The 55,216-nt window shown below is 72.4% G+C and carries 36 protein-coding genes and 1 pseudogene; 23 read left to right on the forward strand and 14 right to left on the reverse strand.

Annotated elements, in window-relative coordinates:
* The 4 genes and pseudogenes from I6A60_RS18785 to I6A60_RS18800 form a co-directional block, all read right to left on the reverse strand.
* Positions 1 to 313 (reverse strand): annotated as a pseudogene (locus tag I6A60_RS18785) (hypothetical protein); the annotation flags it as partial.
* A 64-nt stretch (positions 314 to 377) separates the two neighbouring features.
* Positions 378 to 2,441: a protein meaA gene (locus tag I6A60_RS18790; RefSeq protein WP_203023463.1), complete on the reverse strand. Its 2,064-nt coding sequence runs from the start codon at positions 2,439 to 2,441 to the stop codon at positions 378 to 380.
* A 193-nt stretch (positions 2,442 to 2,634) separates the two neighbouring features.
* Positions 2,635 to 3,297: an endonuclease NucS gene (nucS, locus tag I6A60_RS18795; protein WP_013422141.1), complete on the reverse strand. Its 663-nt coding sequence runs from the start codon at positions 3,295 to 3,297 to the stop codon at positions 2,635 to 2,637.
* A 152-nt stretch (positions 3,298 to 3,449) separates the two neighbouring features.
* Complete coding sequence (locus I6A60_RS18800) at positions 3,450 to 3,959, reverse strand: HD domain-containing protein (RefSeq protein ID WP_203023462.1); 510 nt, start codon at positions 3,957 to 3,959, stop codon at positions 3,450 to 3,452.
* 228 nt (positions 3,960 to 4,187) lie between these two features.
* Between I6A60_RS18800 and murA the strand changes: the two genes are divergently transcribed.
* Together murA and I6A60_RS18810 are read left to right on the forward strand one after the other, a co-directional pair.
* Positions 4,188 to 5,462, forward strand: coding sequence for a UDP-N-acetylglucosamine 1-carboxyvinyltransferase (gene murA / locus I6A60_RS18805; RefSeq protein ID WP_307873751.1), 1,275 nt, complete (start codon positions 4,188 to 4,190; stop codon positions 5,460 to 5,462).
* 326 nt (positions 5,463 to 5,788) lie between these two features.
* A complete protein-coding gene (locus I6A60_RS18810; protein ID WP_203023461.1) occupies positions 5,789 to 6,478 on the forward strand; it encodes a hypothetical protein in 690 nt (229 codons plus the stop codon).
* Positions 6,479 to 6,491: 13 nt separating this feature from the next.
* Here the strand turns inward: I6A60_RS18810 and I6A60_RS18815 are convergent, their stop codons facing one another.
* Together I6A60_RS18815 and I6A60_RS18820 are read right to left on the reverse strand one after the other, a co-directional pair.
* Positions 6,492 to 6,965 carry a hypothetical protein gene (locus I6A60_RS18815; RefSeq protein ID WP_203023460.1) on the reverse strand — a complete coding sequence of 158 codons (474 nt, stop codon included), beginning with the start codon at positions 6,963 to 6,965 and terminating at the stop codon, positions 6,492 to 6,494.
* Positions 6,966 to 7,091: 126 nt separating this feature from the next.
* Positions 7,092 to 8,864: a 3-hydroxyacyl-CoA dehydrogenase family protein gene (locus I6A60_RS18820; RefSeq protein WP_203023459.1), complete on the reverse strand. Its 1,773-nt coding sequence runs from the start codon at positions 8,862 to 8,864 to the stop codon at positions 7,092 to 7,094.
* Positions 8,865 to 9,388: 524 nt separating this feature from the next.
* On the opposite strand from I6A60_RS18820, the gene I6A60_RS18825 reads away from it, so the two are divergent.
* Both I6A60_RS18825 and I6A60_RS18830 read left to right on the forward strand, forming a co-directional pair.
* Positions 9,389 to 9,919 (forward strand): YkvA family protein, encoded by a 531-nt coding sequence (locus I6A60_RS18825; protein WP_203023458.1) that lies wholly within the window; start codon positions 9,389 to 9,391, stop codon positions 9,917 to 9,919.
* 82 nt (positions 9,920 to 10,001) lie between these two features.
* Positions 10,002 to 10,310 carry a hypothetical protein gene (locus I6A60_RS18830; protein ID WP_203023457.1) on the forward strand — a complete coding sequence of 103 codons (309 nt, stop codon included), beginning with the start codon at positions 10,002 to 10,004 and terminating at the stop codon, positions 10,308 to 10,310.
* Between the two features lie 125 nt (positions 10,311 to 10,435).
* On the opposite strand, the gene I6A60_RS18835 is transcribed toward I6A60_RS18830, so the two are convergent.
* Together I6A60_RS18835 and ccrA are read right to left on the reverse strand one after the other, a co-directional pair.
* Positions 10,436 to 11,119, reverse strand: coding sequence for a sugar-binding protein (locus I6A60_RS18835; RefSeq protein ID WP_203042357.1), 684 nt, complete (start codon positions 11,117 to 11,119; stop codon positions 10,436 to 10,438).
* Positions 11,120 to 11,310: 191 nt separating this feature from the next.
* Positions 11,311 to 12,684, reverse strand: coding sequence for a crotonyl-CoA carboxylase/reductase (gene ccrA / locus I6A60_RS18840; protein WP_203023455.1), 1,374 nt, complete (start codon positions 12,682 to 12,684; stop codon positions 11,311 to 11,313).
* Between the two features lie 888 nt (positions 12,685 to 13,572).
* Between ccrA and I6A60_RS18845 the strand changes: the two genes are divergently transcribed.
* The 5 genes from I6A60_RS18845 to I6A60_RS18865 all read left to right on the forward strand — a co-directional run bounded on the left by I6A60_RS18845 (position 13,573) and on the right by I6A60_RS18865 (position 18,342).
* Positions 13,573 to 14,130, forward strand: a complete 558-nt coding sequence (locus I6A60_RS18845) for a SigE family RNA polymerase sigma factor (RefSeq protein ID WP_013422151.1) — start codon at positions 13,573 to 13,575, stop codon at positions 14,128 to 14,130.
* Positions 14,127 to 15,107: a VCBS repeat-containing protein gene (locus I6A60_RS18850; protein WP_203023454.1), complete on the forward strand. Its 981-nt coding sequence runs from the start codon at positions 14,127 to 14,129 to the stop codon at positions 15,105 to 15,107. Before I6A60_RS18845 ends, I6A60_RS18850 begins: the two co-directional genes overlap by 4 nt.
* A gap of 492 nt (positions 15,108 to 15,599) precedes the next feature.
* The gene (locus I6A60_RS18855; RefSeq protein ID WP_203023453.1) at positions 15,600 to 16,790 is read left to right on the forward strand and encodes an acetyl-CoA C-acetyltransferase; all 1,191 of its coding nucleotides are present in this window, start codon (positions 15,600 to 15,602) and stop codon (positions 16,788 to 16,790) included.
* Between the two features lie 17 nt (positions 16,791 to 16,807).
* Positions 16,808 to 17,836: a methylmalonyl Co-A mutase-associated GTPase MeaB gene (gene meaB / locus I6A60_RS18860; protein WP_203023466.1), complete on the forward strand. Its 1,029-nt coding sequence runs from the start codon at positions 16,808 to 16,810 to the stop codon at positions 17,834 to 17,836.
* A complete protein-coding gene (locus tag I6A60_RS18865; protein WP_203023452.1) occupies positions 17,833 to 18,342 on the forward strand; it encodes a cupin domain-containing protein in 510 nt (169 codons plus the stop codon). The genes meaB and I6A60_RS18865 overlap by 4 nt, the downstream gene beginning before the upstream one ends.
* Before the next feature lie 3 nt (positions 18,343 to 18,345).
* On the opposite strand, the gene I6A60_RS18870 is transcribed toward I6A60_RS18865, so the two are convergent.
* Positions 18,346 to 19,989: a hybrid sensor histidine kinase/response regulator gene (locus I6A60_RS18870; protein ID WP_203023451.1), complete on the reverse strand. Its 1,644-nt coding sequence runs from the start codon at positions 19,987 to 19,989 to the stop codon at positions 18,346 to 18,348.
* Between the two features lie 352 nt (positions 19,990 to 20,341).
* Between I6A60_RS18870 and I6A60_RS18875 the strand changes: the two genes are divergently transcribed.
* Together I6A60_RS18875 and I6A60_RS18880 are read left to right on the forward strand one after the other, a co-directional pair.
* Entirely contained in the window at positions 20,342 to 20,647 is a 306-nt protein-coding gene (locus I6A60_RS18875) for an MTH1187 family thiamine-binding protein (RefSeq protein ID WP_203023450.1), read from the forward strand.
* Between the two features lie 83 nt (positions 20,648 to 20,730).
* Entirely contained in the window at positions 20,731 to 21,768 is a 1,038-nt protein-coding gene (locus I6A60_RS18880) for a tetratricopeptide repeat protein (RefSeq protein ID WP_238435743.1), read from the forward strand.
* 64 nt (positions 21,769 to 21,832) lie between these two features.
* Here I6A60_RS18880 and glgB read toward each other — a convergent pair whose 3' ends face one another.
* The 4 genes from glgB to I6A60_RS18900 all read right to left on the reverse strand — a co-directional run bounded on the left by glgB (position 21,833) and on the right by I6A60_RS18900 (position 29,826).
* Complete coding sequence (glgB, locus tag I6A60_RS18885; RefSeq protein ID WP_203023448.1) at positions 21,833 to 24,115, reverse strand: 1,4-alpha-glucan branching protein GlgB; 2,283 nt, start codon at positions 24,113 to 24,115, stop codon at positions 21,833 to 21,835.
* Positions 24,116 to 24,209: 94 nt separating this feature from the next.
* Positions 24,210 to 25,607 (reverse strand): phosphotransferase, encoded by a 1,398-nt coding sequence (locus I6A60_RS18890; RefSeq protein WP_203023447.1) that lies wholly within the window; start codon positions 25,605 to 25,607, stop codon positions 24,210 to 24,212.
* 482 nt (positions 25,608 to 26,089) lie between these two features.
* Positions 26,090 to 27,844 carry a maltose alpha-D-glucosyltransferase gene (gene treS / locus I6A60_RS18895; RefSeq protein ID WP_203023446.1) on the reverse strand — a complete coding sequence of 585 codons (1,755 nt, stop codon included), beginning with the start codon at positions 27,842 to 27,844 and terminating at the stop codon, positions 26,090 to 26,092.
* Positions 27,841 to 29,826, reverse strand: coding sequence for an alpha-1,4-glucan--maltose-1-phosphate maltosyltransferase (locus tag I6A60_RS18900; protein ID WP_203023445.1), 1,986 nt, complete (start codon positions 29,824 to 29,826; stop codon positions 27,841 to 27,843). The genes treS and I6A60_RS18900 overlap by 4 nt, the downstream gene beginning before the upstream one ends.
* An 883-nt stretch (positions 29,827 to 30,709) precedes the next feature.
* Between I6A60_RS18900 and I6A60_RS18905 the strand changes: the two genes are divergently transcribed.
* The 10 genes from I6A60_RS18905 (at position 30,710) to I6A60_RS18950 (ending at position 47,706) form a co-directional block, all read left to right on the forward strand.
* Positions 30,710 to 31,285, forward strand: a complete 576-nt coding sequence (locus tag I6A60_RS18905) for a TerD family protein (RefSeq protein ID WP_203023444.1) — start codon at positions 30,710 to 30,712, stop codon at positions 31,283 to 31,285.
* A 581-nt stretch (positions 31,286 to 31,866) separates the two neighbouring features.
* Positions 31,867 to 32,997 carry a DUF475 domain-containing protein gene (locus I6A60_RS18910; RefSeq protein ID WP_203023443.1) on the forward strand — a complete coding sequence of 377 codons (1,131 nt, stop codon included), beginning with the start codon at positions 31,867 to 31,869 and terminating at the stop codon, positions 32,995 to 32,997.
* 296 nt (positions 32,998 to 33,293) lie between these two features.
* Positions 33,294 to 33,968 (forward strand): tellurium resistance protein TerA, encoded by a 675-nt coding sequence (locus I6A60_RS18915; RefSeq protein WP_013422165.1) that lies wholly within the window; start codon positions 33,294 to 33,296, stop codon positions 33,966 to 33,968.
* A complete protein-coding gene (locus I6A60_RS18920; protein ID WP_203023442.1) occupies positions 33,965 to 35,125 on the forward strand; it encodes a hypothetical protein in 1,161 nt (386 codons plus the stop codon). The genes I6A60_RS18915 and I6A60_RS18920 overlap by 4 nt, the downstream gene beginning before the upstream one ends.
* A gap of 188 nt (positions 35,126 to 35,313) precedes the next feature.
* Positions 35,314 to 37,173 (forward strand): Hsp70 family protein, encoded by a 1,860-nt coding sequence (locus I6A60_RS18925; RefSeq protein WP_238435744.1) that lies wholly within the window; start codon positions 35,314 to 35,316, stop codon positions 37,171 to 37,173.
* Between the two features lie 98 nt (positions 37,174 to 37,271).
* The gene (locus I6A60_RS18930) at positions 37,272 to 41,750 is read left to right on the forward strand and encodes a zinc ribbon domain-containing protein (RefSeq protein WP_203055659.1); all 4,479 of its coding nucleotides are present in this window, start codon (positions 37,272 to 37,274) and stop codon (positions 41,748 to 41,750) included.
* A gap of 481 nt (positions 41,751 to 42,231) precedes the next feature.
* The gene (locus I6A60_RS18935) at positions 42,232 to 43,425 is read left to right on the forward strand and encodes an HpcH/HpaI aldolase/citrate lyase family protein (protein ID WP_203021750.1); all 1,194 of its coding nucleotides are present in this window, start codon (positions 42,232 to 42,234) and stop codon (positions 43,423 to 43,425) included.
* A 719-nt stretch (positions 43,426 to 44,144) separates the two neighbouring features.
* Positions 44,145 to 45,539, forward strand: a complete 1,395-nt coding sequence (locus tag I6A60_RS18940) for a phosphoribosyltransferase family protein (RefSeq protein WP_203021756.1) — start codon at positions 44,145 to 44,147, stop codon at positions 45,537 to 45,539.
* On the forward strand, positions 45,536 to 46,858 hold the full coding sequence (locus I6A60_RS18945; RefSeq protein ID WP_238435745.1) for a cysteine protease StiP family protein: 1,323 nt from the start codon (positions 45,536 to 45,538) through the stop codon (positions 46,856 to 46,858). The genes I6A60_RS18940 and I6A60_RS18945 overlap by 4 nt, the downstream gene beginning before the upstream one ends.
* On the forward strand, positions 46,855 to 47,706 hold the full coding sequence (locus I6A60_RS18950) for a sucrose-6-phosphate hydrolase (protein WP_203021751.1): 852 nt from the start codon (positions 46,855 to 46,857) through the stop codon (positions 47,704 to 47,706). Before I6A60_RS18945 ends, I6A60_RS18950 begins: the two co-directional genes overlap by 4 nt.
* A gap of 235 nt (positions 47,707 to 47,941) precedes the next feature.
* On the opposite strand, the gene I6A60_RS18955 is transcribed toward I6A60_RS18950, so the two are convergent.
* The gene (locus I6A60_RS18955) at positions 47,942 to 49,252 is read right to left on the reverse strand and encodes an HNH endonuclease signature motif containing protein (RefSeq protein WP_203021752.1); all 1,311 of its coding nucleotides are present in this window, start codon (positions 49,250 to 49,252) and stop codon (positions 47,942 to 47,944) included.
* Between the two features lie 1,031 nt (positions 49,253 to 50,283).
* Between I6A60_RS18955 and acs the strand changes: the two genes are divergently transcribed.
* Together acs and glgP are read left to right on the forward strand one after the other, a co-directional pair.
* Positions 50,284 to 52,290 (forward strand): acetate--CoA ligase, encoded by a 2,007-nt coding sequence (acs, locus tag I6A60_RS18960; RefSeq protein ID WP_203021753.1) that lies wholly within the window; start codon positions 50,284 to 50,286, stop codon positions 52,288 to 52,290.
* A 222-nt stretch (positions 52,291 to 52,512) separates the two neighbouring features.
* Positions 52,513 to 55,068 (forward strand): alpha-glucan family phosphorylase, encoded by a 2,556-nt coding sequence (gene glgP / locus I6A60_RS18965; RefSeq protein WP_203021754.1) that lies wholly within the window; start codon positions 52,513 to 52,515, stop codon positions 55,066 to 55,068.
* The last annotated feature ends 148 nt before the right edge of the window (positions 55,069 to 55,216 follow it).

A 55,216-nucleotide genomic window follows, 5' to 3' on the forward strand; every position in this document is an offset into this window, starting at 1 on the left:
CCGCGCGGCTAACCCGCGAGAGGGCGGGGGGCGGGAACTCCCGGCCGGCCAACCCATGCGCGGCGCCCTGAGCGCCCCGCGGCCCGATCAGGGACCCCATGACGTCCTGAAGGGAGCGTCCCGCCCAGGGAAGGTCGCGAAGGATCTCGCTCGCCGTGTGGCTGAGCCAGGCCGCCGGGCTGACGCCCGCGACCAGCGGAGCCTCGTCGAGCGGGGTCGCACCGTCGATCACCCAGAGGCCGTCGTCCCGACTGCCGTAGGCGTCCTCGTTGGCGCTCTTGAACGACGCGCTGATGGCCTCGCGTATCCGCATCCGCCGGCCCCTCACCACTCGATCTGTCCCCACCCAATGATCGCTGCTGGGGACTCCAGGGCGGCTACAACAGGCCGTTTGCCGCGCGGATGATGTCGACGAAGCCGGACATGATGTCGGTGAGGCCGTAGTCCTTGGGGGTGTAGACGGCGGCCACGCCGGCGGCGCGCAGCGTCTCGGCGTCGCGGTCGGGAATGATGCCGCCGACGACGACCGGGAGGTCGGCGAGGCCCGCGGCGCGCAGGCCGTCGAGGACCTGGGGGACCAGCTCCAGGTGCGAGCCGGACAGGATCGACAGCCCGACGAGGTGGACGTCCTCCTGGACGGCGGCGGCGACGATCTGTTCGGGCGTCAGGCGGATGCCCTGGTAGACGACCTCGAAGCCGGTGTCGCGGGCGCGCACGGCGATCTGCTCGGCGCCGTTGGAGTGGCCGTCGAGGCCTGGCTTGCCGATGAGGACCTTCAGCCGGCGGCCCAGCTCGTCGCCGGTCGCCGCCACGCGGGCCCGGACGAGGGCGAGCTCGTCGCCCTGGGAGCCGGCGCCGACGATCGCGCCGACGGCCACGCCGGAGACGCCGGTGGGAGCGCGGTACTCGCCGAAGACCTCGCGCAGCACCCCCGACCACTCGCCGGTCGTCACCCCGGCGCGGGCGCAGACCAGCGTGGCGGGCACCAGGTTGGCCTCGGTCTTGGCCGCCTCGCGCAGCGCGAGCAGGGCCTCGTCGACGACGGCCGGGTCGCGCCGCGCCTTCCAGCCGGCGAGCGACTTTCGGGCGGCCTCCTCGACCGCGGGGTCGACCGTCTGGATGGCGGCGTCCAGGTCGGCGAGCAGCGGGTTCGGCTCGGTCTCGGTGAAGCGGTTGACGCCGACGACGACGTCCTCGCCGCTCTCGATCCGGGCGCGGCGCAGCGCCTGTGAACCGACCAGCTGGGACTTCATGTAGCCGGACTCGACGGCGGTCACCGCGCCGCCCATCGCCTGCACCCGGTCGATCTCGGCCTTCGCCGCCGCCACCAGTTCGCCGACGCGGCGCTCGACGACGACCGAGCCGGTGAAGATGTCCTCGTACTCCAGCAGGTCGGTCTCGTAGGCGAGGATCTGCTGGATCCGCATCGACCACTGCTGGTCCCACGGCCGTGGCAGGCCGAGCGCCTCGTTCCACGCCGGCAGCTGCAGCGCCCGGCAACGCGCGTCCTTCGACAGCGTGACGCCGAGCGCCTCCAGGACGATGCGGATGACGTTGTTCTCGGGCTGCGCCTCGGTCAGGCCGAGTGAGTTGACCTGTACCCCGTACCGGAAGCGGCGGTGCTTCGGGTTCTCGACGCCGTACCGGGTGCGCAGCAGGTCGTCCCAGAGCGCCACGAAGGCGCGCATCTTGCACAGCTCCTCGACGAACCGGACGCCGGCGTTGACGAAGAACGAGATGCGCGCGCAGACGTCGCCCATCCGCTCGCTCGGCACCTGACCGGACGCGACGACGGCGTCCAGCACCGCGATGACGGTGCAGATCGAGTACGCCAGCTCCTGCACCGGCGTGGCCCCGGCCTCCTGCAGGTGGTAGCTGCAGACGTTGATCGGGTTCCACTTCGGGATCTCGGTGACCGTGTAGGCGATCAGGTCAGTGATCAGCCGTAGCGACGGGCCGGGCGGGAACACATACGTCCCCCGGGACAGGTACTCCTTGATGATGTCGTTCTGGGTCGTCCCGTTCAGCAGGGCCGGGTCGGCCCCCTGCTCCTCGGCGACGACCTGGTAGAGCGCGAGCAGCCACATGGCCGTCGCGTTGATCGTCATCGAGGTGTTCATCTTCTCGACCGGGAGCTGGTCGAACAGGGCCCGCATGTCCCCCAGATGGGCCACCGGGACCCCGACCTTGCCGACCTCGCCCCTGGCCAGCACGTGGTCCGGGTCGTAGCCGGTCTGGGTCGGCAGGTCGAAGGCGACCGAGAGGCCGGTCTGGCCCTTGGCGAGGTTGCGGCGGTAGAGGGCGTTGCTCTCCGCCGGGCTGGAGTGGCCAGCGTAGGTCCGGATGATCCAGGGCCGGTCCCGTTCCTTACGACCCTCCGACGCCGTCGCCGCCCCGGAGGGCGCTTCCGCTGCCGGCGGGGACCCCTGTTCCTCGGCCATTGGCCAGCCGTCCCCTCGCCTTTGGGGAGGTCGGGCACGCAGCGCGCCGCCGCGACCCCCAGATCGTGGCCAACGGCGAAAGCGTACCGGCGCCACCCGCTCGCGCGCCCGCGAAGCGAACTGTCATCAAACGGCTCGACCAGCGTCAAGGGGTCGGATCTTGGCTGTTCATGGCCCCGGCCGGTCGGCCTGGTTAGAAAAGGGTGGGGATGGACGGCTCCAGGCCGCGTAGGGCGTCGTAGTCGACGGTCGCGCAGGACAGGCCGCGGTCGCTCGCCAACAGGCGGGCCTGCGGGGTGATGGACTGCGCGGCCAGGATGCCGTGCACCGGGTGCGGGAGCGCCGGGTCGTCGGTCATCCGGGCGATGTACCGGGTCAGCTGCTCGACGCCGTCGATCTCGCCGCGCCGCTTGATCTCGACGGCGACCGTGGACCCGTCGCCGGCCCGGCAGAGCAGGTCGACGGGGCCGATCCCGGTCTCGTACTCGCGGCGCACCAGGGTCAGGTCCGGCCGGATCGCGTCGGGGCGGTCGGCCAGCAGCACCTGCAGGTGGGCCTCGACGCCGTCCTTGCGCAGACCGGGGTCGATCCCGAGGTCGTGCGTGGAGTCGTGCACGATCTCCTCGATCGTGATGACGAGGGTCTCGGCGGCCTTGTTGGTGACCCGCCAGACGCCCTCGCCCTCCGCCAGCACGCAGGGGGGGCTCATCCAGTTCAGCGGCTTGTAAGCACGGCCGTCGGCGTGGATCGAGACCGAACCATCAGCCTTGATCAGCAAAAGCCGCACCGCGCTGGGAAGATGCGCGTTGAGCCGTCCGACGTAGTCCACGCTGCACCGAGCGATCACGAGGCGCACCCGGCCACGTTATCGCGCCAGTCGCCCACTACCCGGCGCAGGTACCGCCTTGGTCGCCGAAGGCCCGCCATCGCCCGATCTGGGCGGCCCTGGTCTCGTGGAATCGGCGAGGCGCGGCCGGGGGCTCCGGGGCCGTCTCAGCCGCTGCCGTCTCAGCCGCTGCCGTGCCTGCCGGGCGGCGTCGCGGCTCGCGCGACCACAAGTTCGTCGAGCATCGCCCGCCGGGCGACGTAGCGACGGGTGAGCCGGTCGGCCTCCTCGGCGGGCAGCCGGCCCAGCCGGACGGGGTCGCCGTTGTCGGCCATGTCGGCATGCTTCACGACAACGGCGGCGGGGTCGGCCGCGACCCGGGCCAGATAGGCCCTGACCGGCTCATCCGGGCGTTTGGTCAGCGCGTCGACCGTCGCGACGACCCGCGGTGAGTACCCGCGCTCGGCCAGGTTCGCGAGGGTCACCGGGGTGTCCTCGACGACGTCGTGCAGCAGCGCGGCCAGCTGGGCGTGCACCGGGTCGACGCCGGCAGCGGACGCGGTGCGCCCGACCGTCGCGCAGACCCGCAGCGGATGCCCGATGTACTCCTCCCCGGCCTTGTCTAGCTGGCCGGCGTGCATCTCGGCCGCGAACGACTCCGTCGCGGCGATGCCTGGTTCAGGACGCGCCATGGGCCTCACGGTAGCCGTGGCCGGTGAACGTCGGCCCAACCGGCCGGACGGGTCCCGACCTGGTCCTGGAGGATGGGACTCTTCGACTCTGGCTTGGCGGGTCAATGCGCCGGGAAGGGGCGGGACATGCCGGAGGCTACGCGGGATGAGCCCGTATCGGGTGAAGGACAGCCGTTGCGATCCCGTGGAGGCACAAGAGGGTCCACGCAAGCCCTAGCATCGCTTTCCGTGGAACGCTTCGTCGTGACCGGCGGATGTCAGCTGGCGGGTGAGGTCCTCATCCCGGGGGCGAAGAACTCGGTCCTGAAGCTCATGGCCGCGAGCCTGCTGGCGCCCGGCGTGACGACCTTGTCCGCGGTGCCCGAGATCCTCGACGTGGACGTCATGGCCGACGTGCTGACCACGCTCGGTGCCACGGTCCGCCGTGACGTCGCCACGGGGTCGATGACCATCGACACGCCCGCCACTCCGGGCGCGGCCGCCGATCCCGACCTGGTGCGCCGGATCCGGGCCTCGGTGGCCATCCTGGGCCCGCTCGTCGGCCGCTGCGGCGAGGCGCAGGTCGCGCTGCCCGGCGGCGACGCGATCGGCTCGCGGGCACTGGACATGCACGTCAACGGCCTGCGCCGGCTGGGCGCGGTGGTCGACATCGAGGACGGCGTCCTGGTCGCGCGCTCGTCCGGCCGGCTGCAGGGGGCGGCCATCTGGCTGGACTTCCCGAGCGTCGGCGCGACCGAGAACCTGCTCATGGCGGGGGTTCTCGCCAAAGGGACGACGGTCGTCGACAACGCCGCGCGTGAGCCGGAGATCGCCGACCTGTGCCAGTTCCTGACCGAGATGGGCGCGCGGATCGAGGGCATCGGCGGTTCGACGCTGGTCATCGAGGGCGTCGACGAGCTGCGGCCCGCCACCCACGAGACGGTGCCGGACCGGATCGTCGCCGGCACCTACGCGATCGGCGCCGTCATGACCTGTGGCGACGTCTTCATCCGTAACGGTCGGGCCGAGCATCTCGGCATCGTGCTGGAGAAGTTGTCCGCCGCCGGAGCCATCGTCGACGTCGGTGGCGACGGGTTCCGGGTCTCGATGGATGACCGGCCCCGCTCCATCGACGTGGTCACCCTGCCGTACCCGGGGTTCCCGACCGATCTGCTGCCTCAGATCATCGCGCTGGAGGCGGTCAGCCAGGGTGTCTCGCTGATCACCGAGAACGTGTTCGACAGCCGTTTCGTGTTCTGCCGCGAGCTGCTGCGGCTGGGCGCGCAGCTGCGAACCGACGGGCACCATGTGGTGGTCCGCCCGGCCACCCAGCTCGTCGGCGCCTCGGTCTCCGCCTCGGACGTGCGCGCCGGCGCCGGCCTGGTGCTGGCCGGACTGGTCGCGGACGGCATCACCGAGGTACACGAGGTCCATCACATCGACCGCGGCTATGCGGGCTTCGTGGAGAACCTGCGCGCGCTCGGCGCGGACATCCGCCGTGAGCGCGACGCCGTCGCAGCCTGACCGACGGCGGCCTCACCCGCCCGTGCGTCGCTCACCCGGCATACTGCATCCGTGCGAGCCGTATCACTGTTAACCGACCGCGGGACTGCCTGAGCTGGCTCGCGGGAACGACCGGTCGACAGGTGGGGCGGCGTCCCACACCGCTCGCGGTCGGGCGGTGCGTTCCGCCGTCGGGTCCGTGGCGACAGCGCACCCCGGAGGCAGGATCATGCTCGACGCTGTGCGATCCTGCCTTCGAGTGCACGCCGGAGGCCCACGTCCCCCGGAGCGGTAGGGGGAAAGGTGCGCAGGCCGAACGGAGGCACGTGCTGGACATGGATGTACCGATGCCGGCGGGCTCTGATGCTCGCGCCAGTGGCGTGCCCTGGAAGGCCTGGGTGGAGCAGCGGCGCCGGCCCGTGATCATCGGCGCCTTCGTCGCAGCGGCCCTCCTGGGAATCCTGATCGGCCTGCTGACCGCGCCCACCAGCAAGCAGGGATCGGGCTCGGCTGCCCCGGCCGTCGTGGCGCCCGCGCGCGAGCCATCCCAGGCGCCTGCCCCCTGGGCGGCCAATCGGGCTCCTGGAACGGCCGTCAACGTCACCCTCGACCAGAGCATGTCGCCGATCGTGCGCACGGCACTCGCCTGGGCCGCTGCCGACGACGCCCTCGCCAGGGCGGGCCGCAAGACCTGGTCCGAGGTCTACCTCGCGGCGGGCTCGCCGGTCGCGGGCACCGCCAACGCGCAGGCTGCCACGAGCAGGGCCAGCCTGACGGACCAGTCCATCACGATCCCGCAGGGCCTGCTGTACGGCGCAGTTCAGGGAACCGGCGCGGCCTCTGACCAGTTCTGGGCGGTTGGCTTCGCCGACACCACGAGCACCGCGGTCGCGATAAACCGGCTGCACGTCTGGGAGCGGGTCGGCAGCGACCCATGGAAGGTCGTCGCCAGCGGTGCAGGTGCCTGCGGCAAGGTTCCCCAGAGCATGACCGCGGTCTGGGGAAACCACCCAGAGATCTGCAACGCCCCTGGCTGAAGTCCCGCCGGTCTCACTGACCGAACGGCGCGATCTCGCCAGTCGTATAGTAATTCTGGCCAATCGTGTAGTGCAGCTGGGTGCTCACCTGCCAGTTGCTAGTGACAGTTGAGCACCAGCCCCCACTGGGCGCGGTGCCGATGCCACCGGTGACGCCCAGGTTGGTGCCGCCGTACACCGTTCCAGCGGTCATGAGCAGGTTGGTCTTCCCGTTGGCGATGTAGTTGGCGCCTCGCGCGACCTTCAGGCTGCCTTTCACCCAGGTCTCAATGGCGGCGCCGTACTCGGCCGAACCCGTGCCGTTCAAACGCGGATAAATGCGTTCGACGAAAAAGTACCCCTGATTCGACAGATCTGCGGCGCTGCAGGGCCCGGCGGCCTGCGCCATCGACGGAAAGCCGATGAATGCGATTCCTAGCGTGAGCAGGGCGAGCGGAAAGACCACCAGGCGGCGACGGACCGAAGCGTTTGTCTCACTAAGGCGCATAAAAAGACGATAACGATCCGCCAGTATTCGTCCGGTGACAACCCTCGCGCGTTGTCCGCCCGTTGTCTTTTCTGATCCGCCGCACGTCGCCGCGAAGTTGTCCGCCGGAACGCGTCTCGGGCGCCACTAACGCCGGTGGTCGTGGAAGCCGCGCCCGGTCTTGCGGCCGAGGTAGCCGGCCGTCACGAGGTGCTCCAGCAGCGGCGCGGGCGCGTAGCCGGGCTCACGGAACTCCAGGTACAGGGTCCGCTGGATGGCCAGCGTGACGTCGAGGCCGACGACGTCGGCCAGCTCGAACGGGCCCATCGGGTGGCCGCAGCCGACCTTCATCGCCGTGTCGATGTGCTCGACGCCCGCGTAGTGCGCCTCCAGCATCCGCACCGCGTCGTTCAGGTACGGGAACAGCAGCGCGTTGACGATGAAGCCGGCCCGGTCCGCGCAGATCACCGGATGCTTGCGTGAGGCCCGGGCGACGGCGAGTACGGTCGCGACCACGTCCGGCGCGGTGAGCACGGTGGGCACGACCTCGACGAGCTTCATCGCCGGCGCCGGGTTGAACCAGTGCATGCCGATGACGTCGCCCGGCCGGCTGGTCGCCGCCGCGCACTCCACCACCGGCAGCGACGAGGTGGTCGTGGCCAGCACGGCGCCCGGCTTCACCACCCGGTCGAGCTCGGCGAACAGCGCCTGCTTGACCGCGAGGTCCTCGACGACGGCCTCGATGACGAGGTCGGCGCCGGCCAGGTCGGCGAGCTCGGTCGTCCCGCGCAGCCGGGTCAGCGTGGCGTCCCGGTCGTCGGAGGTCATCCGGCCCTTCTCGACGGAACGCGCCAGCGACGACTCGACCTTCTTGCGGACCGCGGCCACCTTGTCGTCGGTCCTGGCCCGCACGACGACCTCGTAGCCGGACTTGGCGAGCACCTCGGCGATGCCGCAGGCCATCGTCCCGGTGCCGACGACGCCGACGGTGCGCACCGGCCGCTCGGTCGTGCCCGCGATGGTCACCGGGGGAGCGGGGTCGACCACCTCGGGCGAGTCGGGCCCGGCGTAGCTGTAGAAGCCGCGGCCTGTCTTGCGGCCCAGCATGCCGGCGGTCACCAGCTGCTTGAGCAGCGGCGCCGGGGCGTGCAGGTGGTCGCGAGAGGTGTGGTAGATCGAGTCCAGGATCGCGTACGCGGTGTCCAGGCCGATCAGGTCGAGCAGCGCGAGCGGGCCCATCGGGTGGCCACAGCCGAACCGCATCGCCGCGTCGATGTCCTCACGGCTCGCGTAGTGCGCCTCCAGCATCCGGACCGCGTTGTTCAGGTAGCCGAACAGCAGCGCGTCGACGATGAACCCGGCCCGGTCGCCCGCCGTCACCGCGTTCTTGTCGACCCGTTCGACGAGTGCCGCGAGGTCGGTGAGCACCGCCGGGTCGGTCACGACCGTGCTGATGATCTCGACCAGGCCCATCACCGGCGCCGGGTTGAACCAGTGCGTCCCGACGACCCGGGCCGGTCGGCCGGTGGCGGCGGCGAGCCGGGTGACCGACAGCGAGCTGGTGTTCGTCGCGAAGATGGTCTCCGGCGGGCAGAGCCCGTCCAGCCGCGCGAACAGCGCCATCTTCGCGTCCAGGTCCTCGTCGATCGCCTCGATGACGAGCGACGCGTCGGCGGCGGCGGCCAGATCGGTTCCGGCCTGGATCCGGGCGATCAGCGCGTCGCGCTCGGCCGGGGTCAGCTTGCCGCCGGCCACCGCCCGATCGGTCGAGTGCGCCAGGTGCCCGAGCCCGCGGCGCAGGCCCGCGTCGTCCTTCTCGACGCCGACCACCCTGATGCCCGCCCGCGCGAGGACCTCCGCGATGCCGGCGCCCATCGTGCCGAGCCCGACCACCGCGACCGTCGTCAGCTCACGACTCATGTCAGCTCCCTGTCGAAAGTGCCGCGCGCCGGTCCACCGGCTCTCCCGCGGCCGGCGCGGGTCGGATGTCACAAGCGTCTGCTGCTGGGCGGAATTCTCCCAGATTGGTGACGGACAAGCTCGTGATCGCGAGGTGGACTGTCGTACATCGAGCGTGGGGTCGGCCGGTGACAGCGAGTGTTGTCACGGGGGCGGGCGGTCCGCAATCGAAGGCCCCCTCCGGCGGGGGGCATCCGGCTGACCTCCCCCGATTTCGACCCGGCCGGCCGGTCCGTTCCCGCCGTGACCGGCGGATCGGGTGATTGGGGCGGATTGGGGGCGTACTCGAGGACTGGATGACCACGTCGCCGGGGACTGTGCGGTCGTACGCCCGTTCTAGGATGAGTCGGCAGCTGGGCGTCGGGCGCCGCGGCGGCCCGCCGAGCGGACACGGTCGAGCGGACACGGTCGAGCGGACCTGGATAAGCGGGGTGCTCCGGCAGGGCTCGTGGCGCCGGTAGCCGGACGGGAGGAAGGGTCGGCCGATGGTCTCCTTGGACAAGGACGCGGTACGAACGTTCGGCCGAGAGGTCGCTACCTTCCTGCCCGATCTGGTGCTCATGCTGCGCGGGGTCGTGGCCGATCCGCGGGTGCCGCAGTCGGCGAAGGTCGAGGCCGGGGCCGCGTTGGCCTACCTCGTCTCACCGCGCAACTGGATCACCAACGTCATCCCGGTCATCGGGCAGCTCGACGACGTCGCGGTGGTCGCCTTCGCGTTCCGCCGACTGGTCGTCGGCGCGGGTGAGCCGATCCTGCGCGAGCACTGGCGGGGGAGCGACCGGGCCTTCCACGCGCTCATCGGGGCGTCGTCGGCGCTCGCGAGCCCCGCCGGCGCGCTGCGCAAGGCCAAGCTCGCGACGACGCTGGCCGGCGCGGCCTTCGGCCGGGTCGGTTACCTGGGCGGGCGGTTCGGCCACTCGGACCGCGTCGTCGACGGCGAGGTCGTCGGCCGCGTCGACGAGTCGGCCCCGTCCGGCTCGTCGCGTCGGACCGACGGCGGCCGCTTCCGCAAGTGAGCCGCCGGCGTCCTGCCGGCCAGGAGGCGCGGCATTCCGGCGGTGGGGATGTGTCGAGGACGGCGCTGGCCGAGGCGCTGCAGTGAGCCCACGGCGCGGGGGATCGGGCCGGCCCCGGAAGGATCGGCCCCGGGAGGACGAGCAGGAGTCCCGGCCGGGATGGCTCGTCGAATCTGTGGTGATCGACGGCGAGGACTGGTCACAGCGACCGGTGACCGGAGCGACGAGCGACAAGCCCTACCGCTGCCCCGGCTGCGACCACGAGGTCCCGCCGGGCACCCCGCACATGGTCGTCTGGCCGAGCGGGCGCACCGACAGCCGGCGCCACTGGCACACACCCTGCTGGGCACGCCGCCGCGCGGGTGGGCGCCCGTACCGGGCTCCCTACTGAACTGGGCTCCCTACTGAACCGGGTGCCCTGCTGGCGGGACCGGCCGTGCGGCGACCAGCCCGATGCCCCGCCCGGCGCGGGCCGCGCCGGGCGTTCGGGGAACCGGGCCGCCTGGGTGCGGCAGCCTAGATGCGGCTGCCGGCCTTCGAGCTGACGGCCTTCTGCTCTTCCGGGCCGGGCAGCTCGATGGCCGCGGTGGCGGCGGCGAGCTGGTTCTGCAGCGCGGACAGCTGCTGGGTGACCTGGTTACGCAGCGCGCCGAGCTGCTGGGTGACCTGGTCCCGCTGCCGCTCGAGCTCGGAGAGCCGATGCGCCGACTCGTCCTCGAGCTTGTGCGCCTTGTTCCGGGACGTGTCGATGATGTGCTCGGCCTCGCCGCGCGCGGTCGACACGATCCCGGCCGCCTGCTCGTCGGCCTCGCGCAGCGTCCGGTCCCGGGTGTGCTCGGCGTCGGAGACGATCCGCCGGGCCTCCTCGAGCTGCGAGTCGGCGTCCCGGGTCCGCTCGGACCGCACGGTGGCGGCCTCTTCCTCGGCCAGCATCAGGATCTGGGTGATCCGGCCGCCGAAGTCGTCCCAGGCCGGCCGGCCGGCCGCGAGGTCGTCGCGGACGCGCGCGGCCTCGGCCGCCGCCTCCGACGCCGCCGCCTCGGCGGCGGCGCGATGCGCCTCGGCCTCGCGGAGTTGTTCCATAAGCCAGGCGACATGAGAGTTCACCTGGTGGGGGTCATAGCCGCGGCGAACCAGGTCGAAGCCGGGAGAGCCTTCGACTTCGCCGCCCATTGGCAACATGTCAGAGTGCTCGGTCATAGCAGACCAGCAATCCAGACGGTCGCGTGCCTAGTCACAAGGGCAACCCTACCGCCCGGTGGAGCGCCTTCCACAGCACCCCCGCCGCAATGGTTTCCGGCCGGTTTCGGGCGCTCTGAAACCGGCCCACCTGCCCAGGAGCTGGTCCCGGACAGGTACGGACGGCATGCAATCCGTGGCCGCCGAGTCCGTCAGATGCCGCGGAACCGGTTGATCGCGGCGAGGTGGCGGTCCCGGAGCGCCTGATCGCGGACGCCGAGCCCCTCGGCGGGGGCCAGGCACAGGACGCCGACCTTTCCCTGGTGCACGTTGCGGTGCACGTCGTGGGCCGCCTGGCCGGTCTCGTCGAGCGGGTAGACCCGCGACAGCGTCGGGTGGATCAGGCCGCGGGCGATCAGCCGGTTGGCCTCCCAGGCCTCGCGGTAGTTCGCGAAGTGTGAGCCGATGATTCGCTTGAGGTTCATCCACAGGTAGCGGTTGTCGTAGCTGTGCATGAACCCGCTTGTCGACGCGCACGTCACGATCTGGCCGCCACGCCGGGCGACGTAGACAGACGCGCCGAACGTCTCCCGGCCGGGGTGCTCGAACACGATGTCCGGGTCCTCGCCGCCGGTCAGCTGCCGGATCCGCTTGCCCAGGCGCTGCCACTCCTTCGGGTCCTGGTTGTGCTCGTCCTTCCAGAACCGGTAGCCCTCGACATTGCGGTCGATGACCAGCTCGGCGCCCATAGACCGGCAGATGTCGGCCTTCTGCGGTGACGACACGACGCAGACCGGGATCGCGCCGCCGCGCAGCGCCATCTGGGTGGCATACGAGCCGAGGCCGCCGGAGGCACCCCAGATCAGCACGATGTCGCCCTGCTTCATGGCCGCCCCGTTGCGGGACACGAGCTGCCGGTACGCCGTCGAGTTCACCAGGCCGGGACTCGCCGCCTCCTCCCAGCTCAGGTGGTCGGGCTTCGGCATCAGCTGGTTGGCCTTCACCAGGGCGAGCTGGGCCAGGCCGCCGAAGTTCGTCTCGAATCCCCAGATGCGCTGCTCGGGGTCGAGCATCGTGTCGTTGTGGCCCTCGGGCCGCTCCAGCTCGACCGACAGGCAGTGCGCCACGACCTCGTCCCCGGGCTTCCAGGCATGCACGCCCGGCCCGGTCCGCAGCACCACACCGGCCAGGTCGGAGCCGACCACGTGGTAGGGCAGGTCGTGCCGCTTCGCCTGTGGCGACGTCTTCCCGTAGCGCTCCAGGAAGCCGAACGTCGACATCGGCTCGAAGATCGACGTCCAGACGGTGTTGTAGTTGATCGCCGAGGCCATCACGGCGACGAGTGCCTCGCCCGGCCCCACTTCCGGGGTGGCGACCTCATCGAGGTGCAGCGACTGGCGCGGGTCCTTGTCCCGGGAGGCCATGCCCTCGAACATGCCGACCTCGTCCTTGCGGACGACCACCCCCCGGTAGGACTCGGGGAGGGGCAACCTGGCGAACTCCTTCTCGCGGGTCTCAGCAGCTGGCCCTTCAGCAAGGTCGGCTGCTGACCCTTCGGCGAGGATGGCGTCAAGGATGTCCTTCACGGGTCTACCTCCGGCGGTCGAGCGGCAGTCAGTCCTTCGAGCGGCACGGTAAGTGTCATCGATAACCGCCATCGGAGTCGCGCCGTAGTGAGGCATCGGCCAGGGACGGCGCTCCGCGCCTCTGGCCGATCTGCCTGGTTCGGGCGCTGAGCGCCCTCCCTAACGCTGGTTCGGGGTGGGCGTGAGGTGCGTGGGTTGAGCTGGTCCAGGGTCGGGACCTGGGATGCGTTTCGCTCGGGTGGTTTCCCGGGTCGGCGCGCCGCGCCCGCTGGCCGATCACCTGGTTCGGGCGCTGGGCGCCCTCCCTGACGCTGGTTCGGGGTGGGCGTGAGGTGCGGGGGTGGAGCTGGTCCAGGGTCGGGACCTGGGGTGCGTTTCGCTCGGGCGGCCTGCTTGGTCGGCGCGTAGCGCGCGGTCTCGCCGATCTGCCTGGTTCGGGCGCTGGGCTGCGTATCGCGGGCCAGCGTGCTGGTCATGATCGCCGTTTGGGTCCTGGGGTGGTCGTAGAAACGCCTCCGGCACGACCATCGCAGGGCCAAAACCGCGATCAAGGGCACGCGCGGGCAGCCAGGGCCCGCCGAGGACGCCGGCAGGGTCCGGTTGAGGGCCAAACCGGAGATCAAGGGCACCAAGGTGGTGGTGCGCGGTCGTCGGGGCGTGCCTCGCTCGGTCGAAGGTCCGGCGCTGGATCGTGAACGACCCCGGAGCTCACGCGCCCACCCCGAACCGGCGTTGGGGAGGGCGTTCAGCGCCCGAACCCGGCGATCGGCGGTGGTGCGGGGAGCGCCGTTTCTCACCGATGCCGCTGACTAGCCGTGGCGCAAAGCGGTAGAACGGTGAAGACAACCCAAACGGCCCGGTCGGCGTCAAACAGTCGTGACCGCGCCCATGACAGTCGTGGAAGGGTGGCGGCCCGTGCCTGCGCGGAGCGACGCCGCCCGCAGTGCCGTGGCCCGAGACGCGGACCAGGCGCTGACCGCGCTCTACTCCGAGCACTACCGCTCACTCGTCCGGCTGGCGGCCCTGCTGCTGGACGACATCGGTCTGTGCGAGGAGGTCGTGCAGGACGCCTACATCCGCGTCCATGCGGCCTGGGGACGCCTGCAGGACAAGGACAAGGCCCTCGCCTACCTACGGCAGACCGTCGTCAACCTCGCCCGTTCCACGCTGCGGCGCCGCCTCGTGGCGCTCAAGCACGCTCCCAAGCCGATGCCCAACGCCGCCAGCGCCGAAGAGGGGGCCTACTCTCTCGTCGAACGCGCGGCGGTCGTGCAGGCCCTGCGAGAGCTGCCCCGCCGGCAGCGGGAGGCCGTCGTCCTGCGCTACTACGGCGACATGTCCGAGGCCGACGCCGCCGCCGTCATGGGGTGCAGTGTCGGTTCCGTTAAGGCGTACACCTCCCGTGGCCTGGCGGCCCTGTCGACCAAGCTGGCGGACCTACGGTGAACACCCCTGAGCAGCGGGACGTGCTCGGCCCTGAGGAGCTGAGCCGGCTGCTGCATGCCGCGGTCGAGCCGCTCCGGCCGTCGCCGGAGGCCTACCAGCGGATTCAGGCCGGCGTCGCGCGCCGCGGCCGGTGGCGGGCGCCGCTCTTCGCGGCCGGCGGGGTCGTGCTCGCCGGCGTCGTCGCGCTGGCCGTGCTGCTGCTGCGCCCGTCGCAGCAGAACCACGTCATCGAGGTGCAGCCGCCGATCAGCCTCACGGCGGGCACCCAGGACGGCACCGCGAGTGGTCCGGGCCCCCACCCCACGAACTCGCCCAGCCGGGGCGGGACGGGACCGAGTAGCTCGGCGTCGACCGGCCCCGGGTCGAGCGACCCCACTGCCGGTCACTCGACCTCCACCGGGTCGGTCAGCCCCTCCGCCAGCTCGACCGACAAGGGCAGCCAGACCCGGCCGACGCCCGTGGCGCGGCCCGCGAAGGCCGGCGACATCGACGGTGACGGCACGGTCGACTCGGTCCGTCCCAGCGGCGCCGGCGTCGTGGTGAGCCTCAGCCGCGGCGGCTCGGCCCCGGTGGCCCTCCCGGCCGGCTCCACGCCCGGCCCGTCCACCGCGATCGACCTGGACGACGACGGCTTCGCCGAGCTGATCATCCAGACGGGTACCAGCAACGGCGTCGCGACGTACGCGGTCGCGCGGTACCTCACCCCCGGGGACATCGAGCTGGTGCCCGCGCCGCCCCGGCAGCTCTCGGCCGGCACGGACGGTTCGGGCGAGGGGTGGGGCTTCTCCTGTGCCAGCACCGGCATCCAGTTCGTCGACGGGAAGTCGTCGGACGGCGGCCAGACCTACCAGGTCACGACCACCACGCTGAAGCCGACCTTCGACGGCTGGTCCCAGCAGGGCAGCCCCGCCACCAGCACCATGGCGGCCGCCGCCGCGACGCCCTCCTTCGCGGCCCGCTGCGGCTCGCTGGGCTGAGGCGGGGCGGATCGGCCCGAACGGGCGCGGAGCGCCCGCGGCAGACCTCCCAGATCGCCGACCTCCCAGATCGACTCCGTCGATCCGGCAGGGACCCTGTCGCCGATCCGGCAGGGACCCCGGATCCGCCTGGTTCGGGCGCTGAGCGCCCTCTCCGACGTGATTCGGGGGTGGGGTTGGAGTGCGGGGGTGGGCGCTGGTCCAGGGGCGGGCCACTGGCCGCCAACGTCTGCCCGTCACCTTGATCGCTGTTTTCGCCCTCTGGTGGCTACGAAACAGGCCCGGTGACGACCACCGGAGGGCCGAAACGGCGATCATGGAACGCCGGAGCGGCGAACCTTGCCGGCGGCTGCACCAGGTTTCGCTCGGGGCGGGAGGTGTGGGCGCTCCGGGTGGTGGTGCTTGCCACGCTCCGGCGGCACGTTCTGCAAGATCACGTTAGTGTTGGGAGAAAGCTTTCCTGACTCGCAATCCCCTCTGCTGGAGGCAGCCATGCCTGGTTCGGTCATCGTGGCGGGCGCGCGGACCCCGATCGGCAAGCTCTCCGGGGCGCTCAAGGGCTTCTCCGCGGTCGAGCTGGGCGGGGTCGCGATCAAGGGTGCGCTGGAGCGCGCCGGGGTCGCCGGCGACGCCGTCCAGTACGTGATCTTCGGTCAGGTCATCCAGGCCGGCTCCATGCAGATGACGGCTCGCCAGGCCGCGGCGAAGGCGGGCATTCCGCTGAGCGTGCCCTCGATCACGATCAACAAGGTCTGCCTGTCGGGCCTGGACGCGATCGCGCTCGCCGACACCTACATCGCCAGCGGCGAGTTCGACATCGTCGTCGCGGGCGGCATGGAGTCGATGACCAACACCCCGCACATGCTGCTCGGCGGCCGTGCCGGGACGCGGTACGGCGCCACCGAGCTGGTCGACGCGACCGAGTACGACGCGCTCACCGACGCCTTCGAGCGGATCGGCATGGGCCTGGCCACCGAGCGGTACAACGTGCCGCTGAACATCTCCCGCGCGGAGCAGGACGAGTTCTCCGCGCTGTCGCACCAGCGGGCCGCGGCGGCCATCAAGAACGGCCTGTTCGAGGAGGAGATCGTCCCGGTCGAGGTGCCGCAGCGCAAGGGCGACCCGATCGTCGTCAGCCAGGACGAGGGCGTCCGCGGCGACACCACCGCCGAGACCCTCGGGAAGCTGCGCCCCGCCTTCACCAAGGACGGCACGATCACCGCGGGCTCGTCCTCGCAGATCTCCGACGGCGCCTGCGCGGTCCTCGTCATGAGCCGCGCCAAGGCCGAGGAGCTCGGCCTGCCGATCCTCGCCGAGATCGGCCACCACGGCTTCGTCGCCGGCCCGGACACCTCGCTGCAGTCGCAGCCGGCCAACGCCATCAAGACCGCGCTGGCCAAGGAGGGCCTGACCACCGCTGACGTCGACCTCTACGAGATCAACGAGGCCTTCGCGTCGGTCGGCATCCAGTCGATGCGCGAGCTGGGGATCACCTCCGACGTGGTCAACGTCAACGGCGGCGCGATCGCGCTCGGCCACCCGGTCGGCATGTCCGGCGCCCGGATCGCCCTCACGCTGGCCTACGAGCTGCGCCGGCGTGGCGGCGGCGTCGGCGCGGCCGGGCTGTGCGGCGGTGGCGGCCAGGGTGACGCGCTGATCCTGCGCGTGCCGGCCGCCTCCTGACCCACTTGCCCCGCCAGGTGGCGGCTCCCGTCCGGGGCGGGTACGCGAACCCGGAGGCGCTGGTCGCCGCGGCGGTCGAGGACCGGTCGCCGCGTGCGCTGGCTCGGCTGATCTCGCTGGTCGAGGACGGCTCGCCGTGGCTGCGGGAGATCGCCCGGCTGCTCGCGCCACTGGCCGGGTCGGCGCAGGTCATCGGCATCACCGGGGCGCCCGGGGTGGGCAAGTCGACGTCCACCTCGGCGCTGGTGAGCGCGCTGCGGGCCCAGGGGCGCCGGGTGGGCGTGCTCGCCGTCGACCCGTCGTCGCCCTTCACCGGCGGCGCGCTGCTCGGCGACCGCGTCCGGATGACGGCGCACACCACCGACCCGGACGTCTACATCCGGTCGCTGGCCTCCCGGGGCCACCTGGGCGGCCTGTCGTGGGCGACACCGCAGGCGCTGCGGGTGCTCGACGCGGCCGGCTACGACGTCGTGCTCGTCGAGACGGTCGGGGTCGGTCAGGCCGAGGTGGACATCGCCTCGCTGGCCGACACCACCCTGGTGCTGCTCGCTCCCGGGATGGGCGACGGCATCCAGGCGGCCAAGGCCGGCATTCTGGAGATCGCGGACGTTCTCGTCGTCAACAAGGCCGACCGCCCCGGCGCCGACGACACCTACCGCGACCTGGCGAACATGGTCCGTCTCTCCGGCCTGACCGGCTATGGCGGGCGCAATGCCGAGGCGGCCGGCGACGGGCGGTGGGTCCCGAAGGTGATCCGGACGGTCGCGGCCGCGGGAACGGGCGTCACCGAGGTCGTCGACGCCGTCGCGGCACATCGGGCCTGGCTGGAGGCCAGTGGCGAGCTGACCCGCCGCCGGGCCAGGCGGGCCGCCGACGAGATCGAGCAGATCGCCCTGGCGGGCCTGCGGGCCCGGTTCGGCGAGACCCGCGGTTCCCGTCACCTCGGCGCGCTCGCCGACGAGGTCGTGGCCGGGCGGCTCGACCCCTGGACGGCTGCCGACGACCTGATCGCCGCCCTGACCGGCTCGCCGGAGCCAGACCGGTGACCGCGAGCCCCGATCCCGCGCCCGGCCCCGGCTCCTCCGGTCCGGCCGGGACCGCGGAGCACCCGCTGATCGCCGCGCTCGGGCTGGCGGCGCACCCCGAGGGTGGCTGGTACCGGCGGACCTGGGCGAGCCCCGACGAGATCCCGGCGCACGGTGGCAGCCGCCCGGTCGCCACGTCAATCCTCTTCCTGCTCCAGCCCGGCGAGGTCTCCGCCTGGCACCGGGTCGCCTCGGCCGAGATCTGGCTCTGGCAGGGCGGCGGCCGGCTCACCCTGACGCTCGGCGGCGCGGCGGCGGACCCGGTGGCCGGTGAGCAGATCACGCTGGGTCCCGACCCGGCCGGCGGCGACGCGCTGCAGGCCGTGGTGCCCGCCGGCCACTGGCAGACGGCGCGCCCGCTCGCGGGCGACGCCGTCCTCGTCGGCTGTGTGGTGGCTCCCGGCTTCGACTTCGCCGACTTCGAGCTCCACAGCCCGCGCCCCCAGCGCCCTGACGCGCGGTCCTGAGGGTCAGGTCGGGTACTGCGTGGTGGCGGGGTACTGGGGTGCCGCAGGGTACTGGGGTGCCGGAGGGTACTGAGGCGCCGCCGGGTACTGGGCGTCGGAGTACTGGGCGTCGGGGTACTGGGGGCTGGCCGGTGGGCCGCCGTTGAGATGGGCCCCGGTCAGGTCCGTCGCGGCGCTGCCGGCGGCGCCCCTGACGGCGATGACGAGCGCGCCGGTGTCCATCGGCGAGGGGACCACGTCCCGAGCGCCGGCCTGGCGCAGGCGCAGCGCCTCGGCGGCGTCGTCGGCCGCGGAGAGGATCACGTTGGGCACCGCGCCGGCCTTGGGGTCGCCGGACAGGTAGGCGAGCAGGTCGGAGGCCGTGGTGTCCGGCAGCTGCTGGTCGATCATGATGAGGTCCGGCTGGGCGCGGTGGATGGCGTCGAGCGCGAGCGCGCCGCGGGGCACGCTGATGGTGTCGGCACCGAACGCGCGGGCCAGCGTCTGGGTCACCTGGGCCCGGGTCGCCGGGTCGCCGCTGACGTGCACGACCCGCATGCTCGCGCCGGTCGGAATCCGGCCGCCGATCCCCGGCGGGAACGGGTCCTGGTCCGGGTCGGGGTGCGGGTAACGAACGTCCACGGCGTCGAGCACCACCGCGAAGACGCTGCCGACGCCGTACCGGCTCGCCGCCGTCAGCACGCCTCCCATCGCGGTGACCAGGGCGTGCGACAGCGCGAGCCCGAGCCCGCTGCCCTCGATCCGGGTCTGTTCGGCGCCGAGCCGTTCGAACGGGCGGAACAGCCGGGCCATCGCGTCGGGGGGCAGGCCCTGGCCGTCGTCCTCGACCTCGATGCGCAGCCGCCCGCCGGTGATCGGCACGATGCCGACCCGCACGGTGCCACCCTCGCGGCCGTACTTCAGGGCGTTGCCGACCAGGTTGAGCAGCACCTGCCAGAGCCGGCGGCGGTCCGCGTCCACGATCAGCGGCTCGGACGGGTGGATCACCCGGCGGATGCCGCGCCGCTGCGCGAGCGGCTCGACCAGCTCCACCACGCCCTCGACGATGTCCAGGACGTTGACCGGCGCCTTCGTGATGTCGCCGCGGCCGGCCCGTAGCCGGGCCAGGTCCAGCACGTCGTCGATGATCGCCTGCATGTGCCGGCCGCCGGTGATGATCCGCTGGACGTCGTCGAGCAGGTTGTTCGGCAGCGGCTCCAGCTCCAGCAGCTGGGCGAAGCCCAGCATGGCGTTCAGCGGGGTGCGCAGCTCATGACCGAGCCGGGCCATGAACTCGTCCTTGGCCCGGGAGTCGCGCGCGGCGATCACCCTGGCGTGGCGGTCGGTGACGTCCCTGGCGACGAGGGCGACCCAACCGGCCCGGTCGGCCCGGATCGTCACGTCGAACGGCACCGGGTTGCCGGCCATGTCCAGCAGGTTGGCCGAGCCGCGCCACTCGCCGAAGCGGGCCAGCCCGTCCAGCACGGTCTCGGGTGACACGCGCGAGGCCGGCTCGACCACCTCGGCGAGCTCACGCAGGCAGCTCACGCCGGCCAGCCGGTCGCCGAGGAAGGCGCGCGCCGCGGCGCCGATGTCGAGCAGACGTCCGTCGGCACCGACCACAACGACGAGGTCGTTCAGTGCGTCCAACAGCGTGCGGGTGCTCACCTGATCCACATCCCGTCGGGCCGTCCGCGGCGTGGGGGCACCGGGACGGACAGGGGCGGTTCGGCCGGGTGGTGGCGCGAGTCAGGGCCCACCGAGCGATCTCGGCGGGTGTACGCCACCCGTGTCCGTCCCACGGCGGCCAATGGTAGGGCGTGCTGTCATCCGGTGTTGTGGCGGGTTTGCGTGGCACGGCCGGGCGTAGCGTCACTGTGGACCCGATGCGACCATTCGTTAGCATGACGGGCTCGTTCCGGAGTTAACGTCACATGACGAATCGGTTCCGAAGCCTGGGGTGTTCGCCGTCCACGGGGTGGGCGCGGCAGCGCACCCGGGGCGTGATATTCCGTGAACCATGCTTGTCGCCTTCAGCGTGACCCCGATCGGCGTCGGCGAGGACGTCGGCGCTCTGGTGGCCGAGGCCGTCCGAGTGGTCCGGGCCAGCGGTCTACCCAACGAGACCACGTCGATGTTCACGACCATCGAGGGCGAGTGGGACGAGGTCATGGACGTCGTGCGCCGGGCGACCGAGGCGGTGGCCGCCGGCGGCGGGCGGGTCAGCCTCGTCCTGAAGGCCGACATCCGCCCCGGCACCCACGACGCCCTGCATGCCAAGGTGGCAACCGTCGAGCGCTACCTGGAGTCCTCGGGCGAGTCCTGAGGCCCCGCCCGTTCGAACGGTTCCAGGACGTTCGGGAAAACAGTCGTGTCCGGCTCGGCTCGGTCGCCGTGGGAGGTGTCACGATGGTGGGTATGCAACGTAGGCCTCCAGTCCCACCCGCGGCTGGTCGACAGGGCGCGCCCGGCGCCAGACCCCCGCGCGGGCAGTCCCCCCGTACCCAGGCCGGGCCGCTGCCGGACCGGCTCGGCGGGCTGCGGCTGGCCGGCGCGGTGCCGCTCGACCCGAAGCCGGCCGCGCCGCCCGCCGCTGCCCGCCCGCCCGCTGGCCCGCCGGCCGGCGGCGCAGAGGGTGGCCCAGCCGGCCCTGTGATCATTGACGTCACCGAGGCGACCTTCGCCGACGAGGTCGTCAACCGGTCCCTGCAGGTGCCGGTGGTGCTCGACTTCTGGGCCGACTGGTGCGGCCCGTGCAAGCAGCTCAGCCCGATCCTGGAGCGCCTCGCCGAGGCCGACGGCGGCCGGTGGGTGCTGGCGAAGATCGATGTGGACGCGAACCCGGGCCTCGCCCAGGCCGCGCAGGTCCAGGGCATCCCCGCGGTCAAGGCGGTCGTCGGCGGCCGGATCATCGGGGAGTTCACCGGCGCGCTGCCGGAGGCCGAGGTGCGCAGCTGGCTCGACCAGCTCCTCGACCTCGTCGCCGAGGCCTTCGGTGACCTGCCCGGCGCCGGTGGCGGTGGCCCCGCCCGCGACGCCAACCTGACCGCGGCCGACGAGGCGATCGAGCGCGGCGACCTGCCCGCGGCGGCCGCTGCGTACCGGGCCCGGCTGGGCGAGGCGCCGGCCGATCCGGAGGCGATCCTCGGGCTCGCCCGGGTCACCCTGCTGGAGCGGGTGAGCGGCGTCGACCCGGCGGACGTGCGCCGCCGCCTCACCGCCAACCCGGACGACGTCGACGCCGCGCTCGTCGCGGCCGATCTGATGATCGTGCACCAGGGGCAGATCGAGGACGCCTTCGGCCAGCTGGTGGCGCTGGTCCGCCGCACCTTCGGCGACGACCGGGAGAAGGTGCGCGCCCACCTCGTCGGCCTGTTCCAGGCCCTCGGCGACGCCGACCCCGCCGTCCCCCCGGCCCGCCGAGCCCTCGCCGCGGCGCTGTTCTAGGAACGAACGGCCGGAACAGGCGCGCTGGGCACCCGTTCCGGCCGTTCGGTCGTGCTCTGGGCGGTTACTCTCCCTCGTAGGCGAACCAGAGGGTGGCGAGGGCGGGGAGCGTCAGGGGGGCCGAGGCCGGCTGGCCGTGGTGCGGCTCGGCGCTGGCCGTGACCTCGCCCAGGTTGCCCTGGCCGGCGCCGCCGTAGCTGCCCGCGTCGGTGTTGAGCACCTCGCGCCAGCGGCCGGTCCTGGGCAGGCCGAGCCGGTAGCCGTAGTGCGGGCTGCCGGAGAAGTTGGTGACGCAGGCGAGCATCGTGGCGCCGGCGCCGCCGGCCTGAGGCTCGCCGGGGTGCTCCCCGAAGCGCAGGAACGACAGGACGTTGTTTTCCGCGTCGTTCGCGTCGATCCAGCCGAAGCCGCTCGGGTCGTTGTCCCTGGCCCACAGCGCGGGCGTCGCCCGGTAGGCGCGGTTCAGATCGCCGACCAGGCTGAAGACGCCGCGGTGGCCGGGATCGTCGAGGTGGCCCCAGTCCAGGGTGGTGGCCTCGTCCCACTCCCGGTCCTGGCCGAACTCGCAGCCCATGAACAGCAGCTGCTTGCCCGGGTGCGCCCACATGTAGGCGTAGAGCGCGCGCAGGTTGGCCAGCTGCTGCCAGCGGTCGCCCGGCATCTTGCGCAGCAGCGAGCCCTTGCCGTGCACGACCTCGTCATGGCTGAACGGCAGCATGTAGTTCTCGGAGTAGGCGTAGACCATCGAGAACGTCACCTGGTGGTGGTGATACATCCGGTAGATGGGCGCCTTGGTCATGTAGTCGAGCGTGTCGTGCATCCAGCCCATGTTCCATTTGAAGCCGAAGCCCAGCCCGCCGAGATGGGTCGGCCGGGTGACTCCCGGCCAGGCCGTCGACTCCTCGGCGATCATCATCGCGCCCGGTGCCTTGCGGTACACCGTCGCGTTGACCTCCTGCAGGAACGACACCGCGTCCAGGTTCTCCCGGCCGCCATGGATGTTCGGAATCCACTCGTTGGGCTTGCGGGAGTAGTCGAGGTAGAGCATCGAGGCGACGGCGTCGACCCGCAGGCCGTCGATGTGGAAGGCCTCGAACCAGTACAGGGCGTTCGCGACCAGGAAGTTGCGCACCTCGGGCCGGCCGAAGTCGAAGACGAACGTGCCCCAGTCCGGGTGCTCGCCGCGGCGCGGGTCCCCGTGCTCGTAGAGCGCAGTGCCGTCGAACCGGCCCAGCGCCCAGTTGTCCCGCGGGAAGTGGGCTGGCACCCAGTCGACCAGCACGCCGATGCCGGCCTGGTGCAGCGCGTCGACCAGGTAGCGGAAGTCGTCAGGGCTGCCGAACCGGGACGTCGGCGCGTAGTAGGCCGACACCTGGTAGCCCCACGAGCCGCCGAACGGGTGCTCGGCGACCGGCAGGAGCTCGACGTGGGTGAACCCGGCCTCGCGCACATAGTCGACCAGCTCGGTCGCCAGCTGCCGGTAGGACAGGCCACGCCGCCAGGAGCCCAGGTGCACCTCGTAGACGGAGATCGGCGCGGCATGCCACGCGGTGCCGGCCCGCTCGGCCATCCACGCCTCGTCCGACCAGACGTGGTCGGACTCGAACACGACGCTGGCCGTCGCGGGCGGCGTCTCGGTGTGGGTCGCCATCGGGTCGGCCTTCTGTCGCCACACGCCGTCGAAGCCGAGGATCTCGAACTTGTACCGGGTGCCGGCCTCGACGCCGGGCACGAACAGCTCCCAGATCCCGGTGTGGCCCAGTGAGCGCAGCGGGTAGGCCCGGCCGTCCCAGAAGTCGAAGTCACCGACGACGCGCACGCCGCGGGCGTTCGGCGCCCAGACGGCGAAGCTCACCCCGCTGACGACACCGCCGCCCGGCGTCGGGTAGTGGCGCACGTGCGCGCCCAGCACCGTCCACAGCCGTTCGTGGCGCCCCTCGGCGATCAGGTGCAGGTCGACCTCGCCGACGGTCGGCAGGTAGCGGTAGGGATCGTCGACCACGAAGGTGGAGTCGGGGTAGGCGACCTCCAGCCGGTAGTCGGGCACCTTGCCGATGGGCACCGCCACGGCGAAGACACCGCTGGAGTGCAGCCGGGTCGTCGGGTAGCGCTCCTCGCCGACGACGACCGTGACGCTGACCGCGTCCGGGCGCAGCGCCCGCACGATCGTCCAGTCACCGGCCGGGTGGGCTCCCAGGATGCCGTGCGGCTGGTGATGGCGGCCGCCGACCAGCCGGTCGAGCTCGCCGCGTGGCAGGTCGATACCAGGCGGGGCGAGGACCGGCTGCTCGGCGAGCGCCGGGCCGTCCGTCGCTGGCCTGGGGCGACCGTCGTCAGTGTCGATCACTTCAGCTCCCACGCGTCTCTTCCGGTCTTCCGGCTGGTGTCACGATGTTCCTCTTCTGCCTGCCCCATTTGGCCACCCGGTCAACCTCGCCGGCTCAGGCGGCGGCGGATCCGGTCGGCAGCGGCGGCTGGAGGGCGGTGAGGCGGCGGACGGCGCCGAGCGGGATATCGACCCAGGACGGCCGGTGCCGGGCCTCGTAAAGCACCTCGTAGACGGCCTTGTCCAGCTCGTAGGCGCGTAGCTCGACCGCGTGCGCGGCCAGGTCGAGGCCACTGGCGGCCTGGTAGCCGTCGAGGAAGGCCACCCGGTTGCGCTCGGCCCACTCGCGGGCCCGGTAGGCCAGGCCCGGCTCGTCGGCGCGCTCCAGCAGCATCGACTGGGCGGCGTAGTCGAACGAGCGCAGCATGCCCGCGATGTCGCGCAGCGGCGAGTCCAGCCGGCGGCGCTCGGGCACCGGCCGGGCCGGCTCACCCTCGAAGTCGAACAGCACCCAGCCGTTCTCCGTGCGCAGCACCTGGCCGAGGTGCAGGTCGCCGTGGATCCGCTGGTAGGGCGCCGCGGCGGTCTCGGCGGCCAGGGCGTCGTAGGCGGCCCGGGCGCCCCCCTCGTACGGGGCGAGCTCGGGGACGGCGGTGAGGGCGGCGTCGAGCCGTCCGTGCAGGCCGAGAGCGGTGGTGTGCAGCGACTCCGGGTCGACCGCGGCCGTCGGGAAGCAGCCAGCCAGCAGGGTGTGCACCTCGGCGGTCGCCGCGCCCAGCCGTTCGGACTCGCCCGCGAAGTCGCCGCCGACCTCGTCGGGGGGCAGGTCGCCCTCGGCGTACAGGTCGCGGACGCTGGTGATCGCGAGCTTCCAGCCCTCGGTGCCGCTGCGCAGGTACTCCTGCATGAAGGCGAAGGTGGTGTCGGCGTCCGAGCCGCCCTCGCCGGCGCCGGGCAGCTCGCCGTCGAGCCAGGCCAGCGGGCTGGCGACGTGGCGGGTGCCGGCGGCGGCTAGCGCCCTGGTGACCTCCAGGTCGGGGTTGACTCCCGGCCAGAGGCGACGGAAGACCTTGAGGATGTACTCCTCGCCGTACACGATCGAGGTGTTCGACTGCTCGGCGCCGACCGAGTGCGCCGGCAGCTGGCTCAGCGGGGTGACGGCGTGCGCCGCCAGGGTGCCGTGGCGCTGGCCGGCGGAGAGGAAGTCGAGCAGCGCGGCGCTGCCGTCCGCGTCGTGCAGACCGTCGTAGACCAGCCCGGTCGACATCTCGCCGAGCAGGAAGCCCGAGTGGCCGTGCGGCGCGTCCGGCCGGATCACCAGCGGGACCTGGTAAAGGTCGCGCGGCCCGCCATCGGAGTAGGCGACCTCGACGATCAGGTGGCGCAGGCGGTCGGAGACGGGGACGTCCTGGACGATGCCCACCCGCGCGTCGGCGCGGCCCTTGCCCGCGAACCAGCGCTGCCTGGGCAGCCAGTCCGCCAACAGGGTCGTGAGCTCGGAATGGTCTCGCACGGTCGACCTCCCTCTGGCCGGCGGCTGTGCGATCATGATCTCCATCTCGCACGGCCGGAGGCCTGTAGTTGACGCTGGGCCAAGGAGTGCGCTTCGAGAGGCTGCCGGCGGCTGGGCACGCGCGTCTCGATCACGCAGCCGGAGGGCCGTCGTCCCCGGATCCGGAGGCGTTATCCCCTCGCGGGTCGTCGGATGTGGCGGTGTTCAGTTGAGTAGTTCCCCTGGCACGCGGGCCAAGACGAGCGACCCACATATGCCGCGGCCCATCGGGACAGGGCCTAGGGCCTGACCCCGATGGGCCGGTCGGCGTACCGACACGTCTATGCGGCTGCGGTCAACCTAACGGACATGTCATCCGGTAGATAGCACTTGTCCATCCGATTTGCCAGAGATGGCGGGCGCCCGTCCGCCCGTGGGCGGGCACCCCCATACGAACACGCGGCGGCCCGACCGGGCGTACCCGGCGGGCGCTCGACGTCCGTTCAGCGCTGGAATTCACCCGCGGCGGACAGCGCGAACCAGTAGTGGCCGTGGCCGGGCAGGGTGAGCAGGTACGGCAGCTCGCCGATCGGCGGGAAATGCACCCGGCCGAGCAGCTCAACCGGGACCATTCCCTCGAACCGGCGCAGGTCCAGCTCGACCGGCTGGGCGAACCGGGAGAGGTTCGCGACGCACAGCACCTGGTCGTCGCCGAGGGTCCGCACATACGCGAACACCGACGGGTTCGACGCGGCCAGCTCCTCGAAGTCGCCGAGGCCGAAGACTGGATGGCGTTTGCGCACCTCGATCATGCGCTTCGTCCACGACAGGAACGACGTCGACAGCCGCTGGCCCGCCTCGACGTTGAGGCCCTGGTACCCGTACACCGGGTCCATGATCGGCGGCAGGTAGAGCCGGGCCGGGTCGGCGGCGGAGAAGCCGCCGTTGCGGTCCGGCGACCACTGCATCGGGGTCCGCACACCGTCCCGGTCACCCAGGTAGATGTTGTCGCCCATGCCGATCTCGTCGCCGTAGTACAGCACCGGCGAGCCCGGCAGCGACAGCAGCAGCGAGGTGAACAGCTCCATCTGGTCGCGGCTGTTGTCCAGCAGCGGGGCCAGCCGGCGGCGGATGCCGATGTTCGCCTTCATGCGCGGGTCCTGCGCGTACTCGGAGTACATGTAGTCGCGTTCCTCGTCGGTCACCATCTCAAGGGTGAGCTCGTCGTGGTTACGCAGGAAGATGCCCCACTGGCAGTTCGGCGGGATCGCCGGCGTCTGGGCGAGGATCTCCGAGATCGGGTAGCGCGACTCCCGGCGCACCGCCATGAAGATGCGCGGCATCAGCGGGAAGTGGAACGCCATGTGGCACTCGTCGTCGTTGCCGAAGTACTCGACGACGTCCGACGGCCACTGGTTCGCCTCGGCGAGCATGACGCGGTCGGCGTACTTGGCGTCGATCTCCTTGCGGACCCGGCGCAGGTACTCGTGCGTCTCCGGCAGGTTCTCGCCGTTGGTGCCGTCCCGGACGTAGAGGTAGGGCACCGCGTCGAGGCGGAACCCGTCGATGCCCAGGTCCAGCCAGAACCGCAGGACCTCCAGCATCGCGTCCTGGACGTCCGGGTTGTCGAAGTTCAGGTCGGGCTGGTGCGAGAAGAACCGGTGCCAGAAGTACTGGCCGCGCACCGGGTCCCAGGTCCAGTTCGACTTCTCCGTGTCGACGAAGATGATCCGGGCGTCCGGGTAACGGTCGTCGGTGTCGGACCAGACATAGAAGTCGCCGTACGGGCCGTCCGGCTCCGAGCGCGAGGCCTGGAACCAGGGGTGCTGGTCCGAGGTGTGGTTCAGTACCAGGTCGGCGATGATCCGGATGCCACGCTTGTGCGCCTCCTCGACCAGTGCGACGAAGTCGCCGAGATCCCCGAACTCAGGCAGGACCTGGAAGTAGTCGGAGATGTCGTAGCCGCCGTCCTTGAGCGGCGACTCGTAGATCGGCAGCAGCCACAGGCAGTCGACGCCCAGCCAGTGCAGGTAGTCCAGCTTGCCGATCAGCCCGCGGATGTCCCCGGTGCCGTCGCCGTTGGAGTCGGCGAAGCCACGGATGAGCACCTCGTAGAAGACCGCCCGCTTGTACCAGAGCGGGTCCTTGGTGAGCCGGTCACCGAGCAGCGGCTCGGCGCCCGTCTCCGGGCCGATCGGGAGATCCTTCCCGGGCCCCGTGTTCTCGTCGACGTTCGTTGCCCCCCCGTCGTCTGTCATGACCGCCGTGCCAGCGTGAACACGTGGGCGGGCTCGACGAACGGGTCGAGTCGGACATAGTTCTCCTGGCCCCAGGTGTAGGTGGCCCCGGTGATCTCGTCCCGGACGTCGAAGGTCTCCCACCACTCGAGGCCGAGGGCGGGCATATCAAGTCGCACGGTGGTCTCCCGAGCTGCATGCGGATCAAGGTTGACGACGACGATCACGACGTCGGCGTCCGGTCCGGTTCCGGACCGCTTCGAGAAGGCGATGATCTCATCGCCGTTCGAGTGATGAATGTGCAGGTTGCGCAGCCAGTGCAGCGCCGGGTGGGCGCGCCGGATGGCGTTGAGCCTGCGTAGGTAGGGCGCCAGGGACGCGCCGTTGCGCTCGGCGGCGGCCCAGTCGCGCGGCCGGTACTGGTACTTCTCCGAGTCGAGGTACTCCTCGCTGCCCGGCCGCACCGGGACGCGCTCGTACAGCTCGTAGCCGGCGTAGACGCCCCAGGTCGGCGACATCGTCGCCGCGAGCGCCGCCCGGATCCTGAAGGCCGCCGGGCCGCCGTGCTGGAGGTACTCCGGCAGGATGTCCGGCGTGTTCACGAAGAAGTTCGGCCGCATGTAGTAGCCGGCCTCGACCAGTTCCCGGGCGTACTTCTCCAGCTCCCACTTCACATTGCGCCAGGTGAAGTAGGTGTACGACTGGGTGAAGCCGACCTTCGCCAACGTGTGCATCATCGCGGGCCGGGTGAACGCCTCGGCGAGGAAGAGCACGTCCGGGTCCGTCGCCTTTACCTCCCGGATGAGCCATTCCCAGAACTCGACCGGCTTGGTGTGCGGGTTGTCGACCCGGAAAATGCGTACACCGTGCGCCGTCCAGTGCCGAACGACCCGGAGGATCTCCTGGTAGATACCTTCCGGGTCCGAGTCGAAGTTCAGAGGATAGATATCCTGGTACTTCTTCGGGGGGTTCTCCGCGTACGCGATCGAGCCGTCCGAACGGACCGTGAACCATTCCGGGTGGCGTTTCGCCCACGGGTGGTCCGGGGCACACTGCAGGGCGAGGTCGAGCGCGACCTCCATGCCGAGCGAGCGAGCCCGCGCGACGAACAGGTCGAAGTCCTCGAGGGTGCCCAGGTCCGGGTGCACCGCGTCGTGGCCGCCGTGCTCACTGCCGATCGCCCACGGCGAGCCCGGGTCGTCCGAACCGGGGGTCAGCGTGTTGTTCGGCCCCTTGCGGTTGACCTCGCCGATCGGGTGCACCGGCGGCAGGTAGACCACGTCGAAACCCATGTCGGCGACGGCGGGCAGGCGCTCGGCGGCCGTCAGGAAGGTCCCGGAGCGCGGCGGGTCCAGCGAGGCGCCCTCCGACCGCGGGAAGAACTCGTACCAGCTGCCGTAGAGCGCCCGCTCGCGATCGACCCACACCCGGTGCAGCGGGGAGCGGGTCACCAGCTCACGCAGCGGGTGGCGGGCCAGCAGCTCGGTCAGCTCCGGGGCACAGGCCGGGGCGATCCGCTGGTGCGGGTCGTCGACGTGGTCGTCACGAAGCGCCGCCGCCGCGCGGGCGATGGCCGCCCGCTCGCGCTCGGGCACCCCGGGCAGCGCGCGCAGCAGCAGGCGCGCGCCGTCCTCGAAGTCGACGGCGAGCTCGTCGGCGCTCTGCCCGGCGCCGACCTTCAGCTCGATGCCGTGCACCCAGGTCGCGACGGGGTCCGCCCAGGCCTCGATCCGGAAGCCCCAGAGCCCCTCCGTGGTGACCGTCAGGTCGGTTTCATAGCGGTCAGTTCCGATGCCCACCGGCCCCATCCGGGTGAACGGCGTGCCGAGCCCGTCAGGGCCAGACAGCGCCGCGTTCACCCCGATCAGGTCGTGACCTTCTCGAAACACAGTTGCGCCCACGGTGATGGTTTCCCCGATCACCGCGCGCGAGGGCCAGCGGCCACACGAGACGGCCGGCGTGACGTCAGAGATGACGACCCGGCCTACTGAACGTCCGTTCATCGCTGCGACCTTATCCAGACGAACCACGGGCTCAATGATCCGCCTCCGAGATGGCAAATGGCGATACCCCAACGTGAACTGCGTGAGACCACCGGACACCCCCATGTGGTGATCTGGTGGGGGTGACTCTGGGCGTGGGACGAGCGCCCGACCGGTTGACCCGTGGTCGATGTTCCCAGGTTGGGTCTGGGAAACCGCGCGGGGCACAGTTGGTCGTCGACGACGCCGTCCGAGCGTGGCCGACGCTGGGGCTGACACCCGCCTGCGCGGGCCGCCCACCCGGCAGGCCGTCGCTCCGAGCAGGCCGTTCACCTGGAATTGCCATGGACGCCCCCACCTTCGTGGGATCTGCCGGTGTCTGACCGGTGATCGGAACGGTCGGGCCGCACTCGCGACCGCCGCCCCGGCGTCCCGGGCCGGACCTCTCCGGGCACCGCCGGCGCGACCCGCGCATGTCGGTCGGGTGACAGCCCGGTGCGCGGTACCCCCGGGTGAGCGGCGGGTTACAAGGCGGCCCGGCGGCGACGGCGCGCCGAAAAACAGTCCTTATGACGACCTTCGCCGGGCCTGGCCGGCGCCGGAAGCGGCAAGAATGTCGTGGGCCGGCCCAGGCTGCCGGCGCGCGAAGGGGAGCCTGGATCGCCGCGCGGGTCGCGGTGGTCGGTGTTTCGCATTCGGAGCTGGCGCGCCGCCCGCGTCGGGAACTCTGGGCACCGCATCATTCGTATGGCTCTTCAGAAGCCCCGGTGGATGTCGCCCGGACGGGCGAGCGCCCGGTCCGGCCGAGTATGGGCAGTAGGCTGCCGCTCGTACCGGCAGCGAGCCAGGGTGTGGGTGCTCGGGGCGCCGAAGCCCCGTCCGCACGGACAGCGGGAGGAAAACAGTGGGAGTCAGCCTCAGCAAGGGCGGCAACGTCTCGTTGTCGAAGGAGGCACCTGGCCTCACGAGCATCATGGTCGGTCTCGGCTGGGACGCTCGGACGACGACCGGTTCGGACTTCGACCTCGACGCGAGCGCGATTGCGTGCCGCGCCGACGGTCGGGTGGTCTCCGACCAGTACTTCGTCTTCTTCAACAACCTGAAAAGCCCGGACGGCGCGATCGAGCACCAGGGCGACAACCTCACCGGCGCCGGCGAGGGCGACGACGAGCAGGTGAAGGTCAACCTGGCCACCCTGCCGGCGGAGATCGACAAGATCGTGTTCCCGGTCTCGATCTACGACGCCGAGTCGCGCCAGCAGAGCTTCGGCCAGGTGCGCAACGCGTTCATCCGTATCGCGAACGAGGTCGGCGGCGCCGAGATCGCTCGGTACGACCTCTCCGAGGACGCCTCCACCGAGACCGCCATGATCTTCGGTGAGGTCTACCGGCACGGCGCCGACTGGAAGTTCCGCGCGGTCGGCCAGGGCTATGCGACCGGCCTGCGCGGCATCGCCCAGGACTACGGCGTCAACGTTTAGCCCAACCAGTACGCGCTCGCGAGCATGATCGCTGTTTTGGCCCCGGGGTGGTCGTCGAACCGCTCCAGTCACGACCACTCCGGGGCCGAAACCGCGATCATGCCCGCCGGGTCGCAGGAGCCTCGCGTTGGTGGAACGCCCAGCGCGGACGTGACACCGGTCACCTCCCGACCCTGGACAGCGCCCGCCCCCGTCCTCCTGCATGCCGGGAGTTTCACGTTGGGGAGGGCGCTAAGCGCCCGATCCCGGCGGAGCGGCCGAAGGCGCGCAAGCGCCGGTCCCGGCCGATCGCCGCATCTTGTCGGCCGCTTGTCAGCTTTGTCCCAGGTGGGGCTGGCTACGATGCGAGGGCCGCGCACCATCTACGAGCGTGTCGTCGGTCGTTTGCCTGGTGCGGCCTCGGTCCGCCGGAGCTTCCCACGGGCGTGGGGAGCGGGCGGGCGGCCGGCACGCTTTGTCGGGCGCGGCTGACGGCGGCGTCGATCAGGGCGGTGCGGTGGACTCCGGCGGACCGGAGCCGCAGCGCCAAAGGCGCCGGCCGACCATCATCCCTAGACCGGTCCGCGGAGGTGCAGGTCCTGGTGCACATCTTGCGGATCTTCGGCTGGTCGTTCGCCGTGACCGCCGTGGTCGTCGCTGGTGCCGGCGTGCTCGGTGGAGGTCAGGCCGCGGCACTCGTCGCGATCCTGGCCGTCCTCGAGATCAGTCTGTCGTTCGACAACGCGGTGATCAACGCGACGATCCTCGGCCGGATGAGCGCCGCCTGGCAGCGAATCTTCCTGACGGTCGGTGTGTTGATCGCCGTCTTCGGCATGCGGCTGATCTTCCCGATCGTGGTCGTCGCGCTGACGGCGCATCTGAGCCCCTACGACGTCTTCGACCTGGCGATCAACCACTCCGACCAGTACGCGGACAAGCTGCACGCGGCCCATCCCGCGATCGCCGCGTTCGGCGGGATCTTCCTGTTCATGATCTTCCTGGACTTCATGTTCGACAACGACCGTGACGTCCAGTGGCTGCGCTGGCTGGAAGAGCCGCTGCGCAAGGTCGGTGCCCTCGACGTCATCCCGGTAGTGCTCGGGCTGGTCGCGCTGCTGGTCGTCGGCGAGTGGTTCTCCGGCGGCCACACCGAGCAGGTCTTCGTCGCCGGCGTGGCCGGTCTCGCGACCTACCTGGCCGTCAGCGGCCTCGGCGAGTTCTTCGAGTCACGCGGGATCGGCGCGGAGGAGGAGGACGGCGACGAACAGGCCGGCCCGGCCACCGCTGCCACGGGCGGGGCCTCCAACGTTGCCCTCGCCACCGGCAAGGCGGCGTTCTTCCTCTTCCTCTACCTCGAGGTCCTGGACGCCAGCTTCTCGTTCGACGGCGTCGTCGGCGCGTTCGCGATCTCCCAGAACATCTTCATCATCGCCGCCGGTCTCGGTATCGGGGCGATGTACATCCGGTCGCTGACCGTCTTCCTGGTACGGCAGGGGACGCTGTCGGAGTACGTGTTCCTCGAGCATGGCGCTCATTACGCGATCGGCGCCCTGGCGGTGATTCTCGCCGTCTCGATCGAGAACGACGTGCCCGAGATCGTCACTGGGCTGATCGGTGTCGCGTTCATCGGCCTCGCCTTGCTGACCTCGATCCGCCACCGCCGCAGGAGCGCGGACCAGGGCGGGGACTCCGACGAGAGCTCGGCACCGGAACCGGTAGGCGCCAGCTCGTGACCGCGCGGCGCCGCCCCGAATGTTGGCCGGGCGGAGCCTGAACGGGACCAGACACGTTGTCCGGAGAGGGCACGTGGGCGCGACCGGCGGTCCGCGGCGAGTTGGCCGCTGTGCAGAATGGTCGGCGGGGATCGTCGGGGGTGTTTGGTGGTCGGCCCGGGGCGGCAGGTAGCGCCCCAGGCCGACCAGTGCTCGGGAAGCCGCGCCACCCCTACCGGGGGCCGGGTCGATGGTCCGAGGAGGCTCTCCCGGACGCCCGGCTGGCGGCGGCGGACGACGACCGCGAAGGAGCGGACATGGCTTTCGACAACCCGAACCCAGGGGCCACCGGCGGGCCAGGCGGCGCGACGCCCGGGGTGTCCCTGAGCAAGGTCACCCTCACGAAGTCCGCGCCGAGCGTGTCGCTGTCCAAGCAGGGCGGCGGCGGTCGGCTGCACGTGAACCTGAACTGGCAGACGGGTGCCCCCCAGAAGGGCGGCTTCCTCAAGCGCGTGCTCGGCGGCACCGGCGGGATCGACCTCGACCTCGCAGCCCTCTACGAGCTGAGCGACGGCCAGAAGGGGGTCATCCAGGCCCTCGGCGACACGTTCGGATCGTTCGACGCCCCGCCGTTCGTCGTGCTCGACGCCGACGACCGCACCGGATCCGCGGTCGGTGGCGAGAACCTCTACGTCAACCTGGCGCGGGCGGGGCAGATCCGCCGGGTCCTGATCTTCGCGTTCATCTACGAGGGGGTCGCCTCCTTCGACCAGGCCAACGCGGTCGTGACGCTGACCCCCGCGCAGGGCGCGCCGATCGAGGTCCGGCTCGACGAGCAGGCCGGCGGTTCCCGGATGTGCGCCATCGCGCTGCTGACGAACAACGGCGCGGGCGACTTCACGGTCAGCCGCGAGGTCAAGTACGTCGGCGGCCACCGCCAGCTCGACGCCCTTTACAACTGGGGCCTCAACTGGACGCCGGGCCGCAAGTGACCGAACCACGTCGCAGGCGCGACCGGGCGGGTCGCTGGTTCCCCGGCGCCGACCCGCTCGGTCCTGGCCAGGGCGATGGCCCGGACGCCGGTGAGACCACCAGCCTGCCTGGGCTCTCCGGCGCGGGCGGCTCGCCGACGGCGCTGCCGACCGTGTCGGCCGGGGCGTTGCCGGGCATCATCACCCCGCCCGACGGCGTGCGCGGGGTTCCCGGCGCGGTCGACGTCGCCAGGGGTTCCGCCCGGGGCGGGGAGCCCGACCCGGGCGGTCCGTCGCGCGGCACGTCGGGGCTTCCCGGGGTGAGCGGCCGAGGCTCGATCGACAGCCTCCCGCCGTTCGTCGAGACGGGGCCGTATGACTACGACGCCTACGTGGACGCGGCGACCGGCCCGGACTGGACCGCCGCGCCGACCCGCGGATCGGTCCCGCCGCCCGGCAACGATCGGTCAGGCAACGATCGTCAGGGCAACGAGCGGCAGGGGATCGAGCGTCAGGGGATCGAGCGGCAAGGCGGTGAGCGGCAAGGCGGCGACCGCCAGGCCGCCGAGCGCCAGAGCGTCGAGCGTCAGGCGGCCGATCGGCCGGGCAACGAGCGTCAGGGCAACGATCGGCAGGGCAACGATCGCCAGGGCGGCGAGCGGGCCCTGGCGGGGGACGCCGGCCTGGCCTCCGGCGGGTCGACCGGCCCGCGCGCCGCCGGCTCCGGCGACCTGGTCGAGGAGCTCGCCGCGGTGGGCCGTCGGCTCGACGAGCTGGCTCGGCTGCGCCGGCACGACGTGGAGCTGGTCGACCGGCTGCACGAGGAGAACGGCAAGCTGCGCCAGGGCGAGCTGACCGAGGCGATGGGCCCCCTGCTGCGCGGCCTGATCCGGCTGCACGACCAGATGTCCAGCCTCGGCGGGGACGACCCGCAGAGCGTCGCCGGCATCCTGCGCAAGCAGCTGCTGCAGGTGCTCGACATCTCCGCCGACGTGCGGCCCTACATCGCGGTGCCGGGCAGCCCCTTCGACCCGACCCGCCACCTCGCGCTGCGCGGGATCGGCACCGACGACCCGGCCCGCGACCGCACGATCGCCCGCGGCGTCCGGCCCGGTTTCGTCCGTGGCTCCTCGACGGTCCTGCGCCCGGCCGAGGCCGAGGTGTATCGCAACCGTTGATGAGGCACGACGGGTCGATCCGGCTGAGGACGTACCGTGTCGCCCTGGTGGCCTGATGCGCCCGAAATGGGGGCGGTGGCGGCCGGTCGGGTAGCGCTAGGTACAAAACTCATGGGCAAACAGTCAGACCAGCGCGTCGCCGGTTGGCCGTGACAGAAACACGGCCGGCGTCCGGGTGGGCGGCGGTGATGACAAACGCGGCGCCCGGGCGTCGCGTCGGAAGGGACGGTGGCGGCGTGGCAGACGGCCCGCACCTGGCCTCAAGCGACTCAGGCCCGCACGTGGCCTCGGGAGACGCAGGCCCGCACTTGGCCTCAGGCAACGCAGGCCCGCACTTGGCCTCAGGCAACGCCCAGCAGACCTCGGGCGACGGCGCCAAGGGCGCCAAGGTCTTCGGGATCGACCTGGGCACGACCTACTCGTGCATCGCGCGGCTGGACGAGTACGGCCGGCCGGACGTGATCCGCAACATCGAGTCGCAGCCGACCACCCCGAGCGTGGTGCTGTTCGACGAGGGCGCCGACAGCCAGGTCTCCTTCGTCGTCGGCACGCAGGCCAAGCGCCAGCTACGGATCCGGCCGGACGACGTGGCCAGCCTGGTCAAGCGGCACATGGGCACGTCCGACTGGCGGTTCGTCGCGCACGGCGTCGAGTACACCGCCGCCGCAGTCTCCAGCCTCGTTCTCAAGGCCCTGGCCGCCGACGCGGAACGCGCGACCGGCGGGCCGGTGACCGACGTCGTCATCACGGTGCCGGCCTACTTCGGCGACGAGGAGCGCAAGGCGACCAAGCTGGCCGGCGAGCTCGCCGGGCTCACGGTCGTCGACATCATCAACGAGCCGACCGCCGCCGCCTTCGCCTACGGCTTCGCCCAGGACGGCGCGGCCGAGTCGACGGTCCTCGTCTACGACCTCGGTGGCGGAACCTTCGACACCACCGTGATCCGGCTGCGCGAGGGCGGCATCACCGTCGTCGCCACCGACGGCGACCACGAGCTGGGTGGCGCCGACTGGGACCTGGAGCTGGTCCGCCACCTGGCCCGCCGGTTCGTCGAGGCCCAGCCGGACGCCGGCGACCCACTCGACGACGTCTACGACGAGCAGGAGCTGCTCACCTCGGCCGAGGACGCGAAGCTCGCCCTGTCCGGTCGGGAGAGCGTCGACGTGCTGGTCGTGCACGGCGGCCGGCGCACGAGCGTGACGGTGACCCGCTCGTCGTTCGAGGAGCTGACCAAGCCGCTGCTCGACCGCACGGTCGAGCTCACGGCGTCGGTCCTCGGCCGGGCGAAGGAGAAGGGCGTTGACCGGATCGACACCTGCCTGCTCGTCGGGGGCATGAGCAAGTCGCCCGCGGTCGCCCGCCGGCTCGCCGAGCAGTTCGGCCTCACCTGCAAGCTGATCGACCCGGACCTCGCGGTGGCCAAGGGCGCGGCCGTCTACGGCCAGAAGAAGGCGCTGGAGCGGGCCGTCCGCGAAGACCTGGTCAAGGCCGGGCGAATCGGTGCCGACGACGACCTGACCGCTGCCTCCGACGCCGACGTCGCCGCCGCGGCGGCCGAGCGGGCCGGCGAGGTCGGCCTGCCGGCCTCCGCCGTCGCGGACCTGGTGCGCACCACCGTCACGAACGTCACGTCCCGTGGCTTCGGCATCTTCGCCGAGGACCGGGGCCGGCCGGTGGCCGCGTTCCTCGCCCAGCAGAACGACCCGCTGCCGATCTCGGTCGCCAGGACCTTCTACACCGTCACCGACGACCAGACCGAGGTCGACATCCGGGTCTTCGAGCAGGGCACCGGGGTCGCGTCGCCGGTGATCGAGGATAACAAGGTCATCGTCGCCGGCGCGCTGCGCGGCATCCCGTCCGGCCACCAGCGCGGGACCCCCGTCGAGGTGACCTTCATCATGGGCCGCGACCAGACGATCGAGGTCCGCGCCACCCACCCCGGCACGGCCGACCCGCTGGTGCTGCGGGTCACCGCCGGCGTGGGCAGCGAGGCGCTGCGCACCGCCGAGGCCGCTAAGGTCAACAAGCTCGTCGAACGCCGCGAGTAAGGAATTCGCGCCCGAGCCGGACTCGGGCAACCTGGTTGGGTACGCGGCGGCTGGCGCCTGCTCGCTCGGCACGGCGTTACGTGAGACGAGGGTGAGTCGTGAGCGCGGCTTTCGACGGCAGCGGTTACCGCCAGCGGGTGCTGGCGGTGCTGCGGGCGCGTTCCCCGCTGCGCATCGATGACCCGTTCCTCGTCGCCGACCTCGACCCCGAGGGCAGCCAGACCGACGCCGAGGTACAGGCCCGGCTCGCCCGCGTGCTCGGCTTCCTGCAGCGGGAGCGTGGCTCGGCGAAGTACGCCACGCTCGCCACCGAGCTGGTCCGCCGCCGGGCCGAGTGGGAGGCGCCGCTTCTCGACCCCGCGCAGCGCGACCGGGTCCGGGCGCTCGTCGTAGCGGCCCGCCGGGACGGCGAGACGGAGCGGCTCGCCAAGGTCGACGGGTACCTGGCCACGGTCCGGGAGAGGTTCGGCGGCATCCCGACCTCCCGGGTCGACGGGCTGCGCCGGCTGGCGGCCCAGGCCGGCGTGACCGGCGAGCGGTTCGACGTCCGGCTGGCGCGGGAACGGATCATCGAGGACGACCCCGGCGCCCGGGTGGCGCCGTTGCCCCCCGACGCGCGTGGCCAGATCCGCGACCGGCTCGACGAGCTGCGCGCCCTGCGCCGCGGCGACCACGCCTCCACCGCCTCGTTGTGGGCCTTCCTCGGCGCCGCGCCGGAGTCACCGCCGGCGCGGCTGGCCGCCGCCTACGAAGCGGTCGCCGCCGTCAACGCCCGCCGGCCGCACGACCGGGAGAAGACGGTCACCGCCGACCTGCTCGCGCTGGTCCGCGCCCGGCTGCTGGAGGCGGACCCGGCCGCCTACTCCGCCGGACTGCTCGTGGACGCCGCCGACGAGCTGCGCGGCGCCGTCGAGGAGCACGTCCTGCTCGACGGCGAGATCACCGCTGTCGCGTTCGAGGGCCTGATGCGCCGGGCGCTGGGCACCGGCCGCGGGCTGAGCGTCACCCAGATCCGCACCGTCGTGCTCGGCCTCGCCCGCGACCTCGGGGCTCCTGTCAGCACGGGCGCGACCGTCGACTTCGTCGTCTGCCCCGGCTGCGCCCGCCCCGAGCCGGTCGGGGAAGTACGGGTCTGCCGTTACTGCGATACCGACCTCTACGTCGGCTGCCCAAGCTGCTCCCGGCTCACCGAGGCGGCGGCCGTCGTCTGCCGGCACTGCGGGCAGAGCGTCCGGCAGTCCAGGGACGCCACCGAGGCCATCGCCGCGATCCGCCGGGCCCTCGACGAGGGCCGGCCCGCCCAGGCCGTCGAGCTCGTCGGCCGGGCCCGGCCGCTGCTGGCCGCGCTCGGCGGTCCGACCGGCGCCGTCGGCGAGGAACTGGCCGCGCGCGCCGCGGCGGCGCTGGCGGCGGCGGAGGCCGGCTGGCGGGCGCTCGCCGACGACCGCACGGCCGGCCGTGCCCAGGCCGCGCTCGACCGGGCTCGCTGGCTGGTCGCACAGGCCGCCGACGTACGGGGCCCGGACGGCCGGGACGGCGCCGAGGTGCTCGGGGAGCTGACCGTCGCGCAGGCGATGATCCGCCGCCGGGTGGACGCGGCGCTCGGGCTGCCTCCGGCCCAGCGGGAGGCGGCGCTGGTCGCGGTGCTCGCGAGCGCCTCCGACAGCCCCGAGGCGCTCGCGGCGCTGGCCGCGCTGCCGCTCGCCGCGCCGGCCGACCTCGTCGCGGTGCCTACCGTGGCCACCGGGCCCACCGGTGCGGTGCTGCTGCGCTGGCGGTCCGCCGACACCGCCGCCCCGGTCTCGTTCCGGGTCGACCGGGTGGTCGCCGGCACGCTCGGCATCCCGCCGACCCGGTCCGGGCTGGGCACGACGACCGTCGCCGAGCTGACCGACGCCGGCGCTCCCGCGTGGGCGCCCGTGTTCTACGAGGTGACGGCGTTCTCGGCCAGCCGCCGCTCGGCCGTCGCCCGGACGGCGCCGCTGGTGCTGACCCGCGAGGTCGAGCAGCTACGCGCCCAGCAGACCGCGGACGGCGTCCGGCTCACCTGGCGGCTCGACGGACCGGTCCAGGTGGTCACCGTCGAGCGTGCCGTCGACGCCGTCGACGCCCTCGATCCGAGCGTCGCCCAGGAGGCCGGTGAGGACGCCGACCCTGCGGCCGGCGGTGACACCGTGCCGAGCGCGGCCCGCGTCGTCGACCGGTCCGTGCGGCACACCAGGGCCGGCGGCGGGACGCTGACCGACCCGGACGTCCAGCCCGGCGTCACCTACCGCTACCGGCTGTCGGTCGAGTACGTCGCCGCCGACGGCATGCCGGCCCGCACGGCCGGCATCGAGATCTCGGTGGCGGTGGTGGCGCGGCCGCTGCCGGTGCTCGACCTGGCGGTCTCCTACTCCGCCGGCGGGACCATGCTGCGCTGGAGCGCGCCGCCCGGCCCCGACGTGCGGGTCTACGCGACCCCCGGGGTGCTGCCCGACGTGGGCGCGCCGCCCGGCGGCCGGTTCGGACCGCCGCCGGCGGCGCCGGTGGGGCCGTTCGGGCCGGAGAACATCGACCTGCCGCTGGAGGCGCTCACAGGTCCGGTCCGGCTCGTGGGTTCCAGCCGCCGTGGCCGGCTGCTGGACCCGGCGGCGGTCGGCCCGGTCGTGTACACCCCGGTCAGCGTGCTCGGCGGTCGCGGCGTCATCGGCCGCCCGGTCCAGCACATCGCCCCGGGCGGTGTCACGGAGCTGCGCGCCGAGGACCGCGGCGACGAGCTGGTGCTGTTCTTCCGGCTGGCGCCGGGCCTGACGGAGGCGCGGGTGCTGTGGCGGCGGGACCGTACCCCGACCGGCCCGGACGACCCGACCGCCTCTGCCGCGACCGTGACCGTCGCCGGCCTCCAGTCGCGCGGCGGCGGCTGGCGGCTGTCCGCGCCGCGTGATGGCTGGCCCTACTACGTCGCCTGCTTCCCCGTGTTCCGCGTGGGCGGGCAGCCGAGGGCCGCTGCCGCCGGCGCGGAGGTGGTCGTGCGGGCGCCGGCCCGGCCGCGGGTAGACGCCGGCACCGCCGCGCCCGGGGCGGCCGCCGCGGCCGGGCCGCTGGCCGCTCCCGGGCCGTCCTACCTCGCGCCGTTCCCGGCTGGCCCGGCGACCTCCGCGATCCCGGTCGCCGTGCCGACCGGCGCCCTGCCGATGCCCCCGCCAGGCCTGACGCAGCCGCCGGTGCCGTCAGCGGCGCCGCTGGCCGGGCCACCGATGACGGGGCCACCGATGGTGGGGCCACCGATGACGGGGCCGCCCCTGGCGGGACCACCGATGGCCGGGCCGCCGATGACGGGGCTGCCGCCTCGGGTTGGCGTTCCGTTGGCGGCCGCGGCGGCACCGCCGGCTGGCCCGCCGGTCATGCCGCCCGGGACCCCGCCGGGTGCGCCACTGCCATTCGGCGCACTGCCGCCTCCGACGGTTACCGGACCGGTCCCGACCGTGGCCCCGCTGGCGCAGCAGCTCCCACCCCCCGGATTTTCCCCGGGTACCGGGCCGAACCCGCTCCCCGCGGCCACGGCCGCGGGTGTGCCGGACCGGCAGCCGGGGCGGCCGTTGCCGCCGATGGTGAATCCACCGACCGGTGCCGGCCTGCCCATCGTCGGTCAGCTGGGTGGCCCACCCCGGCCCGGCCCAGCGTCGGCCGTCGGGCCGCCCTCGCCCGTCGCGCAGCCCATGCCGACCGGGCCGCTGCCCACCGCGCCAGGGCCGGACGAGGAGATCCCGAGCGGCCCCGGCTGGTTCCGCCCGGCGTTGCCCATCCCGGTCGTCGCCTTCCCGCCGTTCCCGCCCGCCGCCCAGGCCGTCCCGCCGAGCGAGCCCGGAGGGGAGCCGGCGTGGACCCCGGCCGTACCGGGCGACACCGCCCCGGACGCGGTAGGACCAGCGGGCCGGCTCCCGGCGCTCGGCGTGCCCGCCGGGCCGGACTCGCACCCTGGCTGGACGCTGCCCGCGACCCATACCGACCTCTTCGCCCCGGCCGGCCAGGACGGCGCCGCCGGGTTCGGCGCGCCGACCTGGCCGCCCCGGCTGGCCACGGTCCCCGGCGCCGCTGGCGGGACCCCGTCCGGCGACGGCACCGGCCAGCCGAGCGGCGCCGGTCCCGACGGTCGACCGGGCCAGCCCGGCCGGTCCGGCGCGGCGGACGGCCTGCTGGAGGACCTGGACGACGAGGCCGACGAGCACGCCGACGACGATCGGTTCGACGACGACCTGGACGACGACCAGGCCGGCTCGGGCGAGCCCCGGGTGTCCTACTTCTCGACCCGGGCGGGCTGGCGTCGGCGCGTCCTTCGGGTGCGGGTCCGCACCGATGGTGTGGTGCCCGAGCTCGTACTGGTCGCTCGGCCGGGGACGGTGCCGCCGGCCACCCTCGGCGAGGGCCAGGCGCTCGCCCGGCTCGGGCCGTGCGCCGAGCGGGCCACCAGGACGATGGACGTCCGGCTCGAGGGTGCCCTGCTGCCCTGGGGCATCCGGCTGCTGCCCGCGTCCGGAGAGGGCGGCGACGTCACGGTCGACCACCCTCCGGACGATGCGCTCGTCATTCGCTGAGCCGCGCTGTTCGCCAGATGGATGGTGAAATGTCATCCCTGCGCGCCGGATCGGGATGCGAAGCGTATTCGACCGATCGGTCACCAGTAATGTCCGCGCTCCGGCCTGGCCCGGGTGAACCGAAGATGGCCGCCAAACAGGCCGGCGGCGGAGCAGGGGTGGCCCCTCCTGGCCGCGAGGTCGGGCCTGAGGCTGCTGTAGCCCAGCGTGTGACCCCTACTACTACATGTGTGTAGCAGTAGGCGAGCGGTTGATCCTCGTCCGTATCCGTGTTCACACTGGCGTAGATCGTGCGGAACGTGGACATTACAAGAAAATGTCGTGATGGCGTCAGTGACCCGTTTCCCGGCGGCCTTCGTCATTGTGGGGGTACGTTCCCCGCGTCGGGCGTTGCCCCAGGTCCGGCGGCGATCGGGGGTGAAGCCGGGCCGGCCCCGGGCGCGCAGCGTGAAGCCCGTCGAGCCTTGAAGGAGCCGCTCTGGTGCGACACTTCGCCTTCCTCGACCCGGCGGCTCGTGACGCGTTGTTCCACTGCCCGCCGAAGGAGATCAGCCGCGACGACGACCGCCGGCTGGTCGCCACGGCCCTGGGCGCGACGCTCTACGCACCCGGGACCCGGCCGAAGCTCGCCGACGACGTGCGCCGCCAGTCGGCGGCCGGCGTCGCGTCGATGGTCCTCTGCCTGGAGGACGCGATCTCCGACGGCGACGTGCCTGCGGCCGAGGCGAACGTGGTGCGCGCGCTCAACGAGCTGGGCGAGAACCCACCGACCGTCGGGGACAGCCCAGGCCTGATCTTCGTCCGGGTCCGCTCGGCCGAGCAGATCCCGGCGCTGGTCGCGGGCCTCACACCGGCCGCCGCCGACGTGCTCGCCGGCTTCGTGCTGCCGAAGTTCGTCGAGGACTCGGGCGAGGTCTCGATGGCCGCCGTGCTGCAGGCCTGCGACCGCCTGGGCCGGCAGCTCTGGGCGATGCCGGTGCTGGAGAGCCCCGAGGTGATCCACCGGGAGACCAGGCTGGAGACGCTGCTCGGGGTGCGCCGGCTGGTCGACAAGCACGCCGACCACGTCCTCGCCGTCCGGCTGGGCGCGACCGACCTCTCCGGCCTCTACGGGCTGCGCCGCGACCGCGACCTGACCATCTACGACATCGCCGTGGTCCGCGACTGCATCGCCGACATCGTCAACGTCTGCGCCCGCGGCGGCGACCACGTCGTCACCGGCCCGGTGTGGGAGTACTTCGCCCAGCCGGAGCGGCTGTTCGTCAGCTCCCTGCGGGTCACCCCGTTCGCCACCGCCGACCTCGCCGACCCGGTCGTCCAGGGCCCGGCGATGCGCCGCGACCTGGTCTCGGCCGACCTGGACCGGCTGATCAAGGAGGTCGTGCTCGACAAGGCGAACGGTCTGATCGGCAAGACCGTGATCCACCCCAGCCACGTCGCCGCCGTGCACGCGCTCTACGTCGTCACCCACGAGGAGTACGAGGACGCGCTGACCGTCGCCGACGGCGAGACCGGCGGGGTCCGGCGCAGCAGCTACGCCAACAAGATGAACGAGCTGCGCCCGCACCGGCGGTGGGCCCAGACCGTGCTGCGCCGCGCCGAGGCCTTCGGCGTCCTCAAGGCGGGCCACACCTTCGTAGACGTCCTGGCGGCCAGCCAGGCAGTGATGACATGAGCCCGCTTGCGGCGGGGTCCGGGAGCGAGTCGGTTTCCGGTCTTCTGGTGTCCGGGGTGCCGGCGTGAGTCCGCTTGCGGCGGGGTCTGGGAGCGAGCCGGTTTCTGGCCTGCTGGTGTCTGAGGTGCCGTCGTGAGCCCGCTCGCAGCGGGATCCAGGAGCGAGCCCGTTTCTGGCCTCCTGGTGTCCGGGGTGCCGGCGTGAGTCCGCTTGCGGCGGGGTCTGGGAGCGAGCCGGTTTCTGGTCTGTTGGTGTCCGGGGTGCCGGCGTGAGTCCGCTTGCGGCGGGGTCTGGGAGCGAGCCGGTTTCTGGCCTGCTGGTGTCTGAGGTGCCGTCGTGAGCCCGCTCGCAGCGGGATCCAGGAGCGAGCCCGTTTCTGGCCTCCTGGTGTCCGGGGTGCCGGCGTGAGTCCGCTTGCGGCGGGGTCTGGGAGCGAGCCGGTTTCTGGTCTGTTGGTGTCCGGGGTGCCGGCGTGAGTCCGCTTGCGGCGGGGTCTGGGAGCGAGCCGGTTTCCGGTCTCCTGGTGTCCGGGGTGCCGGCGTGAGCCCGCTTGCGGCGGGGTCTGGGAGCGAGCCGGTTTCCGGTCTCCTGGTGTCCGAGGTGCCGGCGTGAGCCCGCTCGCAGCGGGATCCACGAGCGAGCCGGTTTCCGGTCTGCTGGTGTCCGACGGGCCGGCGTCCGACCGGCCCGCGTCGCGGGGACCCGCGCTGGGGAGTGGTGTGGACGACGACTGGCTGTGGGAGGCGCTCGGGCTCGTCGCAGAGGTGACCGAGGACGCGACCGGCGCCGGGCTGCGCGGCCTGGTCGGGCTCGCGCTGCGGCGCAACCCGCGCCGGGCGCACCTGCTGGTCAGCCGGGTGCTCGGCAAGCACCTGCCGGTCCCGCCCGTGGCCGCGCTCGGGGCCGGGGCGGCGCTCGCCGCCAGGGCCCGCGCCGGCTCAGCCGTCGCCCGGGCGTCCCTGGCCAGCGGCGAGGCCGTGTTCGTGCTCGGCTACTGCGAGACGGCGACCGCGCTCGGGCACGCCGTCGCGGACGGGATGCCGGGCGCCGACTACCTGCACACCACCCGCCGGGCTGTCGCCGGGATGCGCTCCGAGCTGGAGCTCGCCGAGGCCCACTCGCACGCTGTCCACCACTGGCTGCTGCCCGCCGACCGGCGGCTGCTGACCGACCCGCGCCCCCTGCTGCTCGTGGACGACGAGCTGTCCACCGGCAACACCGCGATCGGGACGATCCGGGCCCTGCACGCACTCGCGCCGCGGCCCGCCTACACGGTCGCCGCGTTGCTGGACGCCCGGCCGGCCCGCGCACGGGCGGACTTCGACCGGCTCGCCGACGAGCTGGGTGTGCCGGTCGACGTCGTCTCGTTGGTCTCGGCGACCGTCCAGGTGCCGGCGGACGTCGCCGAGCGAGCCCGCGCGATCCGCGAGCGGTTCGCCGCCCCCAGCTCGGAAGACAACGCCGACGGCGCGCGTGGGCCGGTGAGCTGGGTGCGGCCGCCGTGGCCGGCCGAGCTGCCCGACGGCGGCCGCCACGGCTGGACGCCCGCGCACGGCCGGCTGCTCGACGAGGTCGTCGCCGCGGCGGGCGCCGCCATCGCCGCCCGGCTCACGACGCCAGGTGGGCGGACCCTCGTCCTGGGCACCGAGGAGCTCATGTACACGCCGATGCGGCTGGCCGCGGCGCTGGCCGGGACGACCGGTGGAGAGGTGCGCTACCAGTCGACGACCCGCTCGCCGGTGCACCCGCTGGACGTCGCCGGCTACGCGATCCGCAGCGCGCTGGAGTTCCCGTCGCCGGACGACCCGAGCCGGGTCAGCCAGGTCTACAACGTCCGGCCCGCGCCCCCCGAGGCACACGCGACCGGCCTTGGCGGCCCCACCGGACCTAGCGGCCCGGTCGGCCCGGTCGGCCCGGTCGGTCCGGTCGGCCGCTATGACGACATCGTCGTGGTGGTGGACGACGGCCGTGACGCCGCCGCGCCAGCCGGGCCGGTCGCGCCAGTCGGACATCGCGACGGCCCGGCGCTCGCCGGCCTGGTCGAGGCGCTGCGCCGCCACGGGCCCGTCACCGTCGCCACCCTGCCGTCGTTCGTCCCGGAAGGCGCCCGATGACCGCGACCACCCAGCCCGCCGCGACCACCCAGCCCGCCGCGACGGCCCAGCCCGCCGCGACGGCCCAGCCCGCCGCGACGGCCCAGCCCGCCGCGACGACCCAGTCTGCCGCGACGACCGCACGCCGCCCCGGCCCGGTCCCGCCGGACGCCCCGGCGGAGGCCGGTCTGCCGGGCACGATCGGCTCCGGCTCCTACGACCCGGCCGACGCCACCTTCCTGCTCAAGGACCTCTCCGCCGCCGACCTCGAACGGGCGACTGAGGACCGCGAGGAGGACATGCAGCGCGGCCGGCACTACTCGGAGGACCTGCCGGTCGAGTACCAGCCCGACGAGAGCTACCTGGCGCTGTACCACCAGGCGCTGGAGCGCTCGGCGACCCGGGTGGCGCTGGCCGTCGGGCTCGTCTGTGAGCTGGTCCGGGTGGCCAAGCCCGCCCCGGTGCTGGTGTCGATCGCCCGTGCCGGCACTCCGATCGGCATCCTGATGCGCCGCTGGTACGCCTTCAGCCTCGGCCTGGACGTGCCGCACTACGCCATCTCGGTGATCAAGGACCGGGGAATCGACCTGAACGCCGTCCGATACCTCACCGAGCGACACGACCCGGCCGCCCTCCAGTTCGTCGACGGCTGGACCGGCAAGGGCGTGATGACTCGCGTCCTGGCCGAGGCAGCTCCGGGCCTCGGCCTGGACGACACGATGGCCGTCCTCGCCGACCCGGCCCGCTGCGTCTTCCTCTACGGCACCCGCGACGACTTCCTGATCCCCAGCGCCTGCCTGAACTCGACCGTCTCCGGCCTGGTCAGCCGCACGGTGCTGAACGCCGAGCACATCGGCCCGGCCGACTTCCACGGCGCCAAGTACTACCGCGACCTGGAGCCGCACGACCTGTCCCGCCATTTCATCGAGACGGTCGTCGCCCGGTTCCCGGACGTCGCCGCCGAGGTGGCAGCGACCTGGCCCGAGCTGTGGTCGTCCGACCGGACCCCGACCTGGGCCGGCTGGGCCGCCGTCGAGCGGATCGCCGAGCGCTACGACATCCCGGACGTCGCCATGGTCAAGCCGGGGGTCGGCGAGGCCACCCGGGTGCTGCTGCGCCGGGTGCCGTGGCGGGTCCTGGTGGCCCCGGACCGGGTCGACGAGCTGCCGCACGTGCTGGCGCTGGCCGAGGCTCGCGGCGTGCCGGTCGAGGAGATGCCAGGCCTGCCGTTCTCCTGCGTCGGTCTGGTCCGCCCCGTGCGGGCCGACGGCGAGGCACCCGAGTTCCACACCCCGCAGTCGCGCTGGCGCCCGTCCGAGGTCGCGGAGGGCGGCCAGTGACGCCGGCGCCGGCCGCGCTCTGGTTGGTGGCCTGTGACCTCGACCAGACGCTGATCTTCTCCCGCCGCTCCTTCCGGCTGCCGCCGGGCGTGGCCGAACCGGAACTGGTCCTGGTCGAGCGGCTGAACGGGGAGCCAGCGGCGTTCATGACCGCGACGGCCTTCGCGGGCGTCGCCGAGCTGGCCCGGCGAGCGGTCCTGGTGCCGGTGACGACCCGCACGCTGGACCAGTACCGCCGGGTCGACCTGGGGGTGACGCCGCCGTTCGCGGTCGCCGCCAACGGCGGCCACGTGCTCGTCGACGGCGAGCCTGATCCGGGCTGGGCGGCTGCCGTCGCGGCCCGGCTGCGTGACGCGGCGCCGCTCGCCGAGGTGCTCGTTCTCGCAGAGCGGCTCGCTACCGGCGGCTGGTGCCGGCTGACCCGCGTCGCCGATGACCTGTTCGTCTACCTGGTCGCCCACGAGCGCGACGGCATCCCCGACCTCACGGCGGTCACCGCCGAGCTCGCCGCCGCAGGCTGGACGGTCTCGGTCCAGGGCCGCAAGGTCTACTTCGTGCCCGCGACGCTCACCAAGCAGGCGGCCCTCGCAGAGGTGGCCCGCCGCGCCGGCACCGACCGGACCATCGCCGCCGGCGACTCGCTCCTCGACGCGCCCATGCTCGCCGCCGCCGACGTCGCGGTGCGCCCGGCCCACGGCGAGCTGCACGACCGCGCCTGGGATGCCCCCAACCTGCGCGTCACCGCCGCCGCGGGCATCCTGGGCGGCGCGGAGATCGTCGGCCACCTCGCCACCGTCGTCACGGAAACAATGGCCCTGCCCGTGAGCCACCCTGCCAGTCAGGGATAGCCGTCCCCAGGTTTGTCTCGCACGACGCGGATGCCGTGGCCCTGCCCGGGCTGTGAGCCACCCTGCCAGTTGGGCTAGCAGTCCCCAGGACTGTCGCGCGCCGCGGTCCGGGCGGCCTGTGTGGTCGCCTCCCTGGGGGAAACGCTTTCGCCGTCACCCGAGGTCAAACAGGGGTGCGAGCCAAACCGTGCGGCGAGGCCTCCGTGGGGGAGCTGAGTCGGGCCGGGAAGGCCCTTCAGAATGGGCACCGAGTGTTGGAGGGGGCCCGCTGGGTGGGGATTGCGGGCCCGGCCACCCGGGGCTTTACATGGTCGCTCTTGAGCGCGGGAATCGAGGTGTTCGGTTCTTCCTCGTTGATAGTTGTGTTTGTGGTGAAGATGCGCCGGGCCGGGCTGGTCCAGACGAAGACGCCTGGTCTGGATTGTTCGAGAGTCCATTGGCCTCTGTGTTTGGCGCGGTGGTGATGCCGGCAGAGAAGGCCCAAGTTGTCCAGGGCGGTGGCGCCTCCGGCGGCGTGGGCGGTGACATGGTCGATATCGGTCTGAGTGGCGGGCATGCCGCAGCCAGGGAACACGCAGCGGGTCTGTTGATGGCGCACGAGGCGGGCAAGTGCGGGGGTGGGTACTCGGCGGTGACCCAGGTCCAGGACCGTGCCGGTCTCGGGGTCGGTGAGCACTCGGCGCCAACGGGCGTCGGCGGCCAGCGCCCGGCCCACCTCTGCCGGGATCGGCCCGAATCCCACGAGTTCCGCGGGGTTCTGGTCGAGGCCGGCCAGGGTCCCGACGGGGGCGATGACCTGGAGCTCGACGGTGACGTTCTCGCGGCGGTTGCCCAGGAGCAGTGCGGTCAGGACGTCGGCGCGGCGGGCGTCGATCGGACGGGTGTCGCCGTGGCTGGCCTCGCCGTCGGTAAGAAGGTCGGTCCGCGCGATCTTGTTGATCCGGTCATAGATCGCCTGGGCGTCCTCGGCGGTGAGTACCGCTGTCAGCTGGGCCATGCCGTCTGGAAGAGCCTGGATGCCGATCCTGCGTTCGGCGCGAGCCCGCTGGCGGCGCTTCGCGGCCGCCTCCGGATCGAGCCGGCCGACGAGCCGATGGATCTTCCGTCGCCATCGCGGCGGGGAAGCCAGCCGACTGCCGGCGAGCATCGCGGCCTCGACGGCGGCTCGCTGCCCGGCGGTGAGGCAGGCGGTGAGCTGGTGTAGCGCGGCGAGTCGGGTGTGGTCGAGCGTCCCGGCGGTCAGCTCGGCGAGTGCGGCGGGCAGCTCGTGCGCGATCTCCCAGGCTGTCGCCAGCCGACTTGACATCGTCCGTGGTGACTGCGCCAGCTGCGCCGCCAGTTCGTCGGCGGCGAACGCCGAGTACGGGCCACCCGTCTCGTCGCCGGGGTCGGCCGGGCGCAGCCGGGCGAGATGCACGTGGGTGTGGATCGTCAGCCCTTCCAACCGGGCGGTCAATCGCGCCAACCGGGCCGCCAGCGCGAATGTCGCCGACGCGTCGCAGCCAGCCAGTCCGGCGAGCACTTCGTCGAACACCGCGTCGACCACGTCCAGTCGGTCCGTCGGCGCGGCGTCGGGCGTGTCACCTCGTGAGCGAAAATGCTGAGGCAGCCGACCTGAGGGCCCCGAGTCGACGGACGAGTCACGCGCTGGCAGTTCGTCGAGAAGCCGGGTGTCTGGCACCACGGAACTAGGCAACGTGACGACGGGCCAAGCATTAGCGGTCGGCGTCATAACGGCAGCGTCCTAACGGGTTGATTCGCTGGGGGTGCGCCAAAGGGCGGAGTGGAAAGGGGTGTGTTACTCCGGACTGCCTCAAGAGGTCCGATTCAAAGGACTGTGTCACGCCGGGTGCCGGCCGTGGTCGGCGACCGGCTTGGACGTGCGTTCATGATACCGCCGGGCCGAGAATGTGCAAGCGGCCGAAATGGATTCAAACGCTTATTGCGTCTCGCCGTGAAAACCTTCTGAGCAGCCCCGAAAATAGATTTCTTGGATTGGTGGTCAGTGCCGCCAGCATAGAGAACGACGCGCCACCCGGCGGCTCGATGAACCCGCTTCAGCCCTCAGGCGCCGAGCCGTCGCCGAGCTCAGCGCAGAGGGGAGAGGCGCCGTCGGACGAGGCTTGGATGGATTCACGCCGTCCGGAGCGGGTTGGGCGGAGCCCCCGGCCGACACGGCCGCTGCTCAAGTCGCGCGGCCGGGGCAGCAGCCGTGCGACCGTTGCCCGGACCGTACGGCTGCGGCTCGGGTCGCACGGCTGCTGCCCTGGCCGCATGGCCGCTGCTCAGGTCGCCACCCGGAGTCCAGGAGACGGTGACGGCCCGGCGCACGAGACGCGTCGCCCGGCGCGACGGCGATCGACGTCTCGTTCCGGTTCGTGGTAGACCCGGACCTGTGCCCCGGCTCACGGGGTAGGCAACGGCTTTGGTCGTGCTGGGCCGCGAGTGCCTCGGGCCGTCCACGCGGAGCCGCGCCCGGTCCGCGCCCGGTCGCCGTCACGCCCAGACCGGGCACACAGAGCCGCCCACGGGCCCGGAAGCTGGGCCGCCGACCCCCTCGACGCCGTAGGAGGACGCATGACCACCACCGACGAGACCAGGACTCCCGGGGCGCTCGAGGCCGAGCTGGAGCGGTTGCTCGCGGTGGCGACGTTCGACCCGCCGGCGGGCTTCACGCGGCGAGGCCCGATCGACGCCGACGTCGCGGCCGCCACGGCCGACCCGGTGGCGTTCTGGGCCGAGAAGGCCCGCGAGCTCCTCACCTGGGACAAGCCGTTCACCAAGGTCCTCAACGACGACAACCCGCCGTTCTACAAGTGGTTCGAGGACGGTGAGCTGAACCTGTCGGCGAACTGCCTGGATCGGCACGTCGACGCGGGCAACGGGGACCGGGTTGCCTTCCACTGGGCCGGCGAGGAGGGCGAGCGGCTGGCCGTCACCTACGCCGACCTGCTCGCCGAGACCCAGCGGCTCGCGAACGGGCTGCGCTCGCTCGGCGTCGGCCGGGGTGACGTCGTCGGGATCTTCCTGCCGATGATCCCGCAGGTCGCGGCCTCGATGCTGGCCTGCGCCCGGATCGGCGCGGTCCACAACGTCGTGTTCGGCGGCTTCGCGGCGACGGCGGTCAAGGAGCGGATGGAGGTCTCCGACGCCAAGGTGCTCATCACCGTCGACGGCGCCCGCCGCAAGGGCCGCACGGCGCCGGTGAAGTCCGCGGTGGACGCGGCGATGGGCGAGCTGGCGAGCCTGGAGCACATCATCGTCGTCGAGGCGGTCGGCGCGGCCGGGCTCGGCGGCGAGCGGGCGCCGATGAAGGCCGGCCGCGACGTCTGGTACGCCGACCTGCTCGCCGCCGCGGACCCGGTCTGCCCGGCGGAGCCGATGCCGGCCGAGGCACCGCTGTTCATCCTCTACAGCTCGGGCTCGACGGCGAAGCCGAAGGGCATCCTGCACACCACCGGCGGCTACCTGCTCGGCGCCACCTACACGTACCGCGCGGTCTTCGACCTGGACCCGGCGACGGACGTCTACTGGTGCTCGGCCGACGTCGGCTGGATCACCGGCCACTCCTACATCGTCTACGGACCGCTCGCCAACGGCGCGACCAGCGTGATGTACGAGGGCGCGCCCGACTACCCGGACTACGACGTCTGGTGGAAGCTGATCGACGAGTACAAGGTGACCGTCTTCTACACGGCGCCGACGGCGATCCGCGCGTGCATCAAGTGGGGAGCCGAGTACCCGGACCGCCACGACCTGTCCTCGCTGCGCCTGCTCGGGACCGTCGGCGAGCCGATCAACCCGAAGGCCTGGCTCTGGTACCACAAGGTGATCGGCGGCGAGCGCTGCCCGATCGTCGACACCTGGTGGCAGACCGAGACGGGCGCGATCATGATCTCCCCGGTCCCGGGGGTGACCTCGACCAAGCCCGGCTCGGCCACGCGGCCGCTGCCGGGCTTCAGCCCCGCCCTGGTGACCGAGGACGGCCAGCCGCTCAGCGAGGGCGTCGGCGTGCTCGTGGTCACCAAGCCGTGGCCGTCGATGCTGCGCACCCTCTACAAGGACGACGAGCGGTTCGTCGAGACGTACTTCTCCCGGTTCGGCCCGACGACCTACCTGGTCGGTGACGCCGCCCGGCTGGACGCCGACGGCTACTTCTGGATCATCGGCCGGATCGACGACGTCATCAACGTCTCGGGGCACCGGCTGTCGACCGCGGAGGTGGAGTCGGCGATCGTCGCGCACGAGGCCGTCGCCGAGGCCGCCGTCGTCGCCCAGGCGGACGAGCAGACCGGCCAGGCGATTGTCGCGTTCGTGACACTCGCCGGTGGCCGGATCGGGGACGACGCGACGGTGGCCCAGCTGCGCGAGCACGTCGCCGCGAGGATCGGCAAGCTCGCCCGGCCCAAGCGGATCATCTGGGCCGACGATCTGCCGAAGACGCGCTCGGGCAAGATCATGCGACGGCTGCTGCGGGACGTCGCGGAGGGCCGCGCGCTCGGTGACGTCACGACGCTGCGCGACCCGGCGGTCATGGCGGCCCTCGCGAGCAAGGTCGCCGAGGCCGGTCCGGACGACCAATGAGGCGCGCAATCGGCGCCTGAGACGCTGCCAGTCTCAAGATCAACTGCTCTAGGACAACCTGGCAGCGGCTCGATGGTGGAATTGACGGCGGGTGGGAAACGGGCTCGATACGGCGCAATCGTGCCCATTTCCGCGCGTGTGCACAGGGTTTTTCCTGTTGGTAACCCGGTGGTGCGACCCGGGTGCTGCCAGTTCACGGGCGGTGTCTAGGCTGCCGTTTCCGTGAGAGCACTCCGACGGTTCACCGTCCGCGCGCAGCTTCCCGAGCAGCTTGCTCCGCTCGCCGACCTGGTGATGAACCTCCGCTGGTCCTGGCACCCGGAGACGCTGGACCTTTTCGAGTCCGTCGACCCCGAGCTGTGGCGGTCGACGAAGGGCGATCCGGTCCGGCTTCTCGGCGAGGTCGACCACAGCCGGCTTGTGACCCTGGCCGGGGACAGACGTTTTGTCCGTCGGCTGACCGACGCGGCCGACGAGCTCCAGGAGTACCTGAGCGCCGAGTTCTGGTACCAGAAGCAGAACCTGCCGGGCGCGCCCAGCGCGATCGGTTACTTCTCGCCGGAGTTCGGCATCACCGAGGTGCTGCCCCAGTACTCCGGCGGCCTCGGCATCCTGGCCGGCGACCACCTGAAGACCGCGAGTGACCTCGGCGTGCCGATCATCGGCGTGGGCCTGCTCTACCGGGCCGGCTACTTCGTCCAGTCGCTGTCCCGCGACGGCTGGCAGCAGGAGCGCTACCCGGGCATCGACCCGCACGGCCTGCCGATCACCCAGCTGACCGACGCCGACGGCGTACCCCAGAAGATCACGGTCGGCCTGCCCGAGGGCCGCACCCTGCACGCGCAGATCTGGAAGGCCCAGGTCGGCCGGGTTCCGCTGCTGCTGATGGACTCGGACGTCGAGGACAACCAGCCGGCCGAGCGGGGCGTCACCGACCGCCTCTACGGCGGCGGCACCGACCACCGGCTGCTGCAGGAGATGCTGCTGGGCATCGGCGGCGTGCGGGCCCTGCGGGTGTTCTCGCGGGTCACCGGCGCGCCGGCGCCGGACGTCTACCACACGAACGAGGGCCACGCCGGCTTCCTCGGCCTGGAGCGGATCCGGGAGCTGACCGCGACCGGGCTCAGCTTCGACGAGGCGCTCGAGGCCACCCGCTCGGGCACCCTGTTCACCACCCACACCCCGGTCCCGGCCGGCATCGACCGGTTCCCGAAGGACATGGTGTCCCGCCACTTCGGCGGCGAGTGCGCCTGGGACGGCGTGCCGGTCGAGCGGGTGCTGGAGCTCGGCGCCGAGCCGGACCCGAACGTGTTCAACATGGCGCACATGGGCCTGCGCCTGGCCCAGCGCTCCAACGGCGTGAGCAAGCTGCACGGCATCGTCAGCCGGGAGATGTTCAACGGCCTGTGGCCGGGCTTCGACCCGACCGACGTGCCGATCGGCTCGGTCACCAACGGCGTGCACGCCCCGACCTGGGTCGCCCGGACGCTCATCGAGCTGGCCGACCGCGAGCCCGAGCCGGCCCTGCTGTCCCCCGACGGCCGCGGCTTCGCCAAGATCGACAAGATCTCCGACGAGGCGCTGTTCGCCACCCGCCGGGAGCTGCGCGAAGGGCTGGTCGCCGAGGTCCGGCGCCGGGTCCGCGCCTCCTGGCTGGAGCGCGGCGCCGCCTCCGGCGAGCTGGACTGGGTCGAGGGTGTCTTCGACCCGGAGGTCCTGACCATCGGCTTCGCCCGCCGGGTGCCGTCCTACAAGCGCCTGACCCTGATGCTGCACGACCGGGACCGGCTGACCCGGCTGCTGCTGCACGCGGACCGGCCGATCCAGATGGTCATCGCCGGCAAGGCGCACCCCGCTGACGACGGCGGCAAGCAGCTCGTCCAGCAGATCGTCCAGTTCACCGACGACCCGACGGTCCGCCACCGGATCGTCTTCCTGCCGGACTACGACATCGGCATGGCCCGGTTCCTGTACGCCGGCTGCGACGTCTGGCTGAACAACCCGCTGCGGCCGCTGGAGGCCTGCGGCACGTCCGGGATGAAGTCCGCGCTGAACGGCGGCCTGAACCTCTCGATCCGGGACGGCTGGTGGGACGAGCTGTTCGACGGCCAGAACGGCTGGGCGATCCCCACCGCCGACGGTGTCGAGGACCCGGACCGCCGGGACGCCATCGAGGCCGCCGCGCTCTACGACCTGCTGGAGAACGCCGTCGCCGCCCGGTTCTACGACCGGTCCGACGGCCTGCCGCACCGCTGGACGGCCATGGTCCGCCACACCCTGGCGACGCTGGGGCCGAAGGTGCTCGCCACCCGGATGGTCGAGGAGTACGTCGAGAAGTACTACGTCCCGGCCGGCGTCTCGGCCCGGGCCGCGGCGGCCGGCGCCTACGGCGGCGCCCGCGAGCTCTCCGCCTGGAAGCACAAGGTCAGGTCCGGCTGGGGCGGCGTGCGGGTCGTCAACGTCGACTCGTCCGGGCTCGGTGACACCCCGCAGGTGGGCCAGGACCTGGTCGTGCGGGCCACCATCGAGCTCGGCGGCCTCGACCCGTCCGACGTGGTCGTGCGGGTGTCCTACGGCCGCGTCGACGAGACCGACCGGCTGCTCGACCCGGTGACGATGGACCTGCACCCGGCCGGCGACGCCGAGGGCGGTGGCCACCGCTTCGAGGGCACCATCCCGCTGTCGCGGACCGGGCCGTTCGGCTACACGGTGAGCGTGCTGCCCGCGCACGGCCTGCTCGCGACCCCGGCCGAGGTCGGCCTCATCGCCGTGCCGTAGTCCAGGCGCTGTTACCAGAGGCGCTGTGGACCGGGCGCTGTAACCAGGCTCCGTGGTCCACAGCGCCGTAGGCGCGGCGCGCGTCGCCCCCGGCCCGGCCCGCCGCTGGGTCGTTTTAACAACGCCGACCCCACGAGGCAGGCAGCGA

It is taken from the genome of Frankia sp. AgB1.9, assembly GCF_016786355.1.
GTDB lineage: Bacteria > Actinomycetota > Actinomycetes > Frankiales > Frankiaceae > Pseudofrankia.

Excerpts from the sequence above, each read along its gene's own strand:
- I6A60_RS18790 (WP_203023463.1), bottom strand. The coding sequence starts at position 2,441 with ATGGCCGAGGAACAGGGGTCCCCGCCGGCAGCGGAAGCGCCCTCCGGG.
- I6A60_RS18800 (WP_203023462.1), bottom strand. The coding sequence starts at position 3,959 with ATGGCGCGTCCTGAACCAGGCATCGCCGCGACGGAGTCGTTCGCGGCC.
- I6A60_RS18810 (WP_203023461.1), top strand. The coding sequence starts at position 5,789 with ATGCCGGCGGGCTCTGATGCTCGCGCCAGTGGCGTGCCCTGGAAGGCC.
- I6A60_RS18815 (WP_203023460.1), bottom strand. The coding sequence starts at position 6,965 with ATGCGCCTTAGTGAGACAAACGCTTCGGTCCGTCGCCGCCTGGTGGTC.
- I6A60_RS18820 (WP_203023459.1), bottom strand. The coding sequence starts at position 8,864 with ATGAGTCGTGAGCTGACGACGGTCGCGGTGGTCGGGCTCGGCACGATG.
- I6A60_RS18825 (WP_203023458.1), top strand. The coding sequence starts at position 9,389 with ATGGTCTCCTTGGACAAGGACGCGGTACGAACGTTCGGCCGAGAGGTC.
- I6A60_RS18835 (WP_203042357.1), bottom strand. The coding sequence starts at position 11,119 with ATGACCGAGCACTCTGACATGTTGCCAATGGGCGGCGAAGTCGAAGGC.
- I6A60_RS18845 (WP_013422151.1), top strand. The coding sequence starts at position 13,573 with ATGACAGTCGTGGAAGGGTGGCGGCCCGTGCCTGCGCGGAGCGACGCC.
- I6A60_RS18855 (WP_203023453.1), top strand. The coding sequence starts at position 15,600 with ATGCCTGGTTCGGTCATCGTGGCGGGCGCGCGGACCCCGATCGGCAAG.
- I6A60_RS18875 (WP_203023450.1), top strand. The coding sequence starts at position 20,342 with ATGCTTGTCGCCTTCAGCGTGACCCCGATCGGCGTCGGCGAGGACGTC.
- I6A60_RS18880 (WP_238435743.1), top strand. The coding sequence starts at position 20,731 with ATGGTGGGTATGCAACGTAGGCCTCCAGTCCCACCCGCGGCTGGTCGA.
- treS (WP_203023446.1), bottom strand. The coding sequence starts at position 27,844 with ATGACAGACGACGGGGGGGCAACGAACGTCGACGAGAACACGGGGCCC.
- I6A60_RS18900 (WP_203023445.1), bottom strand. The coding sequence starts at position 29,826 with ATGAACGGACGTTCAGTAGGCCGGGTCGTCATCTCTGACGTCACGCCG.
- I6A60_RS18915 (WP_013422165.1), top strand. The coding sequence starts at position 33,294 with ATGGCTTTCGACAACCCGAACCCAGGGGCCACCGGCGGGCCAGGCGGC.
- I6A60_RS18925 (WP_238435744.1), top strand. The coding sequence starts at position 35,314 with ATGACAAACGCGGCGCCCGGGCGTCGCGTCGGAAGGGACGGTGGCGGC.
- I6A60_RS18945 (WP_238435745.1), top strand. The coding sequence starts at position 45,536 with ATGACCGCGACCACCCAGCCCGCCGCGACCACCCAGCCCGCCGCGACG.
- acs (WP_203021753.1), top strand. The coding sequence starts at position 50,284 with ATGACCACCACCGACGAGACCAGGACTCCCGGGGCGCTCGAGGCCGAG.